This window comes from Sporosarcina sp. USHLN248 (assembly GCF_037144575.1).
In the GTDB taxonomy this organism is placed as follows: Bacteria; Bacillota; Bacilli; order Bacillales_A; family Planococcaceae; genus Sporosarcina; species Sporosarcina contaminans.
The window spans coordinates 57,672-115,342 of record NZ_JBBCZC010000003.1; the positions used below are offsets into that span (position 1 = coordinate 57,672).

Here is a 57,671-nt window from a genome sequence, read left to right on the forward strand (position 1 = left end):
TTTCCATGACGCAGTCGCTGCGGCCGCAAACTTGAACATTATCCGCGGTGATCATCAGAAAAAAGGAGTTTATTTTAAGCCATTAGACAGCGCGACAATTGCTCATGCAGCAGCTTTCCTTTATCGCATGGAGGCAGCTGCCAAATTGCTCAAGCCAGACGAACCAACAAATCCGTCCACTCCACCGGTGCCGGATGTAGATCCTGAAATTTATAAAGTGAGCACGATTTCAAACGGCCAAGTAATACCGACGACAGCTCTATACAAAAACTTTGAAGATGCGTTGATAGCCTACAATGCATCTTCATCTATCAGAGTGATCCAAAAGAATAATAAAGTTGTGAAAATGAAATCTGGACGTGCTTTTGGAGCGCAAAATCCGAAGCAATACACTTCCCTTTACAGCGACTCTTCACTACGTAACGAAGTGACGTATGTGCAAAAAGGAAGAGAAATGAAATACATCGGCAGCAGTGCAGATCATGTCATTTTAGAGATTGCTGGAAAAACATTTTATGCAAAACATAACGAAGTGGACCTTGTCCCTACCGAGCTTGTCACAGGCTATGACTATTATGAAGTAGCTACAGACGGAACTTTGGCTCATCATACGTACGATAATATAAGCAAAACATCTGCCGTCTATACAGTCGGACCTGCATCATCTTCCATGCGGATCGGCCAACGGTATACGAGTTTTGATGGCGTTCATTTCAGCGAAGTAGGAACAAAAAATGTCATTACTTATTATCCGTACTTCCAGTTTCTTTCTGTTCGCCAACCGACTTCCTACACAGGAGCAGAGCTTGAGTCTTATATTCAAAAAGCTTTAGTAGAGCGTCAAAATACAGGCATTGCCCGCTATAAAGACGCTACGACAAAGTCTAAACTTATTGGTCTTGGAGAATTTATTAAATCTGTCGAAGAAACATATCGTGTCAATGCTATGTACATATTAGCCACTGCCATCCACGAAAGTGATTACGGCATGAGCACGAATGCACAGACGAAAAACAACTTATTCGGCATTCAAGTATTTGACTCTTCTCCAGAATTAGGTGAGATTTATGCAACACCAGAAAACAGCATTACGGCATTTATTCAACGTTATATGAACTTGAATTATGCGAACCCGTTAGGTGCACACTCAAACGGCGCTGTGCCTGGAAATAAATCTGTTGGATTCAACGTAAAATATGCATCAGATCCACATTGGGGCAGCAAAGTAGCCGGACATATGTGGAGAATCGATAAGTTCTTAGGCAAACGCGACTATAAACAAGTACAGTTAGGAAGCATCATTTATGAAGGGTCCACCGGCGTTAATGTTCGGACAAGCCCTGAAGTGACTGCCTCCAACAAATTGTTCACTTACAAACCGAAAGATCCCGGAGCGAACGCTGCTTTCGGCTATCCACTCGTCATCGTTGACGAAACGACTGGCAGCGATGGATATGTTTGGTACAAAGTATTGGCAGATATAAACCCGCCATCGGACTATGGCTGGATCCGTTCAGACCTTGTCCGGAAAATAGATTAACGTAAAAATCCCCATGGATACGGCGTATGCCTCCTCCATGGGGATTTTTTTTATAAAGCGTCTGTATGCTCCTCGCCCGCCGGCAAAAGTTCCGGCATTCCGATTCGCTCAAGTCCCTTTTTAATTTTCGTAGTATAGCCTAATTGATTCGCATTCAGATAACCTGCTTTTGATCGGATCAATTTTTCAAACAATGGCAGTTTTGAAGGATCAATATTCGTCCACATTTCATAGGAATGAATTAAATCTTCCAATGTCAAATGTGTATAATCGCGACCAACGAACGTGCGGTCTGGAGATGTTTTATACCAAATATCGCCATCAGGACGGATCCAACGGTTTACATCTTTTTCAATTGCAGAAAACTGTGCATTAGCAGTTTTCAAGTATTTTTCATCGCCAAACTCTTCATATGCAAGGAGCAGAATGTTCATGCCGCCTAAAAGATGGTTCATGGACGTATGTGTATTCACTTTCTGCTTGGTTGGGAAATAGTCTTGCACATAATAGGAAGTGGCATCGACTTTTATAATATTCCCTTTTTCCTTTTGCGATGCTAACAAATCCGCATAATTTTTCAGACCTAAATTATAGTCTGCATGACCGAACGCTTTACCGCCATTATACAGGAACAATGCAATCTGCTCATTGAATCTCGTATCGACAAATGGCGCTGTTATGCCGAAAAGACCTTTCAAATACGTGCTTGTCACTTCAGTTTCCCAATAGGTTTTTTTCCCTCTGAAAATATCAAGGTTGGCAAATGAATTATAGAGCAAGCTTTCGTAATATCGCTCTTGCGTTTCATTATAAAGCGCCATGACCCGATCTTCTTTTACTAAAAGAAGATTCCTACCGTAGCCACGACCGGACTTTGGCATCGGCTCAATCGTTGTTGCCATTTTATTGTACGGTCCGTTTGCCGTATACCATTTGTTCCTTTTTTTATAATAAGTAGCGGATTCTAACATCCACGCATCCATTCTTTCGTTTGTCGAAAATAGTTGCTGATCGGAATGTAAGATCCATTGATCGACGATGTCATACCCTCTCGAGCTAAGTGTATAGACGGATAATTGTATATCACCCAAAGTAACACCGCTAAATGCTTCGCTCTCATCCAACAGCTCTCTCGTATGGCTACTTTCGCCGTTAGGATACTTTAGTTCTAACTCTTTTGAGCGATATGCTTTCCCGATCATTTTTTGCGCTTTCGTTCCCTCTTTTGATGTAATTTCAAACACGCCGGTAGGATATGTTGTCCCATCGAAACCGAAAGTGTCATCCGTTTCTTTCTTAATTGGGAATCGACTATATTCACGTAAAATTCCTTTCTCTAACTCGCCTTCCGTTTGGATGACATCGACTCTGATTGGCATCCGCTGTGGATTGCGTATTTCCGTAAATAGGAAGTAGTCCCCGTTTTCAAGTTCTCTCTTCGTTACATTTACAACCGCCGGTGACAATCCTCCAACTTTATACGTATAGATAATATCTTTAGCATGTCGGTGGTTGACAGTTTTATTGCCAGCATATTGCAAATGGACAGTCGAACGTAAATATGTTTTTGCTTTATTGGATACTGGCACTTCGACAAAATTTTGATCGAAACGAGTGTCTTGATAGGAGCCAAATACTTTCGGCTCAATGAACGTCACTTCCGGCACTTCTTCGATCAAACCTTCCTTCACCATCGCGCGGTGTAGGAATACCGCGTATGTCGCCCGATTTACAGGTGTCTTAGGATCGAATGTACCGTCTTCTTTCCCTGTTGTAATGCCATGCTGCGCTAAAATTTTAACGCCCTCTTTATGGGATTCGCTAATGCGCGCCTCGTCCTTGAATTCAATATGTTCTCCTGTATCCTCAAGGTTAAACGCTCTAACAAGAACAGTCGCCATTTGTTCTCTCGTCAATGAATCACCGGCGCCAAACGTGCCATCTTCCTTACCGATGAAAATCCCTGCCTTGAAAGTAGCCATGGCACCTTTGACAAAAGATGATTTGTTGCTTATGTCTTTAAAAACCGGTTCATAAGCAGGTTCCGGCAATTTTAACGCGCCCGCAAGCAGATTGGCTGCTTGGCCCCGATTCACTTCAACCGAAGGGCGAAATTGCTTGTCAGGATAGCCGTTAATAATTCCCATATCTACTAACTGAGTCACTTCATCTTTCGCCCAAAATTGGTTATGTACATCTGTAAAGTTTTGATAGATTGCATTTGTTTGTGCATCCGTCGAGCTGCATCCGAATAGCGACAAGACAATTACCAAAAAACTGCAAATCATACCATTCATTACTTTCCTATTCGGCATTTCATGTCCTCCTGTAGTTTCTTGTCTTTATCTTTTCTTATAATAACATACAAATCGACAAAAAAACCTCCCATATAAGAGAGGCTTTCAAATGAATCTTTCTATGATTCGTTTTTTGATTTTTGTACAATTAATTCACCTTTTTTATGAGCTTGAATACCAATTTTATATCACGGATATTTTTCTTCTATTTTCGTCAATAATTTGTCCCAATTCTTCTGTTATCTAATCTTTCATGGAATTGTCAACATTAAAATTAACGAATAGCTTATAATTGATTCCTAACTGAGTTTGTATTTACTTTCTATTGAGAACCGAACTTCTTCGACATATAAGCAAAAGCATCTCTAAGAAAAGTACTTTCTTCATCCGTAAGAGGATTGAGTATATTGAATTCGTCAAATGGAAGTGCAGATTTTAATTCTGCCATTTCCACAGTTGATAACATTTCATTCGTAAGGTTCGTCAACTGGCTGCAAAAATGGAATGCTTCTTCAGACTCTGGGCTTATATCGTTTTCTACAAGCTTTTTCAACTGCATAAACATTGAAAAAAACGCTTGATCTATTTTCACTCTTGCTTCGCTTCTAAAATTATGAATAGAACCTATCTCCTGAGCCTCATTAAGATTTTCCTCTTCAAAAAGGATCGAATGAATGATAAAACAAAATAATTTTACATCTATTTTTTCATATCCTGTAATAATCTTTGTCATATGGTCTAACTGATCAATCATTTGTAGAATTCTCTCTTGTTCAGCAATAAGCTCTCTTTTTTTGAAAGCGATCGAGCGGGTGAGATCGTGTTCTTCTATAACAGATAGTTCTAATAAATTATTAATATCTTTAAGTGAAAATCCAATGAATTTTAGAGATTGAATTTGCTGTAAACGTATAAGATCATCAATACTATAGAGCCGATGGCCACCTTCCTTATAGTCAGATGGCACTATTAATCCGATTTTATCATAATATCGAAGTGTCCTGATCGTAACGCCTGCTCGTTTAGCTAACTGCCCAATCGTCAACATATTGTCTGACATTTGAATGCCTCCTCTCTATTTTCCGCTTTTAATATAGGGAATCGCCGGATAACTATATGGCTTCTGAAAAGCTATTCTACTCATAGCATACATGATAATAACTGTTTCGATTGCCAAAACAGCAAACATAAACCAAATGGGGAAAAATCTACTTATTATAAAAAAGGGAAATATCGTTAAGTGGAAATTCAGTGCCTTGCGACTCGACTCATTGTAATACAAGTTTTTCCTTTTTGTAATGAAATACATAATTAAGGGCGGAATGACACCAAGTATTAGTGAAATTCCAAGCATTAGCTCAACAATTACAACTTCTTTTTTCAACGGTTTGTTCATCTTTAACACCTTTCTTTCTGTTTTTCACTGAGTCAATTTCATAATCGGTTAGTTTATCATTTTAATATCTCTCCTAAACAAAGGTAATTTGTTTATTGAAGAGGATGGCGGCACTCCTGAAACGCGAATTTTAAAGGAGCGATCGACAGGTAGACTTTCCGACAAGCCCTTAAAAAGCATCCGTCTAGAACAGAATTTAATGCGGCCGGGAGTGTGTAACCGAATGATGATCAGGATTCAATTAACAGTTTAATAGGTGACGTAAGGAGAGTATCAAGTGAATAAAGAGCATGACATACAATTTCTTTTAACATAAAGATTTTCATATGATGTTCTATAGTGGAAGATGGAGATTCCACGAAATTGCTGTGCATTTCCTTCGTGGGATGTGATATCGGTGATGCTATTCAATGTCCTGCGAAGCCTGTCACACAATACAGGCTTTGCGAGTAAAAGATACCTTAGTTTCCGAAAAAACGAGAAATACGGCAAATTGAACTCTTCTTGTTCGAGGCTCACCCGCCTTTCATGGAAAACGTACGCCTAAAACAGAAAGCGACAGCAATAAAATTTTCACATAAAAAAGGAACTGTCGTAGATAGTCAATTTTTACTGACTTTCTCGACAGCCCCTACTTCTATATATAAAATTACATTTTGAATTAAACTCGCTATCCATTTTGCAGTGAAGCAACCGAAGAACTTCCGTTAATTAAGTGCAAATACTATTTTTGAAAGCTATAGCCCACATCTATATAATAGAAGAAACTTAAGCATGCTTTTTTTCATAAGCCGCAATATGCTCTTCATATTGGAAGGTTAAAGAAATTTCATCCCATCCATTGAGAAGCATTTGTTTATAATACGGATCGATGTCAAAAGTATATTTGCTGCCGTCTTCTCCGTTGATCGTTTGCTGTTCCAAATTAACCGTTAATGTGTACGCCGATTGCTGCCCTTTTCGCAACAGCTCCTCTACTTCATCTACTTGCAAACGAATCGGCAAAATGCCATTTTTAAAGCAGTTATTATGGAAGATATCTGCAAATGATGGCGCAATGACAACTTGAAATCCATAATCCATAATTGCCCAAGGCGCGTGCTCTCTTGATGATCCACAGCCGAAGTTTTCGTGAGCTACTAAAATTGTAGAGTGTTCATAGCGCTTATCATTCAGTACAAAATCTTCATTGATTGAACCATCCGGAAGGTATCGCCAATGATAAAATAAATATTTTCCAAATCCAGTACGTTCAATCCGTTTTAAAAATTCCTTCGATATAATTTGATCCGTATCAACATTTTTGCGATCTAGAGGAGTTAAAACGCTTGTTACTTCATTAATTGGCTTCATACTTTCCCATCCTTTCTATTATGCAATAGCGACCTGTTCCTTACGTACATCTACGAAATGGCCTGCGATTGCCGCTGCCGCTGCCATAGCTGGACTCATGAGATGAGTTCTTGAGCCGGCTCCTTGCCTGCCTTCAAAATTCCGGTTAGAAGTTGAAGCGCAACGTTCTCCTGCCGGAACGACATCATCATTCATAGCCAAACACATGCTGCAGCCAGACTCTCTCCATTCAAAGCCTGCATCTTTGAAAATTTGATCAAGCCCTTCTTGCTCGGCCTTCTGCTTGACCGTTCTTGATCCTGGAACGACAATCGCGGTAACAGATGGATGAACTTTTCTTCCTTTAATCACTTCTGCTGCATTGCGCAAATCGCTTAATCGGGCGTTTGTGCAAGAACCGATAAATACGTGTTGAATCGCAATTGAAGTTAACGGAGTTCCTTCTTCCAATCCCATATATGTTAGTGCTTTTTTCAGCGCTTCCTTGTCGGATTCTTTTTCAAAGTCATTTACTGTAGGAACTGTTGAACTAATCCCCGCACCCATAGATGGATTTGTTCCCCATGTAACGAATGGCTCAATTTCAGTTGCATTGATTGTCAATGTTTTGTCATACACCGCTCCTTCGTCAGAAGATAGGGCAAGCCACTCCGCCGCAGCTTCAGCAAAAGCTTCTCCTTCCGGTACATAGCGGCGGCTTCTCAAATAATTTATCGTCGTCTCATCAGGACTGATCAAACCCGCTTTCGCGCCTGCTTCGATTGACATATTGCAAATCGTCATACGTTCCTCCATCGTCATGTTACGAATGGCTTCCCCTGTATATTCGATGATGTGACCAGTTCCAACATCAATGCCAAATTTAGCTATAATCGCCAAAATGACATCTTTTGCAGTGACGCCGAATCCTAACTTGCCTTCGATTTTGATTTCCATCGTTTTCGGCTTGGATTGCCAAAGCGTTTGAGTAGAAAGGACATGCTCAACTTCACTCGTTCCGATTCCGAAAGCAATCGCGCCAAAAGCGCCATGTGTCGATGTATGGCTATCTCCGCAAACAATCGTTTTTCCAGGCTGTGTAAGTCCCAATTCAGGTCCGATAATATGGACAATTCCTTGATCGGGATGTTCCATATGGGCTAACGGAATGCCAAACTCTTCACAGTTCTTTTCCAAAGTGGTAATTTGCTTTTTCGCAATCGGATCGTGGATCGTAGGTAAATTTTTTGTTGGCACATTATGATCCATTGTGGCGTAGCAAAGATCTGGACGGCGTACTTTGCGACCCGCAAGACGAAGACCTTCAAATGCTTGTGGTGAAGTGACTTCATGCAATAAATGGAGGTCGATATACAATAAATCAGGCTTCCCCTGCTCTTCGTATACTACATGTCGGTCCCAGATTTTCTCTATAATCGTTTTTGCCATTCGACTTTCTCCTTTCAGGCATCCAATTACAACGAAAGGATGCCCATAATAATTTATATTTTGTTTACATGCATTATTTAACGAACAATCAATGGAGGCAGGATATCCCTCCATTGATTGATTTTATTTCATTAAACGTACGAGAACATGATGCTGTTCGAAACGAATTGCAAATCCAACTCATCTACGACTTTATCTGTCCACTCGGTTGTAGTAAGAGCCCTTTCTTGATTAGATGCCAAATCCTTCGTGAAGCAGCCATCCTCGAACACTGTATTGACTGCCTTCTCTACTGCAGCAGCTTCATCTTCCATTCCGAATGAATATCGCAGCATCATCGCTGCAGATAGAATGGCCGCTGCCGGGTTGGCAATGCCTTTTCCTGCAACATCAGGGGCTGATCCGTGCACTGGCTCATATAAACCGAAACGGTCTGAGCGAACACTTGCGGATGGCAATAGGCCTAACGAACCTGTAATGACAGATGCTTCATCGCTTAAAATGTCGCCAAACATATTTTCTGTTACAATAACATCGAATGCAGCAGGATTCGTAATGATTTTCATCGCCGCGGAATCGACAAGCTGATGCTCTACTTCAACATCTGGAAACATTTTTCTCTTCTCATCTACGATTTTTCTCCACAGCTTGCTGGATTCTAAAACATTCGCTTTATCAACAGAAGTTAACTTGCCTTTTCTGAGACGTGCTAGCTCAAATGCTTTTTCTACAATTCGCTCAATCTCTTCTCTCGTGTAGATCAATGTATCAACACCAGACTGATTTGTATGGCTGCTCGGTTCCCCAAAGTAGAGTCCGCCCGTCAATTCACGGACGATCATCATATCTACTTCCCGTACAACTTCTTCTTTCAGAGGAGAAGCTTGGAGCAAGGAAGGCACTGCTTTCACAGGTCGTAAATTGGCGAACAGATCAAAATGCTTACGAATGGCTAACAATCCTTTTTCCGGACGCAATTCAGATGGATTGTTATCCCATTTCGGTCCGCCGACTGCCCCTAAAAGGACAGCATCACTTGACTCACAAAGTGCGATCGTTTCGTCAGGCAACGGATTGCGGTGCCGATCAATTGCATCCCCTCCGATCGATCCATAACTGAACTCGAAAGTATGATTGAATCTTCTTCCTACTACTTCTAACACTTTCACAGCCGCTTCCATCACTTCAGGTCCAATTCCATCGCCAGGTAGTACTGCCACTCTTTTTTCCATCGAACTTCTCCTCCTCTATTGGTCTTTGATGCTTAAAAATACTTTTAAATAAATTTGACTTGTAATTTTACTGCTGCTTCAAGACACTCCTTGCAATGATTGCCGCCTGCTACTTCACTCATTGCATTGACAGCTTACAAACAACCGTTAATAAAATTGAATATTCTGATACAAACGGATTGTAAAAATCCTTTAACCGATTGCCGGCTCTTTTATTTTCAACTTTTCCTTTAACAGTTTTCGATTGATTGCGTTCAAATAAGCTTTCGCTGAAGCTTCCAATACATCCTGTGAAACATCGCGACCTGCAAATACTTCACCATTAAAGCTTAAATTGACTAATGCTTCACCCAATGCATCGCGACCTTTGCCGATTGAAGTTACTCGGTAGTCTAAAATATGAACTTCACCTTTTACTAACAGTTCCAACGTATTAAAAATTGCTTCAACGGAACCTGAGCCTGTAGTAGCAACAGTAACCTCTTCTCCTGTCGGGACGACTGCGGAGACTGTGGCAGTTGGAATATTGGACGTGCCATACTGCACTTGAACGTTTTGCAGGTCATAAATCGGAACATCAGCAGATTCGATTTGTTTTCCTGTAAAGAGAACGAAAAGATCTTCTTCAGTAATCTCTTTTTTCCGGTCAGCTAACTTCTTAAACTGTGCGAATGCCTCATTGATTTGTTCATCCGTCAACTCAAAGCCCATAGAGATTGCACGATCTTTGAATGCATGACGCCCGGAATGCTTACCTAATGATAGAGGAGCAACCGTTTCTCCAATCAATTCAGGTGTGATGATTTCATAAGTTTCACGGTTTTTCAGCATTCCGTCCTGGTGAATTCCAGATTCATGCGCAAATGCATTCTTTCCGACAACAGCTTTATTTGGTTGGATTGCTACACCTGTCAAACGGCTCACAAGCTGACTTGTGCGTTTAATTTCCTGCAAATTCACTCCTGTGTCGATCTTGTAAAAATCCTTACGTATATGAAGAGCAACCGCGATTTCCTCAAGTGCTGCATTCCCTGCCCGCTCTCCGATGCCGTTAATTGTTCCTTCCACTTGGTCCGCTCCATTTTCAATGGCAGCAATGGAATTCGCCACAGCCATGCCCAAATCGTTATGGCAATGCGCAGAGAGCTTCACTCGATCAATACCCGTCACATTTTCTTTCAAAAATTTAAAGAGTGCGCCGTATTCTTGCGGAGTTGCATAGCCTACCGTATCTGGAATATTGATTGTCGTTGCGCCAGCCTGAATAACTTTATTAATGATTTGGACAAGGAATTCAGGGTCCGATCGAAATGCATCTTCAGCTGACCATTGGACGAGTGGAAAATATTTTTTGGCATATTTTACGGCCTCCACTGCAATATCCACTACTTGTTCAGGTGATTTTTTCAACTTATATTCCATATGGATCGGTGAAGTTGCCAAGAAAATATGGATATGTGGCTGCTGTGCAACCCGGAGCGCTTCCCATGAAGTATCGATATCGCTTTTCATCGCCCTCGCAAGCCCGGTCACTGTAGAATTTTTTACTATAGAAGCAATTTTCTCCACTGCTTCGAAATCGCCCGGTGAAGAAGCAGGGAATCCTGCTTCAATCACGGTTGCGCCAAAACGTTCAAGTTGGCGTGCGATCTCCAATTTCTCTGCTGTATTTAAATTGATGCCCGCTGATTGCTCTCCATCGCGTAGCGTCGTATCAAAGATGTCAATTGTTCGCACTACCCACCACTTCTTCCTCTTTTGTTTTTGATCCTTCGTTTACAAACGGCATCATCGCACGGAGTTTTTTACCAACAACTTCGATTTGATGTTCGGCTTCCGCCTTTTCAATTGCATTAAAGTTCGGACGGCCATTTTCATTCTCCTCGATCCACCCTTTTGCAAACTTACCTTCCTGAATTTCTGTCAAGATGTCTTTCATTCGCGCTTTTGTATTTGCGTCAACTACACGAGGACCAGATACGAAGTCTCCCCACTCTGCTGTATCGGAAATAGAATAGCGCATTCCGGACATTCCACCTTCGTACATTAAGTCGACAATTAGTTTCAATTCATGCATCGTTTCAAAATATGCCAATTCAGGTTGGTATCCTGCCTCTGTTAGCGTTTCGAAACCGGCTTTTACAAGAGAAGTCAATCCTCCGCAAAGCACTGCCTGCTCGCCGAACAAATCTGTTTCGGTCTCTTCTTTGAAGGATGTTTCCAAGACACCAGCACGCGCAGCTCCGATTCCTTTCGCATAAGCCAATGCAACATCTTTCGCTTGGCCAGAAACATCTTGGTGAACTGCGAATAATGCAGGTACGCCAGCGCCAGCTTCATACGTGCGGCGCACTAAATGTCCCGGTCCTTTCGGAGCGACTAAGAATACGTCTACGTCCGATGGGGGTACGATTTCATTGAAATGAACATTGAATCCGTGTGCGAAAACGAGTGATTTGCCTGCTGTCAATGCTGGTTTGATTTCTTCTTCGTAAACTTTCTTTTGCCTTTCATCCGGCAGTAAAATCATGATAACATCTGCTTTTTCAGACGCTTCCCGCACAGTCGCCACTTCCATGCCATCTTCTTTCGCTTGATCGAATGATTTCCCCGGACGTACGCCAACTACTACATTGAATCCTGAATCCTTCAAGTTTTGTGCATGTGCATGACCTTGTGAACCATATCCGATAACTGCGATTGTTTTTCCTTGTAATCGTCCTTCATTGATGTCCTGATTGTAATACATTTTAGCCATTGTAAAATTCCTCCCTAATTTTGTTTTCATTTATTTGACTTCAATTCGGTGAAGGATCTGTAAGCCCCAACCGAAAGAATAACTGAATCTAACCAAGGTTTTCCCTATACTGAAATATGCTTTTTCCATCATTTTAAGATTGATAGATGAGGTGTCTGAAGCTTCTGGATTTCTCGAACGAACGCTGTAGCGCCTGTTCTTGATAGTTCTTTAATGCCATAGGGCTTTACTAAATCGATGAAAGCTTCAATTTTATCCGGATCTCCTGTCACTTGATAGGTAACAACGTTTTTGCCGGAGTCGATAATCGTAGCTCTGAACGGTTCGACGATGCTATTAATTTCACTGCGTACTTGAGGTGGGGATACAACTTTTACTAAAGCCAGTTCCCTCATGACGATCGACTTGTCTGTAATGTCATTCACCTTAATGACATCTATTTGCTTTTGCAGCTGTTTTACTAATTGCTCGATCTTTCTTTCATCCTCCACATGAACAATGAAAGTCATCTTCGACATGCCTATTTGCTCTGAATGACCGACTGTTATGCTCTCAATATTGAATTGCCTTTTCATTAGCAAGCCGGTCACTCGGTTGAGCACTCCACTTTGATTAATGACGGTTACTGTAATAACTCGTTTCATTCCGGCTTCACCCCGATCATTTCATGTAATCCTGTGCCTGGCGCTACCATCGGATAGACGTTTTCCTGCATTTTCACTCGACAATCAATTAAGACTGGCTCATCTGAAAGGAGCGCTTCTTGGAAAACTTGTTCCGCTTCTTCCATAGTCTTAATCCGGTATCCCTTAATGCTGTATGCCTCTGCCAATTTCACGAAATCGGGCTGCACAGGAATTAATGATTGGGAATACCTTTCTTCATAGAATGTCTCTTGCCATTGACGAACCATGCCGAGTGCGCCATTGTTCAAAATAACGACTTTCACCGGTATTCTCATTTCTTGCAACAGAGATAACTCTTGCGCTGTCATTTGGAATCCACCATCACCTACAATGGCTACAACACGGGCGTCCGGTTTTGCAATTTGCGCTCCGATTGCTGCCGGGAATCCGAAGCCCATCGTTCCAAGTCCTCCGGAAGTGACCCAATGATCCGGTTTGTTTAATGAATAATATTGAGCAGCCCACATTTGGTGTTGCCCGACATCTGTCGTAACAATGGCATCTCCTTTTGTCACTCGATGGATGATTTCAAGCGCCTGCTGTGGCAATAGCTCGTTATCGTCAGTTTTGTACCACAATGGATAATTTTCAGATTTATATTGGAGCGATGTAATCCATTCAGCTGTATCAGGCGAATCAAATTGTTGATCCAACAAAGCGGACAATGCTTCTTTTGCATCTGCTACTATCGGAATTTCGGTTGGTACATTTTTTCCGATCTCTGCTGGGTCGATGTCAATATGGATCACCTTTGCATGCGGTGCAAAAGTCGATAGATTTCCGGTAAGCCGGTCATCAAAGCGAGCTCCGATATTAAGTAGCACATCACATTCGCTAAGTGCCATGTTTGCCGCATAAGTTCCGTGCATACCTGCCATTCCTAAGAACAATTCATGATCTCCCGGAATGCTACCTAACCCCAATAAAGTGTTTGTAATCGGGATACGATGGGATTCCGCAAAAGCTTTCAACTGGTCCATCGCCTGTGCATGCAATATTCCTGCTCCAGCTAAGATGATCGGTCTTTTTGCATGTGAGATTGCTTGAACTGCTTTTTGTATTTGTAAAAAGTTTGGAGTCGTCGTTGGCTGATAGCCTGGTAAATTTACCTCGGCATCGAACGCATCCGCATTGACAAAGATTTCGGTCGACACGTTTTTCGGAATGTCGACGACGACCGGCCCTCTGCGGCCCGTAGAAGCAATGTGGAATGCTTCTTTTATAATGCGAGGTAAATCCGCCACATCTTGCACTTGATAATTATGCTTCGTAATCGGTTGTGTAATGCCGATGACGTCTGCCTCTTGGAAAGCATCCGTCCCTATGACTTGACTTGCCACCTGTCCCGTAAAGACAACTAGTGGCAATGAATCCATCATGGCATCCGTGATCCCCGTCACCAAATTCGTTGCGCCAGGTCCAGACGTCGCAATGACAACCCCCGGCTTACCCGATACACGCGCATAACCTTCCGCTGCATGGATCGCTCCTTGTTCATGACGCGCAAGCACATGCGGAATCGGATCTTTGTACAATGCGTCGTAAATCGGCAAGACTGCTCCACCCGGGTAACCGAAAATCACTTCGACACCTAAATCCTTTAACGCCTTAATCAGAACAGCCGACCCATTACAAGGTTGTTGGTTCGATTGTTCAACCGGCTTTGGCGCCAATTCCATTACTGCTTGCTTCGTTTGAACTTCAGCACTCATTTGCAAACTCCTCCTAACTGAATAATCATTTCATTCATTGCTGTTTATAAATAAAAAGAAAAGCATTTCCACCCCACACAAAGAACACTGTTCCTTATGTAAGGGATGAAAATGCTTTTCATGGTACCACCCTTGTTCACGACAATATATGCCGCCTCTTGAACGGACAGAAACAACTGTCCATTCGCTTATAACGAGCACATTCTGTTGCGCCCGGAAATGCCTAAACAGTTTCCTTTTCAGCATTCCACTCCGAGGGGATGTCGCGAATGGCTGCATTGCCGGCTTCCAGCACGACCGGCTCTCTGTAAATGCAGAAGTCCATTCACTTTTACCTCATCATCGAGTTCATTATATAATTATATTTTCATAACTCCGCCTGTACTGGCGGAAGTTACTAATTTTGAATACCTTGCTAAATAGCCTTTTTTAATTTTGGGTTCAAACGGCTTGAGCTTTAGCCTACGCTCTGCCAATTGTTCATCGGAAACGAACAGCTCAATTGTACGGTTCGTTAAGTCGATCGAAATTGTATCGCCGTTTTCGACTAACGCGATTGGTCCTCCTTCAGCCGCTTCCGGGGAAATATGGCCGATGGATATCCCTCGCGAAGCTCCCGAAAACCGTCCATCTGTAATTAAAGCGACCTTTGTTCCTAAGCCCCGCCCTTGAATCGCTGAAGTTGGTGCTAACATTTCAGGCATCCCCGGTCCGCCTTTCGGACCTTCGTAGCGGATGACAACGACATGGCCTTCTTTCACTGTTCCATTGTCGATGTTCGCTTGTGCATCTTCTTGGGAATCAAAGACGATTGCCTCTCCAACAAATTTTTTAATGGACGGATCAACCGCTCCAACCTTAATCACTCCACCGTCGGGCGCTATATTACCAAATAAAACAGATAGGCCTCCAACCGGACTGTATGGATTGTCTTTTGTCCGGATCACTTGCTCATTTGTAATGTGATAATCCTTCACATCTTCACCGATCGTTTTACCTGTCACAGTAATCCTTTCCGGATGGATTGCTCCAGGAATTTTCGTCAATTCATTAATAATGGCACTTACACCGCCAGCTTTAAATATATCGTCCATTGAAATGTCTGACGCCGGCATAATTTTCGCCAAATATGGAACTCGTTCGGCTACTTTATTAATGTCTTGTACGCTATATTCGATTTCAGCTTCATGCGCAATTGCCAACGTATGTAAAACTGTATTTGTGGAACCGCCCATTGCCATATCCAGTGCGAAAGCATCATCGATCGCTTCTTTCGTTACGATATCTCGCGGTTTTACGTCTTCTTTTACCATTCGGATAAGATGTTTGGCAGCATCTTTGATCAGTTTATGGCGTTCATCCGATGTGGCAACGATCGTTCCGTTGCCCGGAAGAGCTAAGCCAATCATTTCCATTAAGCAGTTCATCGAGTTCGCAGTGAACATTCCTGAACAGGAACCGCATGTCGGACAGGCGTTATTTTCAATATCTAACAATTCCTCTGCCGTCATTTTCCCCGATTTATAAGCACCGACCCCTTCAAAAACAGACGTTAAGGATAATGGTGCGCCACTTGAGGAAACACCGGCTTCCATCGGTCCACCCGAAACGAATACAGATGGCACATTCGTTCGAACTGCTGCCATCAACATGCCTGGCGTAATTTTGTCACAGTTCGGTATGTAAAACACACCATCGAACCAGTGAGCGTTAATGACCGTTTCGGCTGAGTCGGCGATAAGTTCCCTGCTTGGAAGCGAATAGCGCATTCCGATATGCCCCATTGCAATGCCGTCATCGACACCGATCGTATTGAATTCAAACGGAATGCCTCCAGCTTCTCGGATCGCATCTTTGACAATTTCTGCAAAGACGTTTAAATGCTTATGACCTGGAATAATGTCTATATAAGAGTTGCACACTCCGATGAATGGTTTCTCAAGATCTTTCGTCTTAACCCCTGTCGCGTATAGCAAACTTCTATGCGGGGCACGGTCAATCCCTTTTTTAATCATGTCACTTCTCATGGCAATCTCTCCTAATCAAATATCTATAAGGAATTATTCTCTTGCACTGCAATTGTCCGAACAATCGCATTTCCTAATAGATTGATTGTAATCATATATCGGAAAACTGCGAACGTCAACAGTCTTTTTCTAATTATTTATCAATTATGAATTATAATTTAAATTGTATACGCTTACATTCGCGCCATGTTGCAATTCCTAAAAAACATGATTTTTTAAAAATATTTTCTTTACTACTTTTCATCATTTTATTTCTTTGGATAAAACTTCCTCCCCGCCCTTTAACTTTCAATCTTATCAATCCGCCATCCATTTCCATCATACTTAAAAAAAACGGTTAAAGTTGCTGCAGTTCTCGTCTCTCCAATCGGCACTGTTAGTTGTACTGTCTTTTTTTTCTTTTTCGCTTTCAATTCTTTAGCGGTAGCTGAATCATAACGGTATAAAGGGTCCTCTGAACGAATAACTGTGTCCAGCTGAGCCATTTTCCGTTTATGCTTTATGATGCCGTTTTCTTTAATAAACCGTTTCGCAGCTTTTTTCGTCATTGTTTCTTGAAGAGTTGCCATCAGTTTCTTTTTCGTATTCAAATGAGCTGCAAGATATCGATACCTTCCGCCTTTGTAAGTAAACGTCTCATACTCCCCTTCTTCATACATGCCGCCGTTCAATATAATCCTTTCTGTTTCAAACATTTGGATCGTGAGTTCAACGGACTCTACTGGTGTCAATTCCTCTATTTCGGCTGAACCGTTTGAACAAGAGACCAAGAACAACACCATAAATGTAAACAAAGTGAGCAAACATAGTCTTTTCATTTTGCAATCCTCCTGATTGTCTAATAATTAAAGATATGAGAAATGCAAAATGAAAATCCTGCGCTTTTGAAATTCGAATTATTTTTCATGAAGGCTCGCTTTTTCATCACCCAACTTGAACTTAATCTCGAAAAGACTTGCAACCGCAGCACCAACAGTCAAATTGACGACCATATTGGCAACAGCTGGGACAGCCGCAAGTGAACTGACATGTTCCATTGCAAGTGTCGCCGCTAAGGCGGTGTTGCAAATGCCGGTATGGAATAGAATGGCACGTGCATTAACTTCACGAACCTTTAACGCTTTAGCAACTACATAACCTCCTGCCATTGGAATGCAAACTTGTAAAGTTACCGCAAGAAAAATAATAGGCAAAACGGCAATATTTGCTGCAAGCGACTGCTGGGCATTTGAAATAACAGAAAGAATAACTACGAACAAAGCCAATTGCGATAAGACGGAAGTATAAGGCTTAATGCCCTCTACTTTTTCAGTCCATTTCCATTGTAGGAAAAGGCCGACCAGCAAAGGTAGAAATACAATGTATAAAATGTTTAAAAACAATGGCAAAAAAGCTATGGGAATGAATTGACCTGCGAACATCTGCACGAATGTGGGCGTCAATAGAGGAGATATGAATGTATCCATTGTCGCCATCGTAATGCTAAGCGCTACTTCTCCTCCGGCGATAAATGTATAAATATTGGCAGATGTTCCACTTGGAACAGTTCCCGCCAATATGATGCCTGTTGCAATTTCTGCTTCCTTGCTGAAAAATAAATAGGCAATAACGATTGAAACGAAGACGGTCATCGTCCATTTTAAGCCGACACCGATTAAAGCAAACTTCGGACGGCGGATTACTTGGAGCAATTTGTCCGTTGACAAGGACATTCCCATCAATAAAAAGATCGTACCTAACCCCGCTCCCGTTAAACTTTGGATTGGAATAAATAGCCCTGGCAGTAAATAAGCGATCACTGAAAGCAGCACAATCCAAATCGCCAAATATTTTGATATGATTTTCGTTGCTGCTTGTAATAGTTTCATCAATATCCCCCTCGAACTTGTTACATGCTGATACGAAATCGTAAAAAAATAAACCTGTGCACGGACGCAGATTGCCTTCATGCACAAGCTTTCGATTTATTTTGCTTTCTGATAAATGAATGCCCCATCCTCAATGCGTTCCATATCAACCGCATCTCCAATCTGCGCAGATTGCTCCATTCGAACTGTCACTTTTGCATTTGCTTCGTCAAGTTGGATGAGTGCAATTGTGTAAGGTGCAAGGTTCGTAAATTCAACAGGCGCGATATGAATATTCGTAAAACTATACACTTTTCCTTTCGAGGAAACTTCTATTTCCGCTAATTTACCTTTCATGCACTTCGGACAAGTATATTTCTTAGATACGCTCGCATAATCGCATACATCGCACTGAAAAACGATCATTCCGGTCACACCCTTTCCAAAATATGCACAGTTGAATAGGAGCCCGTTCCGCCTAAGTTTTGCGATAATGCTAACCTCGCGCCAGCGACTTGGTTCGATGCAGTTCCTCTCAATTGTCGAACAAGCTCATATATTTGTGCGATGCCGGTCGCCCCAATCGGGTGGCCCCGTGATAATAGCCCACCGCTTGGGTTTACGGGCCTAATTCCTGTAGATTTCGTCTTGCCCTCTTGTACCGCTATCCATCCTTGGCGTTTCTCGAAAAAACATAGTTCCTCAATTGCGATTATTTCAGTCATCGAAAAACAATCATGAATTTCCACAACATCAATATCTTCTGGCCCAACACCGGCTTTTTCATAAGCAAGCTTTCCAGACTCGCGAATTGCCGGGATAGACAGTAGATCGTCAGCATCCTGCATTTGTGTTGGCCCCGAACTTTGAGCTGAAGACCGAATATGGATATTTGATTTATTCTTCGAAATGACCAGTGCTGCCGCTCCATCCGTCATAGGCGAGCAGTCGAATAAACCTAATGGGCTCGTAATCATGCGAGCATTCATAATTTCTTCGAATGTCGCTGCCTTTTGGAATTGAGCTAACGGGTTGTTTACAGCATGTTCACGATTTTTCAAGGCAACCATTGCCAAATGCTCTTTCGAAGCTCCCGTTTCATGAAAATACCGATTAGCAAGAACGCCGAAAAAACCAGGAAAAGTCAATCCGGCAAGCTTTTCATTAGAGTCATTGTCCATCGCAGCATTAATTGCATGGGTTACATCAGCAGTCGAAGCATGTTTCATCTTTTCCACACCAGCTACTAACACCGTGTCATATTCACCACTTAAAATGCCCATGATCCCTTGTCTAATCGCAATGCCCCCGGAAGCGCATGCGCCTTCAACCTTTGCGGTCGGGACAGGACCAAGGCCCAATTCATTTGCCACAATCGCACCTAAAATTTCTTGATTGCAAATCGAACCACCCATGAAATTTCCGACATAGACCGCGTCCACTTTCGGATTGCCTGCATCTTTCAACGCTTCAAGGCAAGCTGCAATCAGCAGTTCTTTCATCGATTTCTCGATGAACGTTCCGAAACGGGTCATGCCGATTCCATGAATATATACATTTGTCATGCTTGGACCTCCTCATGCTGCTCGCGAAGCTCCCTCTTCAATATTTTTCCGTAAGAGCTTTTTGGAAGCGCATTCACAATATGAATCTCTTTCGGTTTTTTAAAGCTTGCCATATTCTCCAAACAAAGCGCCAACAATTCTTCCGATGTCACAGGCACCGTTCCATTTGGCACAACATATGCAACGACATTCTCGCCCCATTTATCATCCGGAACGCCGATCACACATGTTTCTTTCACGCCGGCATGCAAATTGAGAACCTCTTCCACTTCACGTGGATAAATATTGACTCCTCCAGAAATAATGACGTCTTTTTTGCGGTCAACAATGTGTATATAGCCTTCCGGCGATTTCCATCCTAAATCCCCCGTATGAAGCCACCCGTCCTTCAATGTGTCCGCTGTCGCCTGCTTATTATTCCAGTAGCCTTTCATAACGAGCGAACCTTTGCAAATGATCTCTCCAACTTCCCCATCCGCTAATTCAACGTTCGCACCGTCAACAATTTTCACATCAACAAATAGACCCGTTCGGCCACAAGACTCCAGCCTGTCGGCCATTTCGCCCTTAGGCATCATCGTAATGCACATGGGCGCCTCAACTTGTCCGTACGTTTGTGCATAAATTGGGCCTGTCAGGGAGATCGCTTGCTTCAATTTGCTTGCAGCGATCGGCGAGCCAGCCATATTGATGGATTTTAACGTCGATAGTTTGGAAGGATCGAAATTGGGATGCTGGATCATCAAATTCACCATCGTCGGCACTAAGAAAATGATGGAGACTTGCTCCCTCTCCAAATCATTGACGAATTCTTCCGGCTCGAACTTATCAAAAACGACTTGTGTCAGTCCGTAAAGCCATGCAACATGCGATAGGAAATTGCTCCCGTGTGTCAAAGGGGCAACATGTCCAATGACATCGCCATAGTTTGCATCACAAGCAACGGCCAATGATAATGCGCCAGCAAGAATATTGCGATGCGTCAGCATAACCCCTTTCGGATTGCCGGTTGTTCCAGATGTATACATAATGGCGAAAAGATCGTCTTCCCCGATATCTTCATTATTTCTCATGCCTCTATACTGTTGGATCACCCGTTCATATTGCTCTCCAACAGGCAAGACGTTCATTTTCAGATCAATCGCTTCAATTAAAACTGCTTCCCCAATCACTAAATTGACACCCGCGTCTTTAAGCATATATTCGTGTTCTTTCGGATGAAGACGATAATTCAAAGGAACTTTAATAATACCTGACAGAGCAACGGCTACATCCAACTCGATATGTTCGAAGCGATTGGACATCAGGATGCCGAGACGGTCTCCTTTTCTCAAACCAACCTTTTGAAAAAAAGCTGTCAGCGCATAAGCTCTTTCCATTAACTCTGCATAAGTCAATGTCCTATGTCGATCTTTCACTGCAATTTTGGTGGGATAGGCATTCGCAGATTTAATGACTAATTTCCCGATCGTTTCCATTCTTCAACACCCCTTCTACCTAAATTGAAAAACAGGAATGCCCCAAATCTCATCCACTTCACGTTGCATCCGTACATTATTGAGTGGAAGTAATAAGAACTCAACTGTAACTGCGACCGGATTTTCCCCATCTAAAAAATGGCCGCCATTCAAGTTCTTATTACAATCAACAAACATTCCGTGGAAATGAACTTCAAGCTCCTCCTCCATATCCAATCCGACAAACCCCGTCCCAGACAAGAGTTCTACCGGCGTATCTGTTTTTACCTTCTCTGAATAGACAAGAGACCCGTCTGATTGTTGATCCAATTGCACGTATGTAGCGTATTGGAGCGAACCGATGCATTGAAATTGGGCCGCTTGCACGCTGAATAATCGGCATACTTCTTTAATGCCTTGGAAAAAGTCAACGTCCTTCATAAGCCTGCCAATAATTCGATTCGACTTTTCGTCGCGCACCGCTTGAATTCGATTATCCAAAGTTGTAGCCCCCATCTACCCTGAGCACTTGCCCCGTTGTATAACCCGACTCAGGAAGAGCAAAATAATTGATCGCTTCTGCAATATCATCCGGCGTGCCCATTCTTTTGATCACTTGCCTCTTCAAATCATAAGCAACATTTGCTGTGATAGCTGTCTCAGTGGCGCCTGGCGCAACCGAATTACACGTAATTCCCATTGGACCCAACTCTTTTGCGACCCATTTCGTTAAAGCAATTACAGCGCCTTTAGAAGCGGCATAAGCAGGGCCCGATCGATTATGTTTGCCATCTTCTCCTGAAACCGCCCCTCCGTTAATGCCGGAAATGGAGCTTATATTAATAATCCTTCCGTATTGCTGCTCAAGCATATGTGGATAGACAACTGATTGTATAAATAGAAATGTCGCCTTCACATTCGTATCTAAATCACGATCCCACACATCTAACACCATATCTTTAATCCCTACCCTGCCACATGTGCCCGCATTGTTCACTAAAATATGCAGCTCCCCAAATGTATCCGAAGCACGTGCCACTGCCGCTTTTACAAATTCAGGATCCCTTATATCCCCTAAGCATTCTAAAACATTGGCATCTGGCTGAAGCTGCCGAATAGATTCAATCGTTTTACTGCATGAATTTATATCTACTAAAACGACATTGGCACCTTCATTTGCCAACCTGCAAGCCGCACTTGCCCCAATTCCGCTTGCTGCACCGGTAATAATGGCAGTCTGCTCTTTCAATCTCACTTCCTCATCCCCTTATTTAACTTTGAGTAGGTCTGGTAAAAATGTCGATAGCTGCGGTATATACGTAATGAGCAAGAGGATAATAACGGATGATACGACAAACGGAAATACTCCTTTTGAAATTTCTCCGATGGAATTACCCGAAATGCCCGCCGCAACAAATAAATTCAGTCCGACCGGAGGTGTAAATAAACCGATTGCCAAGTTGACTGTCATAAAAACCCCGAAAACTGTCGGATCCACGTCAAATGAAATCATGATTGGCAATAAAATCGGAATGAAAATGTAATAAGCTGAAATCGCATCGATGAACATTCCTGCAATAAGTAATAAAATATTCACCAATAATAGAATGATAATCGGATTATCTGAAATACTAAGCATGGCAGTCGAAATTTGCCGCGCAATCTGCTCGGTCGTAATAATATACGCATAGACGGATGCCGCACTGACAATGAACATGACGACCGCAGTTTGTACAGATGCTGACACTAAAATGTCAAAAAGCTTTTTCATATTCAATTCACGATAGACGAAAAACCCTACAAATAACCCATAAAATACTGCAACAACAGCTGCCTCAGTAGGTGTGAAAAAACCGCCATAAATACCGCCTAAAATGATGATCGGTATTAACAGCCCCCAAAAAGCGCCTAAAAATGCTTTCAACTGTTCCATCAATGTTGCACGTTTTCGTACAGCTACCGATAGTAGTGGCCCTGCCGTCCTTTCTTGCTTCCATCGGACATACATGGCGGCTACAATAAATCCAACGCCCAATAATAGACCTGGAATTACACCTGCAATAAACATTCTGCCGATTGATACCGGGATTTGATCGCCCGCAACGACCGCAAAGACGATAAAAGCAATGCTTGGCGGAATGATAATGCCGATTGCACCCGAACTTGCAACAAGTCCTCCGGCTGTCTCTTTTTTATAGCCGTTTTTCACCATCGCCGGTATTAAGATTCCGCCGATCGCAGCGACAGTTGCTGGCCCTGAACCGGAAATCGCCGCAAAAAAGATAGCGGTCATCACCGTTACGAAGACAATGCCACTTTTCCGGTGCCCAACGAGGGATTGGGCAAAGTCAATCAATCTCTTTGAAATACCTGCCTGTTCCAAAATGACACCAGCTAAAATAAAAAACGGAATGGCTAAAAGTGTAAATTTGGATACGCTTGAATACATAATATCCGCAACCAATTCCAGCCCGAACATCCCGCTACCCGTAAAGAGGACGGCTATGGAAGATATAGCAAGCGCTACCGCAATCGGCAGTCTGAGCATTACGAGCACGATGAATAATCCGAATAAAATAAATGCCATCATACCGTTCGCTCCCCTTTCCTGTTCTGTTCAAGCAATTCCTTAACCGTCACTTGAATCGTTCTAAGCAAGCATAGACAAGCTCCAATCGGCATCATTATGGAAAAATACCATTGAGGCCATCCTAAGGAAGGTGTCTTCTGCCCCATTTGAACTTGGAACAGCACCATTTGAATACCGAAATAGATCAAAATGACAAAGAGCAAGGACATCATTAAACCAACAAGTACGGTAATCATATTTTTAATCACTTTATTCGAACGGTCATAAATCAATGTAAAGCCAAGATGTGCGTGTTGGCGCACACCTATGGCAGTACCGACAAATGTTAAAGCAACAAATAAATTCACTGTAATTTCCTCAGTAAATGAAAATGAATAGTTCGCTACCCCTCTTGAAACAATATTGACAAATGCAATGGTGGACATGATGGATAAAACGATCGCAACTATCCACTCTTCTAATCTGCTAATCACCTTTTCCATTCATGTAACCTCCGTCTACTATCATTGATCTTGAAATGCTTTGAGCAAGTCCTCGCCCCAAATATCCGTATATTTATCGTAAACAGGTTGAACAGCTTCTCTGAATTGCTCCATTTCATCCTCCGTCGGTTCATAGAATTCCATACCAGCCGCTTTCAATTCCTCAATTTGCTGAGCCTCTTTTTCACGAGCCAATTCCACTTGATAGTCAGCAGCTTCTTTACCTAATTTCTTAATTAATTCCTGATCTTCTGCGCTCATTGAATCGAATAATTTTTTGTTAATGCCCAATACTAACGGATCGTAAGAATAGTTCCAAGACGTCAAATAATCCTGCACTTCGTTCAGCTTGGAAGAATGAATGACATCGATTGGGTTTTCTTGTCCATGGATCGTGCCTTGCTGCAATGATGTGAATACTTCTGAAAAGGCCATTGTTGTCGGATCAGCGCCTAATGCACGATACAAATCGGTATACATCGTAATGCCCGGAATGCGAACTTTCATCCCTGCCATATCTGTAGGCGTTTGAATCGTCTTTTTACTATTTGTAATTTGGCGAAAGCCGTTTTCCCCATACCCTAACAGCTCAACGCCTTTTTCATTCAAAATGTCGGCGATCATTTCTCCTCCTGCTCCATTAAATACCTTGTCCACTCCTTCTTTATCTTTGAACAGGAACGGTGCACTTGGAACACCGAAACGGTCATCCAAAATTGAGTAAATGATCGTCGAGTGGAAGCTCAAATCGGTTTGCCCTTTCGCTAGAAGCTCGACCCCTTTTCCTTGGTCTCCTCCGGACAGCTGTTCGTTTGGATACACTTCAATATTGATCCGCCCATCAGTTTCTTCTTTCAGATCGTTCGCTAACTTTTCAGCTGCTTTATACCAAGTTGAGGAGTCATTTACTGTGACAGACATTTTCAAATTATATGTTTTTCCATCAGCCCCATCCTTCGTATCGCCTTTCGCATCTGAACAAGCACCTAACATAAGCATTGCGGTTAGCCCAATTGCTCCTAAGATCCTTCCTCTTTTCAACTTCATTTCAATCCCCTCCATCTTCTCTCCATATTTTTTCGTGAATATAATCTACTAAGTGGACAGCCCGGATGTTAGTAAAGCCTTCTTTCTCCACTCCGACTTGCATTTGAAGCAAACAGCCTGGATTTGTCGTGACAATTGTACTTGCGCGAATCCGTTTCACCTCTTCCATTTTCGTCTTCAAAATTCTGGATGCCATTTCGGGTTGCAATAAATTATAAATACCGGCAGAACCGCAGCATTGATGCGCACCGGGTAATTCAACAAAGACACTACCCTTCACGGATTTTAAAAGATTCCTTGGCTCTTCCTTGACGCCATTTACGTTTCTCAAATGGCAAGAATCTTGGTACGTTACAATTTCGTTTTGTGGCAAATTGGGCATCAATTTCAATTTCTCAGCCATCCCAAGTTTCAAAAGCAGGGAGGATATATCAATTTGCTTGTCCACAAATTGCCTTGCCTTAATTGAATAAGCTGGATCGTCTGCAAACAACCGATCATATTCCGATAGAAATGCACCGCAGCCACCAGCATTATTGACGATGTAGTCAATTGCCTCTAAATCAAACGCTTCAATATTCACCTTTGCATTTCTTGTTGCACGTTCCATCTCTCCACTATGCCCTTGCAGCGCACCGCAGCATTGCTGATTTTCAGGAATGATCACTTCACAGCCTAAGGAGTTCAAAAGCTCGATTGTATGTCGGTTCGTCTCTTTGAATATCGTATCCATTAGGCAGCCTGTGAAAAATGCAACTTTCGTTTTGACCGGTACATTCTGGACAGTATTTATCTCTTTTGACGGAGGCTTCGGAAGCGCTTTCTCCATTTCTTTAATAAAGGGAGGAAATAATTCTAAAAAACCAATTTTCCGTACCACCTTCTGCAATCCTGAACGCTGATAAAAATGGACAAGTCCAACGGCTTTCTTCATTTTTTGATGATCTGCAAATAAATGATCAAATGCCCCTTTGCGAATCGTCTTTTCTTTCAGCGACTGTTTTTTTACAGATACGATCGCTTCTCTCGTTTCTTCGATCAAAGTGCCGTATTGCACCCCTGCCGGACAGACAGGTTCACACGCCCGACAACCTAAACATAAGTCGAACGCCTCTTCTATAGAGCCGTCCCATTCTACGACGCCATCTCGAACAGCTTTCATGAGCGCAATTCTTCCGCGTGGCGATTGCGTCTCATCAAAATCTGAATGAATATAAGTAGGACAAGATAGAAGACAAAAACCACAACGCATGCAATCCATAATCCGATCTTCATCAACATGCTCAATGAAAGACTTCCTCATCGTTTCCGCTTGTCTAACCATGATGTACCACAACTCTCTTTTTCGTGGATTTCGCAAAAATTTTATTTGGATTCATAATATTGAAAGGATCAATTGCTTGTTTAAGCCTTTTCATAACATCAATTCCTGCTTTGCCTATTTTCCATTCGAGATAGGGCGCTTTCATTTCCCCGACACCGTGTTCGCCTGTGATCGTGCCTCCCAATTGGATTGCATAGTGAAATATTTCCGCAAAGGCCATTTCAACCCTTGCCATCTCCTCCTCGTCTCTAACGTCAGTCAATATTGTAGGATGTAAATTTCCATCTCCTGCATGACCAAACGTACAAATGAGCAAATCATATTTTTGGGCAATTTCCTGCACTGCCTTTACCATTTTGGCAATCTCTGACCTCGGAACAGTAGCGTCTTCCAAAATGGTTGATGGACGTTTTCTTGCCAATGCCGACAAGGCAACCCGACGTGCAACACTTAAATTAGCGGCTTCCTCCACGGATTGTGCCATTTGAGTAGACGTCGCGCCGTGTTCCATGCAAAGCTTATGTACAAGTTCCATATCTTTCTCAACAACTGCCGGATCTCCGTCCTGCTCTATAAGCAACATTGCCTCGCAATTCGTTGGCAGTCCTATTTTCATGAATTCCTCCACCGCTTCAATTGTCCCTTTATCCATGAATTCAAGTGCTGCAGGCACAATTTTTGCTGCAATGATTGAGGAAACAGTTAGTGCAGCTTTTTCAAGTGTGTCGTAAAAGACCAATAATGTTTTTTTCGATTCTGGAGCGGGAATTAAACTGAGTGTAATTTCGACAACGATACCTAATGTGCCCTCAGCCCCGACAAACAGGCTCGTTAAATCATAGCCCGCCACATCTTTCGCCAATTTGCCACCCGTCGTCAACAATTCCCCATTCGGTAACACAATCTTTAATGCCTTTACATAATCTCTCGTCACTCCATATTTCAATCCGCGAAGTCCGCCTGAATTTTCGCTTACGTTTCCACCTATCGTAGACACACTCATCGAGCTTGGATCAGGAGGATAAAACAATCCTGCATCGGCTACATATTCATTGATTTCTTGAGTGATAACGCCGGGTTGCACAGTCAATGTCAAATTCTCAGTGTCCAATTCCAATATGTTATTCATTCGGTTGAACAACAGTACAACCCCTCCAGCTGTTGGAGTTGTGCCTGCAGCAAGGTTCGTCCCTGACCCTCTTGAAATGATCGGAACATTGTGCTCTGCGCACACTTTGACAATCGCTTGTATTTCATTTATGGAAGCAGGCGATATGATCAGGTCCGGAAGCGCTTGAAAATTAGCAGTTGCATCATACGAATAGGCTAATTTTTGTGCTACCGTTGTCCTGACATGCGCACTGCCTGTTATGGCAATCAATTGTTCCTTTATATGCGCATCCATTCAACAGCCTCCTTCTATCAAATAATTCTATATTTACAATCACATTGTAATAGTTCAATAACTCCGAATATATAGCTATATGAACAATGTTTACATACTTTTCGGCATGTTTTTTTGTTTACTATCACAAAACAACAATAAAACCGCAAAACTCTTTGATTTTTGTCTCACTTGAAACTGCGCTCCAATCAGTAAGAAGATCACTGCCGTAAAATGTGAAAAACAAACGGATCTTGGCATAATAAATACCAAGACCCGTTTGGTCGATACAATGCTATTCCTCAAATGATAAATTTACAGGCTCGTCCAATAACTTAGGCACAAGCTCCAAATTTGTAGTGGCAGTCGTTTCCGCCACCTCTTCAAAATGAAATTGATTTACCCATAGCTTTCCCTTTCCTTGCAATAGAACCCCGAACGAAATGACACTACTATTAGCTGGTACATCTAATACAAGTGAATAAAAATTCCAATCCATTGTACCGCTTATAGGTCGATTGCTCATATTATCAAACTGCAGCACATCTCCTATTTGATTGTCTACGCGCATCCAAGCCCCTGCAAATTGTTGTACTTCTTCACATTTGATAAAACACGATAATTTCACCCGTTTGCCAATAAATTGATCCGCTTTAAATTGTTGCATCATCGTTGCAAACTCATCTGCCCCAGTTACGAATTCAGAATGCAGAAACCCTGAAGCTTTTCCTATATGGACAATTTGTCTGTCAATTCCCATTCGATAATTTTGTGGGTGACTGCCACTTAAAAACCAGCCTTTTATTTCCTGCATAAAACATTCCTCCTTTATCAAAATAATGCTTCTCATAATCCGTCGATACTCCCCCGGCGACAGATGATATGCTTTCTTAAAGGCCCGGCTGAATGCTTCTTGGGAGTTGAACAGAGCATGGAAAGCAATGTCTATGATTCGCTCATTCGAATGCAGTAATAATACCGCAGCTGCTGCAAGTCTCCGTGTACGAATGTATTGATCCACAGTCATATTCAAAACCGACTGAAACAATCTATGGAAATGGTACTTCGAATAACCCGAAAAATTGGCAACGTCTGTTAGTTGGATTTCCTTATCCAAATTCTCTTCAATCCATTCGACTGCGCGTTGAATTGTCTGTTCATCTTCCAAGAAACTCCCCTCCTTTGTCATCATGATTATAGCGAATGAATCATCAAGATTTTTGATAGAAGTTGCGAATCTTCTTAATAGCACATCGCAAGTTCAATCAAAATGAAATCTTTATCTATTGTTATCGTAATGGAGAACAGATAAGGGGGGATGTTATGAAAAATGTGAGCATCGCAATTGGCAGTATCATAATGGGCGCGATCGTTGTCTGCGTGCATACTTTTATCCAATATCTTTTCACAAAAGATATGCCAAATTTTTTTGATACGAGAAAGATTATTTTATTCTTTATTGTATTGATCAGTTGCTTTGTACTATCTAAAAGAGAGACGAATAGTGAGTAAACAACCACGAGGGAAGTCTTACCGGTGAAAGAGAAACTCGAAAGCGCCCACGGACATTAAACAAAATCGACAGATATCCGGGGCGCCTTTTTTGCGAATGGCGTCATTTTCCAATCTCATCGAGGAGGCGGGTTCCAAGATAGAGTAGTAGAACATCATGTATATTGCTTACACAAAGACCGGTGAGCTGTTCAACCTTTTGCAGCCGGTACGACAATGTGTTTTTATGTATATGCAGCTTTTTAGCAGTTTTTTGCATGGATTGGTTTTCTTGAAACCACATGCGTACATTGGAAAGAAGTTCCGGCTCTTTCAATAAAGGCGCGACCGTTCGTTGGATGAATTCTTCTCGTGTAGGTTCTGCAATGCTTTGCAATACGAGTTCAAATCGCAATTCATTTTCAAATAAAATTCGCTTCAATTTTTTCGAAGCATTTGCCGCACGTTCCGCCTGCATGAAGGAAGCAGCTAAATTGAAGTGATCTGTTTGCCCCCCAATTCCTGCAGCCACAAGTATTTTCTTTCTTCTCTTTATATAAAGCAAAAAATACTCTAATTCACTTCTTAAAATGTCTTGATTCATTTCTGGAAGAAGTAGTATTAACTTATTTTGTCCCCAACGGATCACTTTGACATCTGGATGAATACTTTGGGCTGACATGAACCCGTCCACTTCTTCTACTGTAAATTGCTCTTCCATGTTCGTCACTTCTAACACAGCAACTTGTTTATAAATGTCCGCCTTTATTCCAAGTAAAAGCCCCCTTTCAAAAAAACGATCATCCATTCTATACGTTGTTAACCAATCAAAGACGAAAAACTCAATATCTCGGGTTTTTTCTTCACGTTGCTTCCTTTTCATCGCATCCTGAATAAACAGCTCCGTAACACGCAATATTAATTGAGCTTGTGGATGAATAACTTGTGGATCTCCTGTAATCCCCAATCCCGCAATCGCTTGGCCATCAATGACAATTGGCATAACGACCCCATTACGCACCCCTTGTAATGTCTTTACTTCCTTATCAGACATGTGCAAGATCTTTTTCTCTCTCAAACTAATTAATGCACCCTCATGAAACTGGTTAATCCGCTCTTTATCTGTACTTGCTTGAATAAATCCTCTACGGTCAGTTAAAATGACATCTTCTTTGATGAGCTCTGCTATTTCACTTACAATTTCCTCTCCTAACCTATCAAATTTGAACATGACCATCCCCCCGAATGAATGAAAATTTGTTCCTACTATACTACCTTAATTACATAATAGTCACAATATTTAATTCATACTGAAAAGACTTTAGATTTGTATTCAATCAGAAGAAGAATGGCCCCGATTATTCCAAAAAATCAAGAAAATCGTTCGACAAATTTCGAGTTTCTCATGACTGTGGATAACCTTTTCCACATTACCCCCATTGAAGCAATTGACTTTCTACATTTACAAACAAGTTAACCACAAGTTATCCACGAAATCATGTGGATAAAAGAACGGTTGTTCCATGTGAAAAATTTTGGTACGGTGAGAGTAAGAATTCGAAACGCCTAGTATATGCATCGATCTTAATCATTATTACTATGTATGGAGGTGCCCCGCCATTGTTAGAAATGCCGGATGATTTGCTATTAGATGCCTATAAAAAGGCTGTCAGTCTAAACCTTTGTCCTCAGTTCATTAAACTATTAGAACTTGAAATCCAGCGACGTAATTTGCCTCTTCACATTGACCTTGTCGGAAATAAATAATGAGAGCCATCCTACCACAACATCGGCAGCTTGGCTCTCACTCCTTCTTTATTTTATCGTGACTTTCAATTGAATTCCATCTTTCACTTGCTTTCCTTTAAGATCTTTCCATTGTGGATGAATGACAAGCAAATAAGATTGCTCTGACTCCAAAAGTTCATCCGGAATAATTTTCACCGTTTGCCCATCAACTACTTCTACATGCACACTCACTTCTTGTCCACCTAATTGGATAAGTTCTATAGCGGACGCATCCATCGTCTTCTGATCCATCATTGTAGTCAAATTTACGGTAAATACTTTGTCCGAAGACACTTCTTTCAATGTCGGCAGTTCTTTATATGTCTTATATTTTTCCTTAAGATGGTCATAATGTGCTCTTTCTACCTCTTTACCAATATCCGTTAGAACATCAGGTTTTACGCCTAACGCGTCAACCGCTTGGCCTTTTGGCGAATAAAAACGGGCTGTCGTCAGTTTTAAAGCACTTCCATCCTGAAAACTATACATGGACTGCATTGTTCCTTTGCCATAGGTCGTTTGCCCATATAATTTTGCGGCACCCATTTCTTTTACGTTCACGGCTAACATTTCAGACGCACTTGCGCTATTCTGATTGATGAGCAAGGAGATTCTGCCTTTCAAATTCACTTTCTGCTTAATGGCAGTGTACACTTCCGGTTCCTTATTCCGCTCTCTCAATTGAAAAGCATTTGGTACATTTGGAAAAAACCCCGTCACTTCTTGGGCGGCTATGATATAGCCACCGCCATTGTCCCGCAAATCAATAATAAAACTTTCTGCATCTTGCATTGCTTGAATGACTCGCGACATTTCTCTTGCAGAATCTGTCGCGAAGCTATTGAGTCGAATATAGCCTACATTTCCACCCAATTTTTCAGCTTCTACGGTCGGCAAATGGATTTCAGCACGTTTTATCGTGACGTCTCTCTTTTCTTGTTGATGAATAATAGATAACTTGACAGGAGTCCCTTCAATTCCACCAATTAAAGAAATAGCAGCTGAAACAGGCTTAGCATGCAGTGATATGCCATTCACATGCGTAATGATATCTCCAGCAACAATGCCGCCTTTGTCGGCCGGACCTCCTAAAATGACAGACGTGACCACTATTCCTTCATTGCTCTCTGCTAATACGACGCCGATCCCGACAATCCTTTGCTCAATTTCATTCATAAATGTATTGAATTCTTTCGCTGACATATAGACGGAATGAGGATCAAGGCCGTCAGTAATTTGCCTGCCGCTCCCCCTCATGAGAACCGTATCCGACACTTCATCTACGTAATGATCTTTCACTAACTGGCGGATTTCTTCAAGAGGCTCAGCGGTAGCAGTCGTTGTGAATGGCAATATGACAAATAGGAGTGCAAGCCAAGCAATCAATGGATACAAGCGTCTTTTCATTACATCAAGCCCCTGTCTTTATACGTTTCTTCTATTATACGATTTCATGGACAATTCCGATAGAGTAATCGTATATCAATTCAAAAAAAGCCCCATTGCAATCGCAACAGGACTTCCATTTTTAAATTATTAAGCAGATACGCTCTGTTCTTCTTTTTTATTTTTTGCGTAATTCAACGCAAACATAGCAACGACAATGATAATGCCGACAATATCAGTAATTGTTTCAGGGATGATCAACATCAACGCTCCCGCACCAAGAACTATGCGCCAAAGCGGATTAAGATGCGTTTTAAAATAGCCTTCTATAGAGGCACTTAATGCGATAATTCCGATGATGGCGGTAACAGTAATCATTGTAATGGCAATAAATGAAGCCATCGGAAATTCACGAGCATTCATAGCGACGCCTGTCGTGTCGATCATCAACATCGCTGGATTATACACGAACATAAACGGTATTAGAAAGCCTGCAGCCGATAGCTTCAAGGCTGTAAATCCAGTTTTCATTGGATCTCCGCCAGAAATTCCTGCTCCTGCAAACGCAGCGAGGGCAACAGGAGGCGTAATGTTCGCAAATATACCGAAATAGAATACAAACATATGAGCAACTAAGATCGGAACGTCAAACACTGCTAATGCAGGTGCAGCCATCGTCGCTGTAATAATATATGCCGGGATGGAAGGAAGCCCCATACCTAAAACCATTGAAGCAATCATCGTAAAGAACAATGTTAAGAACAATGAACCAGCACCAAGGCTAGCAATCGAGGAAGTCATCACATTTCCGAAGCTCGTCAAACTAACAACACCGATAATGATACCGACTACAGCACAAGCAACCATGACAGATAATGATTGGCGTGCACCGCTATCCAATGCTCCTAAAATATCTTTTACGGACATGCGGGTAGATTTCCTAAATGCCGCCACTATGACTGTTGCAACAATCGTATAGAATGCCGCATGCCCGATCGGGACATTGCGGTACAAAAGAAAAATAAGAAAAACAATCGGCAACAGCAAATGCCCGCGCTCTTTCATTACTTCTTTTACTCGTGGTAGATCCGGTTTCGGTATTCCCTTCAAATTCTCTTTTCCTGCCCGGAAATGAACTTGCATAATAACAGCCAAAAAATAGAGCACCGCAGGAATCAAAGCTGCAAGAGCAATTGTTCCGTATTTAACACCTGTCGTTTCCGCCATAATAAACGCACTTGCACCCATGATCGGCGGCAATATTTGCCCCCCAACGGAAGCGCTTGCTTCAACGGCGCCTGCAAAGTTTTTCGAGTAGCCGACACGTTTCATCATCGGAATTGTAAATGCCCCGGTACCTACTACGTTCGCCACTGCGGCACCGTTAATACTTCCCATGAATCCACTTGAAATAACCGCAACTTTCGCAGGTCCTCCTTGCTTATGACCTGCTAGTGCCAAAGCTAAGTCGTTAAAAAACTGCCCCATTCCTGATTTGGCTAAAAAAGCACCAAACAAAATGAATAAAAAAATGAACGATACGGAAGCACCGATTGCTGTAGAATACAGCCCTTCTGTCTTCAAATACATTTGCCCAAAAATATCGCCCAAATCATATTGGCGGGTCATCATTTTCGTTGGCATCCAATCCATATGGCTGAAAAAAGGATAGGCCAAAAATAGAAGAGCTAACAGAGGGAGTATCCATCCAGTTACTCTCCTTGCAGCTTCAAGAATAAGCACAACGGTTACAATAGCCATGACAATATCGAATGTATTTGGAATCCCGCCACGTGTCGTGACGATAGCCGTATATTCCACGATTAAATAGCCGGCAGTTGCTAACCCTAAAAGGAAGAGCACCCAGTCGTAAATAGCAATTTTGCTTCTGTTTTGCTTATTATACGTTGGATAAATGAGATAAATTAACCCAATCCCTACCGCTACGTGAACAGCTCTCTGCTGGAGTGTCGGCATTGGATTAAAGGTAATATATAAATGGAAAATCGAATATAGAATCGCTACAATTGATACAAAAAAGGCAACCTTTTTCCCTGTAAGCTTTCTTACCTTTGATTCGGTATCAAATTTCTCTAAAAGCTCAGCTTGCTTCTCTTCCGATAATATTTCTGTATTTTCAAGTTGACTTTCCTTGTTTTTTAATTTCGTCAATTTTTTCACCTCTTATAATCTTCCACAACGGTGTTTTTTCGACACGGAAGATGACTGTTTCGTGATTATCGATAAACTCATATAGCGGAATTGTATTCTTTTCTGTGTATAATGTCGTTTTCGTGTTTTCCGATACAGTGAGACGGAGTTCCTCAAATTTTTCATGAATGCTCATATGGATAAACCCATCTTCCGATCGGATCACTTCCTTATCCGAAGGAACTCCTGCTCCGAATGTTTTGAATTTTGTTTCCGTTAAATGGAGGTCGCCATTTACGATTCCATATGTTTCATACCAAGGCTCTTTTTCAACTGAATGTATCCATCCGATTTCAAAAGACTTGTCAGTCAAATAAAAACTACCATCCATATACGTCATTTGAATGGTAGGAATCTTGATGGCAAAAATAGCAAGCAGGAGCATGATCAAGAGCATGCCCCCGCCAAGGTATTTCTTACTTTTGCTCATCGTAGTACTTTTGTGCACCAGGATGAACAGGTGCTACCATGCCTTGCTGTGCACCATCAAGTGTAATTTCTGTCGCTGCTTGGTGAGAATTGCCAAGCGCATCTAAGCTTTCGAAGAATTTCTTTGTCATTTTATAGACATCATCCTCGCTCAATTCGCTGCTCACGACGAGAGCATTCATAATTGCAGCTGTCGGAACTGCTTCCGCATTGCCGTATGTATCAGCAGGAATATCCAATGCTACGAAATAAGGTTGATCCTTTGCAATTTCCTCGATTTTGGCTGGATCTACTGAAACGAGGCTCAAATCAATGCTTGCAGCCAACTCCATCACCGAGGAGTTTGGTAGACCACTCGTCAAAAATGCTGCATCGATGCTTCCTGATTTTAAACCATCTGCAGCTTCAGCGTAGCCTAAATAGTCGACTTTCAAATCATCGTAAGTGATACCGAAACCATTCAGTAAGTTGCGAGCATTCACTTCAACCCCGGAGTTTTGGTCACCTACTGCAACGCGTTTCCCTTTCAGATCTTCAATCGATTTAATTCCTGAATCTGCTGTTGTAACAATTTGAACATAATTTGGATAAAGAGCTGCGATTTGCTGAACTTCCCCTACTTTTGAAGAGAAGTTGCCGATCCCTTCAACTGCCTCAGTGAGTACATCACTCATGACAAAAGCCATTTCAACTTTTCCTTCTTTAATTAAGTTGATATTTTCTACGGAAGCTCCCGTTGACTGTGGCTTCGAGTTAACTCCAAATTCCTTCGAGTACTCATTTGCCAATGTTGTTCCAATGATATTGTATGGACCTGAAGAACCACCCGTCGCAATCGTAACAATTTTTGTATCAAGGCTGTTACCGCTTTCATTTCCACCTTCAGAGCCTTCGTTTTTATCTCCATCTCCACAAGCCGAAAGAATGGACGCGCTCATGAAAGCGCTTGCGAATAATAGACCATATTTCCTTAACTTCATAACCAATCATCCTTCCTACTTTTTATCTATTGGCTTGTATAAGCTTACATTATCTGAATTAAAAATACAAGACTGCTTTTCTGTTAAATTAAAGTATTATATTTTTTTCTTTTTTTCGCAACTAATAAATGAGCATCTTACATTGGTATCACTTTGTAATACATAAATGCATTAACAATTTATAGCCTCCTGTCGATATAGTAATTGGAACTTATTTAGCCGAAGGGAAGCAATCATTTTGAAAAAAGTCATTTATTTCATAGTGCTACTACTATTTATAGCACCAGCAACAATACAGGCGAAGAGCCCATTGACCGTTAGCATTACAGAAACAACGCCTGTCTATAAAGAAGCACAAAAGGTCGCTGTTTTTAATAAAGGAACATCTCATACTATATTGAAAGAGTCCGACAGGTATTATCACACTGTAATCGGAAATGAAGAAGTGAAATTTTCGAAAAAACGAGCAAAAGTAAAAAAGGACACTCCCGGTTCATTGAAAGGTGCTCATCCAGTAAAAGCGACAACGATAAAACGAGTTTCCATTCTCCACTCTCCTTCCAAACAAGGAAAAGAAATCGGTCAGCTACAGCCGAATACGACAATTGATTTACAGCGGGCAAAAGGAGATTATTACCCAATCAATTTTGGGGGGAAAACGGGTTATATACATAAAAATGATGTTCATGTCGATGCGGGTATCCCAGTACTTATGTATCATGACCTAACAAAAGTGAAAACGGACGACAATGTATCAGTGCTTGAAATCTCAAAATTCGAAGAGCAAATGCGCTATTTAAAGAAAAATGGCTGGACAACGATTACTACGGAGCAATTAGAATTATGGCTGCGTAGACAATTGGAACTGCCTAAAAAATCAGTGTTAATTACATTCGATGATGGGTACGAATCTATAACTGAATTCGCTTATCCAATTTTAAAACAAAATGGTTTTCAAGCGACTTCATTCCTAATTACGAGCCGTATCGGTCGACCCGGAATGGTATCAGCAGAATCCATACAAGCAACCGCCGATGTATTCGAATATCAAAGTCACACACATCGATTCCATATGTTCAATTCGCTTACCAACTTAAGCTTTTTGCAATCCGAATCTTATTTCGCAATAATGATGGATTTAAAAGAAGCGAATGATACAATTGAAGACATTTTAGGTTCTCCCTATAAAGTGACAGCGCATGCCTATCCATATGGTAAATATAGTATTGACGCTATTAACGCATTACAAGATGTAGGAATTTCCATTGCCTTTACAATAGATGAAGGTAATGTCCATCGGGGCGATCCGATTATGTCTCTCCAGCGCCAACGCGTTCACTCATCGATGTCTTTGACCGATTTTGCAAATAAATTGAATGGCAAATAAAATAGTTGCACTTCATCTCAAAGCAACCATTCTGTCATTTTGTAAAGCAACAAGCTGAACCCAGCAATCTTCATGAGAGGATTAGCTGGGTTTTTTAATCGCTACATTTAATCGTATTTAGAACAATTAGCGTAGCAGCAATCACTGAATTTATAAAAAGGGAAATATTTATACAGGAGTTAGTATCGGTACGTAAGCGTGTTTTACCTCATACCCAATCCAACTGTGTTTCGGTTCTTCATTGATTATGAAGTAAATAGGACTGAGCTGAAGCATATTTATTTACAACAAAGAATTACATGAATACAATATTTATCATAAACGTTTGTACATACAAATGAAACGGCGTTTAGCTTTTCGAACATTTCTCGAAAAAAGAGAGGGTGACTCGCTGGAAGAACTAACTTTAGAGCAAATTCGAATAGATAAGGTAAACATTTAGATGGACAAGATGAGATACAATGCAGGTGACACGTTCTGATCATTCGCGAGGTAGATGGACTTGTGAAGTTTGCAACTATACAAGCGGATGAAATGACATGGCTTGTTATGATGGCGGAGCAATTAAACAATATAGGTACATCAAGGAGGAAAGTATAATGAAAGCAGCTGTTATTTATGGAGTCAAAGATGTGAAAATTGAGGAAGTTAACGAACCTTCTGTATCCAAAAAAGATGTAAAGGTAAAAGTAAGTTGGGCCGGTATATGCGGCAGCGACTTGCATGCGTATCATTATGGGTTAGGAATACCAACCGAACCAAATGAGTTAACCGGTGTACAAGCTCCTTTAGTTCTTGGGCATGAATTCGCTGGTACCGTTGTTGAAATAGGCGAAGATGTAACAGACGTAGCAGTTGGTGATCGCGTAGCAATTGAGCCCTTAATATATCCCGATGATGATGTCTACGTTCGACAAGGTCGATATAACTTGGCAAATAAATTTGCATTTTTGGGCGTTCAATCGAATGGCGGCTTTGCCGAATATGCTGTTATGAACGAAAGAATGGTCCATAAACTTCCTGAAAATGTCTCCTTGGAAGAAGGGGCCCTTATAGAACCAACAGCTGTTGCTTTGCAAGCAGTTCGAGAAAGTCAATTAAAAGTTGGTCAAACCGTTGTCGTTTTTGGCGTTGGCCCTATTGGTCTATTAACGATCATTTCTGCTAAAACGGCAGGGGCTGCTGAAATCATTGCAGTTGATATCTCAAACGAACGCCTAGCATTGGCAAAAGAAGTTGGAGCAACTATCACCATCAATAGCATGGAGGAAAATCCAACTGAAAAAATCTTATCACTTCACGAACATGGTGTGGACATTGCATATGAAGCGGCTGGTGCTGAAATTACATTTAATACAGCTCTAACTGTTTTGAAGAAACGCGGTCAACTGATGGTTATAGCCGCTTTCGGAAAACCAGTATCAATCGATGTAACGCAACATCTAATGATGAAGGAAATTAACATTACAGCTTCTTTTTCATACTGTAATATCTTCCCTGAAGTCATTCATTTAATAGCTTCGGGAAGAATGGATGTTAAGAAAGTAATCACTAAAAAAATTGCTTTAGATGACTTAGTTGAAAATGGACTCGAATTACTGGAAAAAGATAAAAGTCATGCCAAAATACTTATTGATTTAAATTAAAAATCGTCTGATGGATAATGAAATATAGGTAAATCCGTATCATCGTAACCCCTCAAGTATCACTTTTAGAGGTCAGTTGCATTTAGTTTGATTTGGATCTATCATTAAATCCACAAAATGGGCTATCCAGAAGCTCAGTGAAAACTGACTTTCTGTGTTAGCCCTTTTTTTGTTGGTTTGAAAAATGGTGCCATTCTTGAAACTTCTTTCAGTATTGGATGTGAAAAACAACGGGACTGGTGTGGACTAATTCGACAGCCATTTGTCATTCATTTACGATAGACTTTACCTCTTTCCTCAACGTATGCTTTAGCACTTTGCCAGAAGCGTTTCTCGGAAGCTCATCAAGAAATTCAATTTCATGAGGAATTTTATACTTTGCAAGGTTTTTTGCGCAATGTGCAAAGACATCCTGCTCTGTCAATGTTTGACCCTTCTTGACGACGATATACGCTTTCGGCACTTCCCCAAATACCTCATGTGGAATTCCAATTACCGCTGCTTCCATCAATTCCGGAAGTTGATAAAGCACTTCTTCCACTTCAACCGGATAGACATTTTCACCGCCCCGGATAATCATATCTTTTTTACGATCAACTATATAAAGCAAACCGTCATCATCCATTCTGCCAAGATCACCCGTGTACAGCCACCCATCTCGAATCGCTCTTTTGGTTTCCTCTTCATTTTTCAAATAGCCTTTCATCACTTGCGGCCCTTTCATTACAATTTCACCTACTTGGCCAACAGGTAGGAAGTTGCCGTATTCATCTACAATGCGCAATTCAGTTTGAGGCAAAGCTTCTCCGACAGAACCGATTTTTTTTAGTGCCAAATGATCTTTCAAAGTCGATGCGGCGGGCGTATTTTCTGTTTGACCGTACAAATTTTGAACTTTCACTTGAGGGAACGCAGCCTTCAGCTTTTTTAATATTTCATATGGCATTGGAGCCGCTCCGTAACAGAATAGGCGCAAGGCTTGCAGCTCTACGTCTTTAATTTCTGGCATATTCAATAGGATCGTATACATGGACGGAACACCGAAAAACATGGTCGCTTCGGAAGCTTGCAATAAATTCAGCGTTTCCTTTGGAGAGAAGGACTCTTCGATAATGATCGTTCCGCCTTTCAACGTAACAGGTACGGCAAAAACATGGCTTGCTGCACAGTGGAAAAGCGGTGTGGAGATTAACATGCGATCCGATTTAGTGATCTCCATTGCTTCAGCCCAAATCGTTGCTGTCGAAAGGATATTTTGATTTGTCAGCATGACACCTTTTGGCTTGCCCGTCGTCCCTGATGTATACATCACAACAGCTACATCATCCCCAAATTGTTTTTTCGGCTCGAAAAGGAGATCATCATTCTCAAATATGCTATCCAAATCAGATAGTGATATCTTTTCATTGAATGAATGATTTATTTTATGAACAATCTCATTTAAACGCTCATCATAAATGATCGCTTTTGCTTCAGAATGGTTGAAGATATATTCCACTTCTGGGGCAGTCAACTTTGTATTGACGGGCATAACTGTAAATCCGCCTAGCTGGATTCCGAAATAACATACTAAAAAGAGATCCGAATTTAATGTATAAAGGGCAATGATATCCTCTTTCTCATATCCCTTTTCCTGAAAATATGCTGCTACCTTTTCTGCCTTTCCAAAAAAGTCTTTGTACGTCCAATTACGGCCATTAAAAGAAGTAAATATTTTTTCAGGTTGTTCCTCAACATGTTTGCGCAAAACATCCGTCATAAACCCCAATCCTCACCACTCCTTTTTTCGATTCGTCTCCCATTCACTATCATATTATCAATCAAAATTTCAGAGTACAAGTTATATATTGAACATTCTGTAACTATATTTTAAGGAGCACGCCGACTACTTTTTTAGTCAATTGCGTAAACTATTACCAACGAATGTTTCATACTCAATGTGGGGGCGTAATGATGAGCAATAAACTTAAGTTCACAATTCAATTGGCGATCGGGATCATCGGCATTTCCCTAATGGCACTTACAATTTATAGTCTCTTTTTCTTAAAACAGGTTACAGAAACAGCGAAAGAAATACATGTGCCTATGGAACGGCAGGTTTCTGACAAAAGAGAGGAACCTATTGTTTTTCAAAAGAAAGACCCTTTTTCTGTTCTATTATTAGGCGTTGATGAGCGGGATGGAGATAGAGGACGATCCGACACAATGATCGTCTTAACAGTGAATCCTACACTGAAGTCGACAAAAATGCTTAGCATTCCGAGAGATACATACACACTGATTGTCGGAAAAAATATTGAAGATAAATTGAATCACGCTTATGCATATGGTGGTATTGAAATGTCTTTAAATAGCGTGGAGCATTTATTGGATTTGCCGATCGATTATGTTGTACAAGTGAATATGGAAAGCTTTCAACAGATTATTAATGCATTAGATGGCATTACTGTTGAAAATACGATGGCTTTTAGCGAGGAAGGGTTTTCATTCCCTAAAGGTTTAATTCAAATGAATGGTGAAGAAGCATTGGCATATGTCAGGATGCGCTATCATGATCCTCGGGGCGATTTTGGCCGTCAAGATCGTCAAAAAGAAGTCATTCAAGCGGTTTTACGCCGGAGCGCGTCATTAAACAGCCTATTAAATGTGAAAGAAATTTTCGATGCAATTAAAACGAATGTACGCACAAATATGACATTAGACGATATGATCGATATTCAGAAAAACTATCGTGAAGCGGCAAAGGACGTGGAACAATTGATGCTGACACAAGGTCATGGCAAGTGGATTGACGGCATTTGGTATTACGTAGTGGACGATGAAGAATTGGCTCATGTAAGTAATGATCTCCGCCTTCATTTATCGATTGAAAAAGAAAGAGGCTCCGAATGATTTGCGATCGGGGCCTCTACTGCATTCTTTATACAGTTACACTTGTTTTTTTCGATAATTCGACACATAGTTCTGCCAATAAATTTGTTCTTTCAATTAAAGAGGGGACTTCCAAATATTCTTCTTCACTATGGGCTCCGCCGCCGACAGGTCCTAACCCGTCGATTGTTGGTACACCAACTGCCGAAGTGAACGATGCATCTGATCCCCCACCCGTTGCGACATCGGTAATGTCAATCCCCAACTCGCGGCCTTTTTCCTTAATGATATTCAAGAGCATAATTGTCATGTCGTTTTTCACCATTGGAGGACGATTAATGCCGCCTTCCAATGTAATAGAAGTGCCTGAAACGTCCGGCGTTGCACATATTTCCCGAATTTGCCGGTCCAAAATGGCTGCTTGTTCTGTTAAAGTAATGCGAACATCCACATGCCCGACCGCAGATGGAGCAATCGTATTGACCGACTCCCCTCCTTCAATCAAACCGACGCTGACGCTAATTCCTTCCTCATGATTTGTTAAAGCATGCAGTTTGACAATTTTATGGGCTAGCTCCTCTATCGCACTAATTCCAGCTTGCGGTTCAATGCCCGAATGGGCTGCTTTCCCTTTCACATATATGGAATATCGCCCTCCTCCACGTCGGGCTGTTACTAAAGAGCCATCTTTGCGTGCAGGCTCCATTATTAGGGCATAGCTCTTTCCTTTCGCCGTTGATTCAATTAACCCTCTTGAAGTCGGCGAACCAATTTCTTCGTCTCCATTCAAGATGATTTGAACGGATTTTAAAGCATCTTCATTGTTCTCCTTCAATGCTTTCATTGCGTATAAAAGGGCAACTTGGCTCGCTTTCATATCAATGACCCCTGGTCCATAGGCGCGGTTCCCTTCAATTTTAAAAGGACGCTTTTGAGCAGTTCCCTTTTTGAAGACGGTATCCATATGCGCGACAAAAACAAGTGAAGGTTTCTCTGCACCTTTATAAGTGAACAATAAATTGTTTCCATTTTGATCGTTCTTAAAAACTTCTGTTGTAAAACCGATTTCCTCATAGCAAGCTTTCAAAATTGTTCCAACTTCATCGATTCCCTCTTTATTTGTTGAACCCGAATCAATGTTCACTAACCTTTCCAATAGGTTCAGCATTTCTTGTTCATTTGCTTGCAGAAATTCCTTCAAGCTCATCTTCCCCTTTCTTGTTTTGAATCGTTCTAAATGGAAAATGGCAAGCGACAGAATGGCCTTTTTCCAGCTCAATTAAATCCGGTTCCTCTGACTTGCATCGTTCTTGCGCATACGGACAACGCGTCCGAAACCTGCATCCTGAAGGGATATCGACGTTGCTTGGTATATCGCCTTCCAAAATGATCCGTTCTCTCGTATCTCGTATGAAAGGATCTGGCAAGGGCACCGCTGACACCAAGCTTACTGTATACGGATGCATCGGTTGATTGAATAATTGATTCTTCGTTGTAATTTCTACAATTTTTCCTAAGTACATAACTGCAATCCGATCACTAATATATTTCACAGCTGGCAAGCCATGCGCAATAAAAATGAACGTCAAAGAAAACTCTTTTTGCAGCTTAATAAGCAAATTCAGTATTTGGGCTTGAATGGAAACGTCTAATGCGGATACTGGTTCATCGCAAATAATGAGCTTAGGCCGTAACGCTATTGCTCTTGCAATGCCAATTCGCTGGCGTTGCCCACCGCTAAATTCATGCGGATAACGGCTGCCGTAAGAACGATCTAAGCCTACTGCATCCATCAATTGATAAACCTTTTCACGAATTTCATTCTTTTTCATCTTCGTATGCGTTTTCAACGGCTCGCCAATAATGTCAACGACTCGCATACGAGGATTTAAGGATGAAAACGGATCCTGAAAAATCATTTGAATATCCGCACGGGATTTTCGCATTTCCTCTTTCGTCAGCTGATCTAAATCTTTTCCATTGAAAATAATTTTACCATCGGTTTTCTCAAGCAAATGAATTAATAGATTACCTGTTGTCGATTTGCCGCATCCTGATTCTCCAACGATTCCTAACGTTTCTCCTTCATTTAGATAAAAATTGATTCCATCAACAGCTTTCAGCAATTTCTTTTTCCTAAACCCATCTGACACTTCAAAGTGTTTTTTTAGATTTTGCACTTCCAATAAAGGCCGTTTGTCCATTTCTTGAACAGATAAATTGTCTTTCATGAAACGACAGCCTCCTTTTCTGCATAAAGCCAACATCTCACTTGATGATCATCCGAAATTTCCTCTAAAACGGGTTCTTGAACAATACATTGTTCCGTAGCAAAAGGACAGCGCGGATGAAACTTGCATCCGACTGGCATTGTGGCTGGCGTAGGCACCGTACCCCGAATGGACGATAGCTCTTCTTCCGCTTCATGAAATTTCGGCGTACTGTCCAAGAGCCCTTTCGTATACGGATGCTTCGGGTTACTGAACAACGTGAAAACGTCTGTATGCTCAACTACTTGCCCGGCATACATGACAACGACTTTATCCGCCATTTCTGCCACTACACCTAAATCATGGGTGATCAATAAAATCGCAGTATTATTTTCAGTAGATAATTTCTTCATTAACTCTAAAATCTGTGCTTGAATCGTTACGTCCAAAGCTGTTGTCGGTTCGTCGGCGATGAGCAGCTTCGGATTGCATGATAACGCCATCGCAATCATGACCCGCTGGCGCATGCCTCCGCTCAACACATGCGGATACGAATCAAAAACTTTTTCTGCCCTTGGTATTCCAACATGCTTTAGCATTTCAATTCCTTTTACTCTTGCAACCCGCTTATCTACTTTCTGATGCAATTTAATTGCTTCAGATAATTGATTGCCAATTGTAAATAAAGGGTTAAGTGACGTAAGCGGTTCTTGGAAAATCATCGCAATTTCATTCCCTCTTAATTTGCGATACGCTTTCTTATCTATTTTTGTCAAATCTGTTTTCTCAAAAAGGATACTGCCCTTTTCTACCTTGCCCGGGGCCTCAATCAACCCCATAATAGATAGCGATGTGACGCTTTTCCCCGAGCCCGATTCACCTACGATCGCAAGTGTCTCTCCTTCCTTCACTTCAAAGGAAACACCATTTACCGAAGGCACCTTGCCATGTTCTGTCTTAAAGTACGTATGCAAATTATCCACTTTCAAGATCGTTTCTGTATTCATGTCGCCATCCTCCTTAACTCCGGCTTTGTGAACGAGGGTCTAAGACATCACGCAGCCAATCTCCTAAGAAGATGATGCCCAAAACTGTAATCGTAATCGCCAAGCCTGGGAATGTTGCCAACCACCAGCTTGTCGCTAAGTAATCACGGCCATCGCTCAAAATTCCGCCCCAAGAAACGGTCGGCGGTTGTACGCCTAATCCTAAAAAGCTTAGTGAGGCTTCCAAAATAATCGTAGTCGCAACGCTTAAAGTCGAAATGACAATAAAAGATGAAATGACATTCGGCAATATGTGGCGGACAATAATCTTTACATTTTTAACGCCTAATGAACGAGCCGCCCGTACATATTCACGTTCTTTAATGGAAAGCGTTTCCCCTCTTACAATTCTCGCGTACGCAGTCCAATTCGTAACGCCTAATACGATGATTAATGTTGGCACGCTCGGTCCAAATACCGCTAAAAAAACTAACGCAAATAAAATATTGGGGATTGATAAAAATGAATCGACAAGTCGCATGAGAATCGCATCAATCCATTTGCCGTAATATCCCGATACAAGACCAATGAGAATACCAATTATGCCAGCTAAAATGACGGATGAAATTCCAACAAGCAAGGACACTCTTGATCCGTAAATGATTCTGCTTAAAATATCACGTCCTAAGTTGTCGGTTCCTAAAAAGTATCCAGATTCTCCTCCATCTAACCAGGAAGGAGGCTGCAGCATTTTGGCTGGATTAATTGCGTTCGGATCATGAGGTGCCAAAAGAGGAGCGAAAACAGCTATGAAAAACACAATTATGATAATCAAAAAACCGAATGTTCCAGTCTTGCTTTTTAAAAGTGATTTGGACAAGCTGACGAACGCATTCCTTTTTTTCTTCTCGCTTTTTATTCCGATAGGATCGGCTGTATGTTGAATATTTGCTGACATTTCGATCCCCCCTTAACTGTATTTAATACGCGGGTCCAAAATTCGGTAAATGACATCTGCCAATAAGTTCATCAAAATGACTAAAATAGCAATGATGAATACACTCGCCTGTACAATCGCCATGTCCCTCGTATTGACTGCTTGAATGAGAAGCTGGCCCAATCCAGGCCATGAAAATACCGTTTCTGTAATTAAAGCACCACCGACAAGCGTTGAAGTTTGGAGTGCTGTAATCGTTACTACAGGTATAAGAGAATTTCGGAAAGCATGTTTATAAACAACGAAAAAGTCACGAATTCCTTTACTCTTCGCAGTTCTGACGTAATCCTGACTTAAGATTTCGACCATGCTCGAGCGGATGAGCCTTGTCATTTCCGCAGCAATGCCCGTCCCCAATGTAATAGCAGGTAATATTAAATGGGCAACAGTGCCTCTTCCTGATACTGGAAACCATCCTAATGTGACAGAAAATAGCAAAATTAGCATTATTCCAAGCCAGAAATTCGGCATCGCTTTGCCAAGAACCGCTCCACCAGTTGCCAAAAGATCCATTGAAGTATTCTTTTTCGTCGCTGACCAAATTCCGAACGGTATGCTAATTATTATTGCAATCAGCATAGCTGCCGCAGCCAATTCCAAAGTGGCAGGTAACCGTTCAAGGACTAACGGCAATGCTTCTGTGTTGTATCGAAATGAGTTTCCAAAATCTCCTTGCAATAGCCCTAACATATACTTTCCATATTGCACGATAAATGGCTGGTCAAGTCCGAGCGCAGCAGTTAACCGTTCAATATCTTCTTGGCTCGCATCCTCTGGCAACATTAGTGCAACTGGATTTCCTGCAACAAACACGAGCGAAAAAACGATAAATGAAATGATCAATAGCACCGGAATGAATTCCAACAGTCTTTTTAATAGGAATTTCAGCATCCAAATGATACCTCCCTTACAACTTGTTTACGAAGTCTTTATATGATGTGAAATGCTGTATCAACACCGAATCAAGCTCTGCGTGCGCTACTAATTTTTTATAGCCCTAATCATTCAAGAAAAACAGCAAGGCCAGGAAAGAACCCCGGCCCACGGCTGCATCAATTATTTTCGTTTGATTTTCGGGACGTAGATCATTTCATCTTGAGGCGGGTTGAATTCAATTCGATCGTTTACCCCTGTATTAATGGTTTCTTGGTAAAGCTGGACATGTGGAACATCTTCAGCCGCAATTTCTTCTATTTGCTGTATTTGTTTTTCACGCTCTTCAGGGTTCATATTCGTAGCGGACGCATTCAACAACTCTTCGATTTCATCATTCTTATAATCCGTTTCTCCTTCGAAACGTTCCGCGCGATACCAGTCAACAGAATAAGCACCGTCAAACATGGAATTACCCAGACCTAATAAATATGCATCCTTATTCTTTTTCGCAGTACGCATTTCTACAAAATTGCTCCACTCCATGAATTCGATATTCACTTTAATACCGACTTGTGCAAGCATACCCGCGATCATTTCTGTCACTTCTGCATCTTGCAAATAGCGGCCTTTAGGAGAGTGCAACGTCATTTCAAATCCATCCGGATAACCTGCTTCGGTTAATAGTTCCTTCGCTTTTTCAAGGTCAAAATTATATGTGTCGTACAAGTCCGGATTATGCCCGAAGTTCCCTGGCCCCACCCGTGTGCGTGTCGGGATTCCGCCGCCTTTTAATGCATGCTCTGCCAATGAGCCATCGTCAATTGCATAATCAATTGCTTGGCGAACGCGGACATCTGCCGTTGGATACCCTTCAGTTGCACGCAAAATCAACATAATCGTACGATTTGAAGTTTGTTTCTTCATTGACGTTCCCTCATTTTTATCGACACGATCCCAATCACTAGGCGGCACGTTTACTGCAATATCTACACCGCCTGTCAGCAACTCTGAAACTCGAGTTGAATTTTCAGGAATAACACGGAATACGACTTCATCCCACTCCTCTTCTTTACCTTCGAAATAGTCTTCAAATGGAACTAAAACAATCCGATCATCACGAATCCATTCTTTAAATTTGTATGGACCTGTTCCAACAGGATTCGACAGGAAATGATCCCATCCATTCTCTTCAATATAATTTTTCGGGAGCATACCTGAACCTAACCGAGACAGTCTATGGAACAATGAAGGCTCTGGTGCATGCGTCACGACATTGAATGTAAGGTCATCGACAATATCTACTTGCTTAATTTGTTTATAGTTCGGGAACTCTTTTAAAGTGTCATCTGTCGCTACACGCTCAAGCGTAAATTTGACATCTTCTGAAGTGAGTGGATCCCCATTATGGAATTTCACGCCTTCTTTCAATTTCATCTGTACTGTCACATCATCCAATTGTTCAAACGTATCAACAAGCTCTGGCTGGATTTCATTGTTATCATCTCTTTTGAAAAGATAATTGAACATATTGTCGTGGACAGCCTCCGTAGAAGTATTGTTATGATTATGAATATCGAAGCTAACAATATCCGATCCCATTGCGATCGTCAGTGTGCGGTTATCTCCTTCGCTGTTTTTATTGCCAGCAGATCCACTATCCGATGCCCCGTCACCGCTGCATGCAGCAAGTAATGCAGCAGATAGCAACATGACAAAACATAGCAAAAACCCCTTTTTGCTCATCATTTCTCCCCCTTATTCCAATTCATGAATATTTATTAGATTAATAGTATACTAAGAAGATTCGATAAACAATATATTTTTCAACATTTTTGTATATTATTTTTATATAAATAATTTCATCGAAATTCCTTGTAATTTGATGTTACTGAGCAATTATTTAGGGAATATTACAGTATCATCATATAAATAGGAGTTGGCATATCATGCAAATACCTGCTGATAAAGGACTGGATCATACTTTTCAATTGTTAACGGAAGGCTATTGTTTTTTACACAATAGATTCGATAAATATAATTCCGAGATTATTGAAACGACGTTATTGGGGAAAAAGATGATTTGTATGGTCGGACGCGATGCTGTCGAATTATTTTATGACTCTTCCCGTTTTACACGAATTGGGGCAATCCCGAAAAGGGTGCAAAAGACGTTGTTCGGAGAAAATGGAATTCAAACGATGGAGGGAAAGCAACATAGCGCTCTGAAACATTTATTTCTATCTATGATGAGTGAAGAAGGACTACAGTACATCCATAAACTGACTGTAGAACAATGGAATGCTCAAGCATCAAAATGGAATAAAGGAGAGCGTATCATATTATTCGATGAAGCGGAAGAGGTGTTATGCCGAGTAGCATGTATATGGGCTGGCGTACCTCTTAAAGAATGCGAAGTATCGAAACGCGCATATGATTTAGGAGCTTTGATTGACGCCTTAGGCGGTGTCGGCCCACGTTATCAAGAAGGCAGAAAAGCTAGGAAGCGCACTGAGGATTGGATCAAAAATATACTTTCTGAATTTCGCAATGGACAATTCAAAAGTGTCGGCAAAGCCATTGAGAAAATTGCAACATACAAAGATGCAAATGGAAAATTACTCGATCTTCAGAGCGCCGCTGTAGAATTGATCAATGTACTACGCCCCATAGTAGCAGTTGCCCGTTTTGTCGTTTTCAGCGCGCTTGCCTTGCACGATCATCCGGAATATGAAGACAAACTTTCAAATGCAACAGATAGTGAGTTGGAGATGTTCGCACAGGAAGTACGCCGTTATTATCCGTTCGCTCCATTTTTAGGAGCGAAGGCACGTACTGATTTTGAATGGAAAGGTTATTCATTTCATGAGGGAGACACGGTATTAATTGACTTATATGGTACAAATCACGATCCTACTATTTGGCAAAGTCCAAATGAATTTAAGCCGGAAAGATTTATAGATGAAAAAATTGATCTTTACAATTTTGTTCCTCAAGGAGGAGGTGATCCAGCACGCGGGCACCGATGCCCTGGTGAAGGTTTAACGCTTTCAATTATGAAAGCTACATTATCATTCCTTGTGAATGACTTGGATTATGTAGTTGTAAAAGATCAAGACTTATCGATCAACTTTGTACGGATGCCAACATTGCCCGCAAGCAGGATGGTTTTAGAAATCCGATAAGTCTTTAAACTTTAAAAAAGGACTGTCAAGCGGCTGAATGCGCAGTTGGCAGTCCTTCCTTTATTTATTAAATGGTAAATCTTTGAACCATATGCTGCAGTTCCATCGCTTGTTTGCTTAGATCATAAGCTACAGCGTTCACTTCTTCAATCGTTGCCATTTGTTCTTCAATGGCGGCTGCGTTCTGTTCCGTCGTATTCGATGAATCGGTTGCTTGTGAAGAAATTTCTTGGACTGAAGCTGCAACTTCTTCCGCACTTGCAGAAATTTCTTCTGTAGCGGATGAAATTTCTTCAATCTGGTCGGACATCGTGTTAACCGAAGCAATGATTCTAGTAAATGCTTCGCCTGCTACTTCAATCGTCTCCACACCTGATCCAACATTTTTCAAGCTCTCATCTACTGCCATTTCTACATCTTTTGTATCTTTTTGTATTTCTGCAATCAACGAAACAATTTGGCTAGCCGATTGCTTTGATTCTTCCGCTAATTTTCTGACCTCGTCTGCTACAACAGCAAAACCTTTGCCATGCTCTCCCGCCCTAGCTGCCTCAATCGCAGCATTTAACGATAGGAGATTCGTCTGTTCTGTTATTTCTGTAATCACTTTCGTAATCTTTTCGATTTCCACTGATTGCCTGCTCAATCTTCTAATGAGTTCACTCATCTTGTTGGATGAATTATAAATGAGTGCCATTTGCCCCTTCGCCGTCTCGATGGACTCTTCGCTATTTTCAGCGATGACCATTGTATCAGCAGCAGTAGATTTCAGAAGCTGCGTAGACTCGGCAATTTTTTGTAATCCACCGGACGTCTCTTCCATTGCAACTGAACTCTCTTGTGCAGAGGCTGCAGCAGTTTTCGAGCCGTTCGATAAAAAATCCATATTGCCGCTTAGTTCCTGTGAAGCTCTTGCAACCTCATCCATGCTGGCAGAAAGTTGCTCCGCCGAAGCTGTTACGTGTAAAGCACTTCCATTCACTTCACTGATAAGCTTTTGCAAATTATCTTTCATCATATTAAAAGAAACAGCCAATTCCTTTATTTCATCTTTCGACTTTACTTCAATATTTGGAACGGTTAAATCCCCTTCCGCAATTCTTACTGCTGCATTTGCTAAGCTGCGAACTGGTTTTGATACTGCATTAGCGATCGTCACAGCAATCAATGCTCCTAATATAAGCCCAATAATGATCGCACTCCATAGAACAATTTCCGCTATTCTTACGGTATGTTCAACTTCTGCTCTTTCCTGCTTCAATTGATTCTCTTGATAAGCTATAATCTCAACGCTTGCAGCTTCGATGTTTATATTAGCCTCACTAGCTTCTCCGTTTAATACTTTCAAAGCTTCCATCGTCTTTCCCGCTTTGGCAAGATCAATGACTTCGGTAGCTGCTTCGTCGAACAATGATATGTTTTCCTTCACAATTGCCGTTAAGCTTTTCATTTCATCCGAGTGAGTGTATGTAGATAATTCATCAACCGCCGATTTTAACCTTTGCTGATGATTTTGCAACATCGGTAATAGATTTTCATCATTTTGCAGGATATAAGCACGTATATACAAGCCTTGCATTCCCATCTCCTTCTGAATTCTCTCAGATAACTCTGATTGTTTCATCCGGTTGTTGAGCATCTTTTCGTACGATGACGTAATATTGCGCGACTCGTAAATACTAAAAGCTGAAATTACAATTAAAATTACTAAAACAGCCCCAAAACCCGCATAAATTTTCTTTCCTATTGACATGACCATTCTCCTTGGGATTCAGATTAAACGATTAATTTTAATATAATAGTAGATTGGTCTTAGGTCAATAAGATTATTAATATATTTGTAAAAAAAATTTATTAAAAACGCTATCATTTCCATTACTTTGCAGTACTGATATAAATAGAAAACCCAGCTTGTTGACAAACGCTCGCATACTGCGAATCGAACAGCGAAGGGTTCGATTTGCCGTATTTCTGCGTTCTTTGCAGAAATTAAGGCACCTCTAGGACGTGGCGTTCTTAGGTTGCCTTATTTGATAAGCGTTTTCAAGCCAAGATAGGCAAACACTTATATAGTGGCTACAAACCTTAAAAGGACTGTAGACAAAGTAAAAAGATACTTTGTCTACAGTCTGAATCAAGGGACTAGACCCTTGGTTTCCTCCCCATCATCTTATATGTTCTGATACTCTTCGAGTGAACCTTTAACATTCGATACTCCATTTACTGGTAGTTCAATTTGCTTGCCTTTTGAATTATAAAACAACACTTTCGAAGAATCTGCTCCTTTGACAAAGTCGATTTTATGAATGTTTTCTGCGCCTCTAATTTCAAGTGGATGGTCGCCTTCCACGATAATATGCCCCATTTCCGTTCCTTTTAAATCAACAATTAAGCCTTTCTTCTTCGGCTGCATGATGACAAGATTCGTTTTGAATCCTTCACCGGTCAATTCAGCATAATCTCCTTTTAAATAGACTCCTTCTTTCAACGAGGAAGCACCATCCATATAGATCGCTACACTCGGTTCAGCAATATTCAGCTTCTTCTTATGTTCTCCAATGAGCGTATAGGTTTTTTTAATCGGCACTGGCTCCCACACTACCGGTTCCTCAAAGCTGATTTGCACCATAACTGGGTCATGGTCGCTCGCACGGCCTGCCATGTCCGTGAAGTCGGCATTAATATGCAAAATATCAATCAAAGCTTGATCGACAAGATTATTGGACACTAAAATATGGTCCAACACTTGCGAATTGCCTTGGAACACGTAAGAATAACGATCTTTCTTCTCAACATGGTTAATAAGATTTGTCATAAGGTCCCCTTCATGGATTTTCAAGCTGTCTGAAAACTGAAAGTCATTGAAGTCCCCAAGAGATACAATATTCGCATTTGGATTATCGGTTTTAATGTCACGAATAAAACGATAGACAATTTCTGCGATTTGCTTGCGTTGCACCTCGCTGCCATTAATAGGCGGCTGCACTGCTCCAAACAGTGGTGTGTCGCCATTTTTCGAATTCCAATGGTTGACAATGACCACTACAGATTCTCCTTGAAACTCAAATTGTGCAGCTAAAGGCTTTCTACTATTATTGAATGCTTTATGATTCGGATCAATACGTCCCGGATTCAATGTTAACTTGCCGTTTTCATAGCCGACAGATGTCGTCGCATCGCCATGAGGCATTCCTTCTGATAACTTTACACGGTCAGGATTGTATAAAAATCCAACGCGAATATTCGCATTCGGTTGACCGCCATCCGCATTATTGACCGGATCAATATTCACGTACTCATAATTTGCTCCTCCGGCATCTGCAATCGCTTTTATGAGTCGCTCATAACTTTCGTTTGCGCTTGAATTCCCAGCATCGGGCCCATTATTGTCTTGTACTTCCGTAACTCCGACAATGTCAGGACTTTGCATATCTACCGCAAAAGCTCTCGCCAATTTCCTTGCTTTATCATCCGTAGTCGTCTTCCGATTGTTTGAAAAGTTTTCCAAATTATACGATGCAATTGTCAGCTTATCGTCCGCTTTAACAATTGTTGTCGTTTCAGGAGCAGCTTCGCCTTTTACATGGACTTTTTTCATTTCATCTAACGATGTGTAGATTTTATAGTTTTGATATGAATATCCGACAACTCCTTGAATCGGTCCATTGAAATAATCTCCTGTTGCGACTTCAAAATCACGTGCCGGTCTATTCGGTTCTAATCTGAACTGCACCCGATTCGCATTGGCATCGTCCTCTTCTAATAAAATGCCGCCGTTTCGAGTATCTGTCGGTTCATTTGCGAAAACGGTTACAAGATCTCCATGCTGTTGCGGTCCAACCGCTTTTACATCGCCGACTTGTACAATCATTGCTTCCCGGCTTTCCCAAAAGTCTGCTGCATATTTTTCCCGATCAAACTCAGCAAATTGATGGCTTGCAATAAATTGACTTGGCAAATTCTCCTCATTAATAATAAACGGCTTCGGCAAAGGTACATTGCGTTTTACGATTTCGACTTTTCCTCCACGATCATCCCGGATATTAATTTGAGTCGTCTTCAAATCGGTTTGCTGCCGATCATCATAACCGTCTATAGCATATTCGCTCACTTGTCCAGTGACTGAAACCAAATCCCCAATAGATAATTTCCAAACATCTTTCCCACTGTACAACACAACGGCTTCTGAAGTATTCAAGTCACCATCCCGCTCGTCATCGGGCGTTTGAATGTGATAGTACGTTGAGCCATTCAACTCATATTTGTACGTGACAATTCCTTCAATGCCCTCTACCATCTGATTGTTAAATGGAGAGACATGGCCACTCCCTTGAATATCATGGATTTTCAAGCTTTCCGTTATGCGATACGTAAAAGTTCGTACATCGCTATAACGGCCATCTTCTGTCTTTACAACAGCTTTGATCGCAGTATCTTCAGAAATAAAAATAGGTTCAGCATACGTTGCACCGTTTTCGATTGGGTCCAGTCCATCTAACGTATACAAAATAGAAGCATTCGGCGTATAGGTTTCCAATGAAACCGTTACACCGCCAACAAATGTGCCGCTGTCCGGACTTGCGACAACCGGCTGAACGACCGTACTGTCGATGACAATATCTTGTGCAGAACGTGGAATAATCTGATAAGCATCATCAAATTGCTGAACAATCCCCGTAATGGAATCGTAAGTTGTCCCTACCGTTAAATCCAAAGTCGCTGTTTCATCTCGAACGATGAATTCATGGCCATCTGTTGCTAGATAATTTGCCCATCCGCCACCTACTTCTACATCGGAGAGAACGACGTTATGAATCGTCACTAATTGTGATTCTATCGCTTCCCCAAGTTCTGCCCCAGTAACTGTTTTTGATGTAGGATTGCCTACATTACCGGCATTCTCAACAACTTTTGCTTGTTCCAGTTGCAATAGCCCGCGGTAATCAGCCAACTTGCCAGTTAGCGTTACTTCATCCCCGACTGCAATGGCAAGACTCGTAGGCCGGACTGCAATTCCTCCCGTTGCATCTTGAACAGAAATTGTATTTTTCAAATTTGCCGCGACAATCCCTTTGACGGTCACTGTTGCACCTAATTCCATATTACGTGCCTCTCCGATTGGCACCACTTCGGCTGGCTCAGGTTGTTCTATCTCCTCGCCGCCACCGTCTCCATATAGCTTATGGAACCCTAAATAATCAAATGTATCTTTTGGATAAACGATCCACTCATCATCGCGATTAAACGGGTCATCTTCAATTGTATCGCCAGACAATACACCCGGTTTCCGAACAAGCGTTACGTCAGTTCCCCAATTTTGCCTTTCACCGACTTGTCCAAAAGAATCGATAACAGAGCCAAATTTTTTTAAGACAATCGCATCATCGCCGTTGAAATTCGTTACCGTCGAATTTTCAACATCCCCTTTGCTTTTCAATTCAGGCACTGCATCTCGATGATAAAGTACAATAGTTTCGTCATTTGCCAACATACCTGATAATGCGTATTTGGAATTTGCCGAGACAGCTCCGTTCGCATACAGCTCCAACGTATACGCGCTTAAATCAATTTCTGCTCCTGTTCCGTTATAGAGCTCAATTGCCTTGTTAAAGCCACTTCCCTCAACATACTCCGAAATGAGCAAGTCATTTGCCAGACGCTCATTATCTGCTTCCTCCGCCAACGCAAGTACGGCAGGCAACAGTAAGCTTGCCACAAGCCCGATCGACAACAATCCATTTAATCGTCTTTTCCATTTTCTCCTCGTCATGTCCCTATTCTCCTCCCAAAAGGATGTTTTGAAACACTCCCACTACATACATATAGTGATAGGCTATTAATCATCTTCATCGTAACATTCTCACAATCGTTAGCCTATGAGACTTTTTGTAATATTTTTTCACTTCCAAGTATAGCTTTGGACACAATCTAAAAATGGAAAAAGGTGAGAATAGTAGCATACAGCAGCATAATGGGGACAACATTTTATTACCTTTTAATAAAATAGGAGCTTCCACTCAGCACCTATGCATGAAAACTTACTTTCAATACGCAAAAGATCATACAATAACGTATAAACCTCTCAATTCGGTCGCATAAGCACCGTCAACAATGCATAATCCATTCAAGTCCTTCATCTTGTGTAATTTCCTTTTTGCCTGTTTTCAATATTATTGCAATATCCCGCCAAGTTGATCCTTCTGAAGAAACTTGATCAAACGAAAACAAAATTGGATATGGATTCGCATAAAACACGCTAAGCACAACTTTACTTGGAGTAGCGGACATGATAGCCTTTTATCGTGGTTGATAACATTTTAACAGAAAGATGGAAATGGCCTTTTCCCATTTACACTATGATATGGACTCAAAACATGATTGAATTACCAAAGAAAAAGACATCAATTCAAATAAAGAATGAATTGATGTCTCAGACTGTAGACAAAGTATCTTTTTACTTTGTCTACAGTCCTTTTAAGGTTTGTAGTCATGAGATAGGTGTTTGCCCAGCTTGGCTTGAAAACGCTTGTCAGACAAGGCGCGAAGTCGAGCGAAGACCCGAATAGAACTTAGGTTCATGAGGGGACGAGCGAGACGAGCAACGCAGTATGCGAGCGTTTGTCAACAAGCTGAGACACCAATTCAAATAAAGAATGAATTGATGTCTTTTTTATTTTCAGTGCACCTATCTAATTAAAAACGAACGTTTTTTAGTCGTATTACAAGATCGATAGAAGACCGTCCATTTTTATTCATTGATCGGTATTAAAATTTCAACAATTTCTTCCTCAGCACCTTCCAAGTAATAAATCTCTATTGGAAATGATTTGTCATACCATTTTTGGCTATAACCGTTTTCACCCATCCATTCGAAGATCTTTGAATATCCTTTGTCAATCGTCTTATTCGAACAGCTCACTTTTGCGTATTTCATTAAAGGAATTGCAAAACCGACCATGTCTTCAGGTACATCAGCAATTTCTTCAACTTCGAGGCATGCGAAATAAGTTGCCATAATATCGTTACACATATATGGACTCAATAATACTTTTTTGTTTTTGCAATTCTTTATCTCGTCCACTTTTTTCAAGAACTCTACTTGGACT

General features: G+C 41.4%; 46 protein-coding genes (2 of these 46 cut by a window edge). 7 read left to right on the forward strand and 39 right to left on the reverse strand.

All coding sequences use genetic code 11. The features are described 5' to 3' along the window. On the forward strand, nucleotides 1-1,540 hold the 3' portion of the coding sequence (locus tag WFH04_RS01960; protein ID WP_336822373.1) for an S-layer homology domain-containing protein. Its footprint begins 461 nt before the window's first position; the window shows 1,540 of its 2,001 coding nt (coding positions 462-2,001); its start codon lies beyond the left edge, outside the window; its stop codon occupies nucleotides 1,538-1,540. A 50-nt stretch (nucleotides 1,541-1,590) separates the two neighbouring features. Here WFH04_RS01960 and WFH04_RS01965 read toward each other — a convergent pair whose 3' ends face one another. From WFH04_RS01965 to WFH04_RS02080, 24 genes are all read right to left on the reverse strand, one after another. Then, nucleotides 1,591-3,855, reverse strand: a complete 2,265-nt coding sequence (locus tag WFH04_RS01965; protein ID WP_336822374.1) for an S-layer homology domain-containing protein — start codon at nucleotides 3,853-3,855, stop codon at nucleotides 1,591-1,593. A gap of 304 nt (nucleotides 3,856-4,159) precedes the next feature. After that, on the reverse strand, nucleotides 4,160-4,897 hold the full coding sequence (locus WFH04_RS01970) for a MerR family transcriptional regulator (RefSeq protein ID WP_336822375.1): 738 nt from the start codon (nucleotides 4,895-4,897) through the stop codon (nucleotides 4,160-4,162). A gap of 15 nt (nucleotides 4,898-4,912) precedes the next feature. Beyond that, nucleotides 4,913-5,233: a magnetosome magnetite crystal formation protein family gene (locus tag WFH04_RS01975; RefSeq protein WP_336822376.1), complete on the reverse strand. Its 321-nt coding sequence runs from the start codon at nucleotides 5,231-5,233 to the stop codon at nucleotides 4,913-4,915. 768 nt (nucleotides 5,234-6,001) lie between these two features. After that, nucleotides 6,002-6,586 (reverse strand): 3-isopropylmalate dehydratase small subunit, encoded by a 585-nt coding sequence (leuD, locus tag WFH04_RS01980; protein ID WP_336822377.1) that lies wholly within the window; start codon nucleotides 6,584-6,586, stop codon nucleotides 6,002-6,004. Between the two features lie 18 nt (nucleotides 6,587-6,604). Continuing rightward, a complete protein-coding gene (gene leuC, locus WFH04_RS01985) occupies nucleotides 6,605-8,014 on the reverse strand; it encodes a 3-isopropylmalate dehydratase large subunit (protein ID WP_336822378.1) in 1,410 nt (469 codons plus the stop codon). A gap of 131 nt (nucleotides 8,015-8,145) precedes the next feature. Then, on the reverse strand, nucleotides 8,146-9,246 hold the full coding sequence (leuB, locus tag WFH04_RS01990; protein WP_336822379.1) for a 3-isopropylmalate dehydrogenase: 1,101 nt from the start codon (nucleotides 9,244-9,246) through the stop codon (nucleotides 8,146-8,148). 192 nt (nucleotides 9,247-9,438) lie between these two features. Next, a complete protein-coding gene (locus WFH04_RS01995) occupies nucleotides 9,439-10,983 on the reverse strand; it encodes a 2-isopropylmalate synthase (RefSeq protein WP_336822380.1) in 1,545 nt (514 codons plus the stop codon). Next, on the reverse strand, nucleotides 10,970-12,004 hold the full coding sequence (ilvC, locus tag WFH04_RS02000) for a ketol-acid reductoisomerase (protein WP_336822381.1): 1,035 nt from the start codon (nucleotides 12,002-12,004) through the stop codon (nucleotides 10,970-10,972). The genes WFH04_RS01995 and ilvC overlap by 14 nt, the downstream gene beginning before the upstream one ends. A gap of 128 nt (nucleotides 12,005-12,132) precedes the next feature. Further along, entirely contained in the window at nucleotides 12,133-12,648 is a 516-nt protein-coding gene (gene ilvN, locus WFH04_RS02005; protein ID WP_336822382.1) for an acetolactate synthase small subunit, read from the reverse strand. Then, nucleotides 12,645-14,402 carry an acetolactate synthase large subunit gene (gene ilvB, locus WFH04_RS02010; protein WP_408020155.1) on the reverse strand — a complete coding sequence of 586 codons (1,758 nt, stop codon included), beginning with the start codon at nucleotides 14,400-14,402 and terminating at the stop codon, nucleotides 12,645-12,647. The genes ilvN and ilvB overlap by 4 nt, the downstream gene beginning before the upstream one ends. 359 nt (nucleotides 14,403-14,761) lie before the next feature. After that, nucleotides 14,762-16,429, reverse strand: a complete 1,668-nt coding sequence (gene ilvD / locus WFH04_RS02015) for a dihydroxy-acid dehydratase (RefSeq protein WP_336822383.1) — start codon at nucleotides 16,427-16,429, stop codon at nucleotides 14,762-14,764. Between the two features lie 281 nt (nucleotides 16,430-16,710). Beyond that, nucleotides 16,711-17,247, reverse strand: a complete 537-nt coding sequence (locus WFH04_RS02020; RefSeq protein ID WP_336822384.1) for a DL-endopeptidase inhibitor IseA family protein — start codon at nucleotides 17,245-17,247, stop codon at nucleotides 16,711-16,713. Nucleotides 17,248-17,325: 78 nt separating this feature from the next. Further along, on the reverse strand, nucleotides 17,326-18,297 hold the full coding sequence (locus WFH04_RS02025; protein WP_336822385.1) for a bile acid:sodium symporter family protein: 972 nt from the start codon (nucleotides 18,295-18,297) through the stop codon (nucleotides 17,326-17,328). A 96-nt stretch (nucleotides 18,298-18,393) separates the two neighbouring features. Then, on the reverse strand, nucleotides 18,394-18,702 hold the full coding sequence (locus tag WFH04_RS02030) for a Zn-ribbon domain-containing OB-fold protein (RefSeq protein ID WP_336822386.1): 309 nt from the start codon (nucleotides 18,700-18,702) through the stop codon (nucleotides 18,394-18,396). Between the two features lie 5 nt (nucleotides 18,703-18,707). Further along, nucleotides 18,708-19,841 carry a thiolase C-terminal domain-containing protein gene (locus WFH04_RS02035; protein WP_336822387.1) on the reverse strand — a complete coding sequence of 378 codons (1,134 nt, stop codon included), beginning with the start codon at nucleotides 19,839-19,841 and terminating at the stop codon, nucleotides 18,708-18,710. After that, on the reverse strand, nucleotides 19,838-21,319 hold the full coding sequence (locus WFH04_RS02040) for a class I adenylate-forming enzyme family protein (protein WP_336822388.1): 1,482 nt from the start codon (nucleotides 21,317-21,319) through the stop codon (nucleotides 19,838-19,840). The genes WFH04_RS02035 and WFH04_RS02040 overlap by 4 nt, the downstream gene beginning before the upstream one ends. A 15-nt stretch (nucleotides 21,320-21,334) precedes the next feature. Next, nucleotides 21,335-21,799 (reverse strand): PPC domain-containing DNA-binding protein, encoded by a 465-nt coding sequence (locus tag WFH04_RS02045; protein WP_336822389.1) that lies wholly within the window; start codon nucleotides 21,797-21,799, stop codon nucleotides 21,335-21,337. Beyond that, on the reverse strand, nucleotides 21,792-22,553 hold the full coding sequence (locus WFH04_RS02050) for an SDR family NAD(P)-dependent oxidoreductase (RefSeq protein WP_336822390.1): 762 nt from the start codon (nucleotides 22,551-22,553) through the stop codon (nucleotides 21,792-21,794). Before WFH04_RS02050 ends, WFH04_RS02045 begins: the two co-directional genes overlap by 8 nt. Nucleotides 22,554-22,565: 12 nt before the next feature. Next, nucleotides 22,566-23,888, reverse strand: coding sequence for a TRAP transporter large permease (locus WFH04_RS02055; RefSeq protein ID WP_336822391.1), 1,323 nt, complete (start codon nucleotides 23,886-23,888; stop codon nucleotides 22,566-22,568). Next, complete coding sequence (locus WFH04_RS02060; protein WP_336822392.1) at nucleotides 23,885-24,370, reverse strand: TRAP transporter small permease; 486 nt, start codon at nucleotides 24,368-24,370, stop codon at nucleotides 23,885-23,887. Before WFH04_RS02060 ends, WFH04_RS02055 begins: the two co-directional genes overlap by 4 nt. 21 nt (nucleotides 24,371-24,391) lie before the next feature. Further along, nucleotides 24,392-25,417: a DctP family TRAP transporter solute-binding subunit gene (locus WFH04_RS02065; RefSeq protein WP_336822393.1), complete on the reverse strand. Its 1,026-nt coding sequence runs from the start codon at nucleotides 25,415-25,417 to the stop codon at nucleotides 24,392-24,394. Between the two features lies 1 nt (nucleotide 25,418). Beyond that, on the reverse strand, nucleotides 25,419-26,741 hold the full coding sequence (locus WFH04_RS02070) for a (Fe-S)-binding protein (RefSeq protein WP_336822394.1): 1,323 nt from the start codon (nucleotides 26,739-26,741) through the stop codon (nucleotides 25,419-25,421). Beyond that, entirely contained in the window at nucleotides 26,734-28,146 is a 1,413-nt protein-coding gene (locus WFH04_RS02075) for an FAD-linked oxidase C-terminal domain-containing protein (protein ID WP_336822395.1), read from the reverse strand. Before WFH04_RS02075 ends, WFH04_RS02070 begins: the two co-directional genes overlap by 8 nt. Nucleotides 28,147-28,420: 274 nt before the next feature. Continuing rightward, nucleotides 28,421-29,314: a helix-turn-helix domain-containing protein gene (locus WFH04_RS02080; protein WP_408020156.1), complete on the reverse strand. Its 894-nt coding sequence runs from the start codon at nucleotides 29,312-29,314 to the stop codon at nucleotides 28,421-28,423. A 134-nt stretch (nucleotides 29,315-29,448) separates the two neighbouring features. On the opposite strand from WFH04_RS02080, the gene WFH04_RS02085 reads away from it, so the two are divergent. Further along, a complete protein-coding gene (locus WFH04_RS02085; RefSeq protein ID WP_336822397.1) occupies nucleotides 29,449-29,637 on the forward strand; it encodes a hypothetical protein in 189 nt (62 codons plus the stop codon). 103 nt (nucleotides 29,638-29,740) lie between these two features. Here WFH04_RS02085 and WFH04_RS02090 read toward each other — a convergent pair whose 3' ends face one another. Next, nucleotides 29,741-30,847: a CdaR family transcriptional regulator gene (locus tag WFH04_RS02090; protein ID WP_336822398.1), complete on the reverse strand. Its 1,107-nt coding sequence runs from the start codon at nucleotides 30,845-30,847 to the stop codon at nucleotides 29,741-29,743. 398 nt (nucleotides 30,848-31,245) lie between these two features. Between WFH04_RS02090 and sda the strand changes: the two genes are divergently transcribed. Beyond that, the gene (sda, locus tag WFH04_RS02095; protein ID WP_381480195.1) at nucleotides 31,246-31,383 is read left to right on the forward strand and encodes a sporulation histidine kinase inhibitor Sda; all 138 of its coding nucleotides are present in this window, start codon (nucleotides 31,246-31,248) and stop codon (nucleotides 31,381-31,383) included. Between the two features lie 48 nt (nucleotides 31,384-31,431). On the opposite strand, the gene WFH04_RS02100 is transcribed toward sda, so the two are convergent. The 4 genes from WFH04_RS02100 to WFH04_RS02115 form a co-directional block, all read right to left on the reverse strand. Further along, nucleotides 31,432-32,811, reverse strand: a complete 1,380-nt coding sequence (locus WFH04_RS02100; RefSeq protein WP_336822400.1) for a S41 family peptidase — start codon at nucleotides 32,809-32,811, stop codon at nucleotides 31,432-31,434. 129 nt (nucleotides 32,812-32,940) lie between these two features. Then, complete coding sequence (locus tag WFH04_RS02105; RefSeq protein ID WP_408020157.1) at nucleotides 32,941-34,917, reverse strand: TRAP transporter permease; 1,977 nt, start codon at nucleotides 34,915-34,917, stop codon at nucleotides 32,941-32,943. Nucleotides 34,918-34,927: 10 nt separating this feature from the next. Then, nucleotides 34,928-35,386, reverse strand: coding sequence for a DUF1850 domain-containing protein (locus WFH04_RS02110; RefSeq protein ID WP_336822442.1), 459 nt, complete (start codon nucleotides 35,384-35,386; stop codon nucleotides 34,928-34,930). A gap of 31 nt (nucleotides 35,387-35,417) precedes the next feature. Next, nucleotides 35,418-36,410, reverse strand: coding sequence for a TAXI family TRAP transporter solute-binding subunit (locus WFH04_RS02115; protein ID WP_336822402.1), 993 nt, complete (start codon nucleotides 36,408-36,410; stop codon nucleotides 35,418-35,420). Between the two features lie 238 nt (nucleotides 36,411-36,648). Here WFH04_RS02115 and WFH04_RS02120 point away from each other — a divergent pair, with 238 nt between their 5' ends. Further along, on the forward strand, nucleotides 36,649-37,797 hold the full coding sequence (locus WFH04_RS02120) for a polysaccharide deacetylase family protein (protein ID WP_336822403.1): 1,149 nt from the start codon (nucleotides 36,649-36,651) through the stop codon (nucleotides 37,795-37,797). Nucleotides 37,798-38,396: 599 nt separating this feature from the next. Next, nucleotides 38,397-39,443 (forward strand): 2,3-butanediol dehydrogenase, encoded by a 1,047-nt coding sequence (locus WFH04_RS02125; protein ID WP_336822404.1) that lies wholly within the window; start codon nucleotides 38,397-38,399, stop codon nucleotides 39,441-39,443. Nucleotides 39,444-39,708: 265 nt separating this feature from the next. Here WFH04_RS02125 and WFH04_RS02130 read toward each other — a convergent pair whose 3' ends face one another. Beyond that, a complete protein-coding gene (locus WFH04_RS02130; RefSeq protein WP_336822443.1) occupies nucleotides 39,709-41,202 on the reverse strand; it encodes a class I adenylate-forming enzyme family protein in 1,494 nt (497 codons plus the stop codon). A 194-nt stretch (nucleotides 41,203-41,396) separates the two neighbouring features. Here WFH04_RS02130 and WFH04_RS02135 point away from each other — a divergent pair, with 194 nt between their 5' ends. After that, entirely contained in the window at nucleotides 41,397-42,335 is a 939-nt protein-coding gene (locus WFH04_RS02135; RefSeq protein WP_336822405.1) for an LCP family glycopolymer transferase, read from the forward strand. A 28-nt stretch (nucleotides 42,336-42,363) separates the two neighbouring features. Here the strand turns inward: WFH04_RS02135 and WFH04_RS02140 are convergent, their stop codons facing one another. From WFH04_RS02140 to WFH04_RS02165, 6 genes are all read right to left on the reverse strand, one after another. Beyond that, nucleotides 42,364-43,515, reverse strand: coding sequence for a M20 family metallopeptidase (locus WFH04_RS02140; protein WP_336822406.1), 1,152 nt, complete (start codon nucleotides 43,513-43,515; stop codon nucleotides 42,364-42,366). Next, nucleotides 43,490-44,545, reverse strand: a complete 1,056-nt coding sequence (locus WFH04_RS02145; protein ID WP_336822407.1) for an ABC transporter ATP-binding protein — start codon at nucleotides 44,543-44,545, stop codon at nucleotides 43,490-43,492. The genes WFH04_RS02140 and WFH04_RS02145 overlap by 26 nt, the downstream gene beginning before the upstream one ends. After that, on the reverse strand, nucleotides 44,542-45,531 hold the full coding sequence (locus WFH04_RS02150; RefSeq protein ID WP_336822408.1) for an ABC transporter ATP-binding protein: 990 nt from the start codon (nucleotides 45,529-45,531) through the stop codon (nucleotides 44,542-44,544). Before WFH04_RS02150 ends, WFH04_RS02145 begins: the two co-directional genes overlap by 4 nt. 13 nt (nucleotides 45,532-45,544) lie before the next feature. Then, complete coding sequence (locus WFH04_RS02155) at nucleotides 45,545-46,468, reverse strand: ABC transporter permease (RefSeq protein WP_336822409.1); 924 nt, start codon at nucleotides 46,466-46,468, stop codon at nucleotides 45,545-45,547. A 12-nt stretch (nucleotides 46,469-46,480) separates the two neighbouring features. Then, nucleotides 46,481-47,398 (reverse strand): ABC transporter permease, encoded by a 918-nt coding sequence (locus WFH04_RS02160; protein WP_336822410.1) that lies wholly within the window; start codon nucleotides 47,396-47,398, stop codon nucleotides 46,481-46,483. Nucleotides 47,399-47,563: 165 nt separating this feature from the next. Then, nucleotides 47,564-49,126, reverse strand: coding sequence for an ABC transporter substrate-binding protein (locus WFH04_RS02165; RefSeq protein WP_336822411.1), 1,563 nt, complete (start codon nucleotides 49,124-49,126; stop codon nucleotides 47,564-47,566). 203 nt (nucleotides 49,127-49,329) lie between these two features. Between WFH04_RS02165 and WFH04_RS02170 the strand changes: the two genes are divergently transcribed. Continuing rightward, nucleotides 49,330-50,565 (forward strand): cytochrome P450, encoded by a 1,236-nt coding sequence (locus WFH04_RS02170; protein WP_336822412.1) that lies wholly within the window; start codon nucleotides 49,330-49,332, stop codon nucleotides 50,563-50,565. 67 nt (nucleotides 50,566-50,632) lie between these two features. Here the strand turns inward: WFH04_RS02170 and WFH04_RS02175 are convergent, their stop codons facing one another. From WFH04_RS02175 to WFH04_RS02185, 3 genes are all read right to left on the reverse strand, one after another. Further along, nucleotides 50,633-52,318 (reverse strand): methyl-accepting chemotaxis protein, encoded by a 1,686-nt coding sequence (locus WFH04_RS02175; protein WP_336822413.1) that lies wholly within the window; start codon nucleotides 52,316-52,318, stop codon nucleotides 50,633-50,635. Between the two features lie 417 nt (nucleotides 52,319-52,735). Then, the gene (locus tag WFH04_RS02180) at nucleotides 52,736-56,335 is read right to left on the reverse strand and encodes a lamin tail domain-containing protein (RefSeq protein WP_336822414.1); all 3,600 of its coding nucleotides are present in this window, start codon (nucleotides 56,333-56,335) and stop codon (nucleotides 52,736-52,738) included. Nucleotides 56,336-57,313: 978 nt separating this feature from the next. Beyond that, nucleotides 57,314-57,671 carry the 3' portion of a GyrI-like domain-containing protein gene (locus WFH04_RS02185; RefSeq protein WP_336822415.1) on the reverse strand. It continues 119 nt past the right edge of the window, so 358 of the gene's 477 nt are visible here — the last part of the coding sequence; its start codon lies beyond the right edge, outside the window; the stop codon is at nucleotides 57,314-57,316.

What these genes read in the sequence shown, in the direction of transcription:
- WFH04_RS01965 (WP_336822374.1), bottom strand. Translation starts at nt 3,855, where the DNA reads ATGCCGAATAGGAAAGTAATGAATGGTATGATTTGCAGTTTTTTGGTA.
- WFH04_RS01970 (WP_336822375.1), bottom strand. Translation starts at nt 4,897, where the DNA reads ATGTCAGACAATATGTTGACGATTGGGCAGTTAGCTAAACGAGCAGGC.
- WFH04_RS01975 (WP_336822376.1), bottom strand. Translation starts at nt 5,233, where the DNA reads ATGAACAAACCGTTGAAAAAAGAAGTTGTAATTGTTGAGCTAATGCTT.
- leuD (WP_336822377.1), bottom strand. Translation starts at nt 6,586, where the DNA reads ATGAAGCCAATTAATGAAGTAACAAGCGTTTTAACTCCTCTAGATCGC.
- leuC (WP_336822378.1), bottom strand. Translation starts at nt 8,014, where the DNA reads ATGGCAAAAACGATTATAGAGAAAATCTGGGACCGACATGTAGTATAC.
- leuB (WP_336822379.1), bottom strand. Translation starts at nt 9,246, where the DNA reads ATGGAAAAAAGAGTGGCAGTACTACCTGGCGATGGAATTGGACCTGAA.
- ilvC (WP_336822381.1), bottom strand. Translation starts at nt 12,004, where the DNA reads ATGGCTAAAATGTATTACAATCAGGACATCAATGAAGGACGATTACAA.
- ilvN (WP_336822382.1), bottom strand. Translation starts at nt 12,648, where the DNA reads ATGAAACGAGTTATTACAGTAACCGTCATTAATCAAAGTGGAGTGCTC.
- ilvB (WP_408020155.1), bottom strand. Translation starts at nt 14,402, where the DNA reads ATGAGTGCTGAAGTTCAAACGAAGCAAGCAGTAATGGAATTGGCGCCA.
- ilvD (WP_336822383.1), bottom strand. Translation starts at nt 16,429, where the DNA reads ATGAGAAGTGACATGATTAAAAAAGGGATTGACCGTGCCCCGCATAGA.
- WFH04_RS02020 (WP_336822384.1), bottom strand. Translation starts at nt 17,247, where the DNA reads ATGAAAAGACTATGTTTGCTCACTTTGTTTACATTTATGGTGTTGTTC.
- WFH04_RS02025 (WP_336822385.1), bottom strand. Translation starts at nt 18,297, where the DNA reads ATGAAACTATTACAAGCAGCAACGAAAATCATATCAAAATATTTGGCG.
- WFH04_RS02030 (WP_336822386.1), bottom strand. Translation starts at nt 18,702, where the DNA reads ATGATCGTTTTTCAGTGCGATGTATGCGATTATGCGAGCGTATCTAAG.
- WFH04_RS02035 (WP_336822387.1), bottom strand. Translation starts at nt 19,841, where the DNA reads ATGACAAATGTATATATTCATGGAATCGGCATGACCCGTTTCGGAACG.
- WFH04_RS02040 (WP_336822388.1), bottom strand. Translation starts at nt 21,319, where the DNA reads ATGGAAACGATCGGGAAATTAGTCATTAAATCTGCGAATGCCTATCCC.
- WFH04_RS02055 (WP_336822391.1), bottom strand. Translation starts at nt 23,888, where the DNA reads ATGATGGCATTTATTTTATTCGGATTATTCATCGTGCTCGTAATGCTC.
- WFH04_RS02060 (WP_336822392.1), bottom strand. Translation starts at nt 24,370, where the DNA reads ATGGAAAAGGTGATTAGCAGATTAGAAGAGTGGATAGTTGCGATCGTT.
- WFH04_RS02065 (WP_336822393.1), bottom strand. Translation starts at nt 25,417, where the DNA reads ATGAAGTTGAAAAGAGGAAGGATCTTAGGAGCAATTGGGCTAACCGCA.
- WFH04_RS02070 (WP_336822394.1), bottom strand. Translation starts at nt 26,741, where the DNA reads ATGGTTAGACAAGCGGAAACGATGAGGAAGTCTTTCATTGAGCATGTT.
- WFH04_RS02075 (WP_336822395.1), bottom strand. Translation starts at nt 28,146, where the DNA reads ATGGATGCGCATATAAAGGAACAATTGATTGCCATAACAGGCAGTGCG.
- WFH04_RS02080 (WP_408020156.1), bottom strand. Translation starts at nt 29,314, where the DNA reads ATGACAAAGGAGGGGAGTTTCTTGGAAGATGAACAGACAATTCAACGC.
- WFH04_RS02085 (WP_336822397.1), top strand. Translation starts at nt 29,449, where the DNA reads ATGAAAAATGTGAGCATCGCAATTGGCAGTATCATAATGGGCGCGATC.
- WFH04_RS02090 (WP_336822398.1), bottom strand. Translation starts at nt 30,847, where the DNA reads ATGTTCAAATTTGATAGGTTAGGAGAGGAAATTGTAAGTGAAATAGCA.
- sda (WP_381480195.1), top strand. Translation starts at nt 31,246, where the DNA reads ATGCCGGATGATTTGCTATTAGATGCCTATAAAAAGGCTGTCAGTCTA.
- WFH04_RS02100 (WP_336822400.1), bottom strand. Translation starts at nt 32,811, where the DNA reads ATGAAAAGACGCTTGTATCCATTGATTGCTTGGCTTGCACTCCTATTT.
- WFH04_RS02110 (WP_336822442.1), bottom strand. Translation starts at nt 35,386, where the DNA reads ATGCTCCTGCTTGCTATTTTTGCCATCAAGATTCCTACCATTCAAATG.
- WFH04_RS02115 (WP_336822402.1), bottom strand. Translation starts at nt 36,410, where the DNA reads ATGAAGTTAAGGAAATATGGTCTATTATTCGCAAGCGCTTTCATGAGC.
- WFH04_RS02125 (WP_336822404.1), top strand. Translation starts at nt 38,397, where the DNA reads ATGAAAGCAGCTGTTATTTATGGAGTCAAAGATGTGAAAATTGAGGAA.
- WFH04_RS02130 (WP_336822443.1), bottom strand. Translation starts at nt 41,202, where the DNA reads ATGACGGATGTTTTGCGCAAACATGTTGAGGAACAACCTGAAAAAATA.
- WFH04_RS02135 (WP_336822405.1), top strand. Translation starts at nt 41,397, where the DNA reads ATGAGCAATAAACTTAAGTTCACAATTCAATTGGCGATCGGGATCATC.
- WFH04_RS02145 (WP_336822407.1), bottom strand. Translation starts at nt 44,545, where the DNA reads ATGAAAGACAATTTATCTGTTCAAGAAATGGACAAACGGCCTTTATTG.
- WFH04_RS02150 (WP_336822408.1), bottom strand. Translation starts at nt 45,531, where the DNA reads ATGAATACAGAAACGATCTTGAAAGTGGATAATTTGCATACGTACTTT.
- WFH04_RS02155 (WP_336822409.1), bottom strand. Translation starts at nt 46,468, where the DNA reads ATGTCAGCAAATATTCAACATACAGCCGATCCTATCGGAATAAAAAGC.
- WFH04_RS02160 (WP_336822410.1), bottom strand. Translation starts at nt 47,398, where the DNA reads ATGCTGAAATTCCTATTAAAAAGACTGTTGGAATTCATTCCGGTGCTA.
- WFH04_RS02165 (WP_336822411.1), bottom strand. Translation starts at nt 49,126, where the DNA reads ATGAGCAAAAAGGGGTTTTTGCTATGTTTTGTCATGTTGCTATCTGCT.
- WFH04_RS02170 (WP_336822412.1), top strand. Translation starts at nt 49,330, where the DNA reads ATGCAAATACCTGCTGATAAAGGACTGGATCATACTTTTCAATTGTTA.
- WFH04_RS02175 (WP_336822413.1), bottom strand. Translation starts at nt 52,318, where the DNA reads ATGTCAATAGGAAAGAAAATTTATGCGGGTTTTGGGGCTGTTTTAGTA.
- WFH04_RS02180 (WP_336822414.1), bottom strand. Translation starts at nt 56,335, where the DNA reads ATGACGAGGAGAAAATGGAAAAGACGATTAAATGGATTGTTGTCGATC.